This is a genomic window from Bradyrhizobium sp. BEA-2-5 (genome assembly GCF_032918025.1).
Lineage (GTDB): Bacteria > Pseudomonadota > Alphaproteobacteria > Rhizobiales > Xanthobacteraceae > Bradyrhizobium > Bradyrhizobium pachyrhizi.
Genome location: NZ_CP136629.1, coordinates 575,013 through 632,683, shown reverse-complemented (window position 1 = coordinate 632,683; position 57,671 = coordinate 575,013). Strand labels below are relative to the sequence as shown.

Annotated in this window: 48 protein-coding genes, 1 tRNA gene and 2 pseudogenes (1 of these 51 only partly in view); 34 read left to right on the top strand and 17 right to left on the bottom strand. The window is 59.1% G+C overall.

Going from position 1 to position 57,671, the window contains the following annotated elements:
- Window positions 1-46: the beginning of a polysaccharide deacetylase family protein gene (locus tag RX327_RS02895; protein WP_244481878.1), read on the bottom strand. It extends 968 nt beyond the left edge of the window; the window shows 46 of its 1,014 coding nt (coding positions 1-46); the start codon lies at window positions 44-46; the stop codon falls past the left edge of the window.
- Between the two features lie 335 nt (window positions 47-381).
- On the opposite strand from RX327_RS02895, the gene RX327_RS02890 reads away from it, so the two are divergent.
- The 5 genes from RX327_RS02890 to RX327_RS02870 all read left to right on the top strand — a co-directional run bounded on the left by RX327_RS02890 (window position 382) and on the right by RX327_RS02870 (window position 6,331).
- A complete protein-coding gene (locus RX327_RS02890; RefSeq protein ID WP_050384064.1) occupies window positions 382-1,602 on the top strand; it encodes a glycosyltransferase family 4 protein in 1,221 nt (406 codons plus the stop codon).
- A 57-nt stretch (window positions 1,603-1,659) separates the two neighbouring features.
- Window positions 1,660-2,745, top strand: a complete 1,086-nt coding sequence (locus tag RX327_RS02885) for a radical SAM protein (protein ID WP_244481879.1) — start codon at window positions 1,660-1,662, stop codon at window positions 2,743-2,745.
- Between the two features lie 20 nt (window positions 2,746-2,765).
- On the top strand, window positions 2,766-3,947 hold the full coding sequence (locus RX327_RS02880) for a glycosyltransferase family 4 protein (protein ID WP_244481880.1): 1,182 nt from the start codon (window positions 2,766-2,768) through the stop codon (window positions 3,945-3,947).
- A 93-nt stretch (window positions 3,948-4,040) separates the two neighbouring features.
- Window positions 4,041-5,363 (top strand): O-antigen ligase family protein, encoded by a 1,323-nt coding sequence (locus RX327_RS02875; protein ID WP_050384008.1) that lies wholly within the window; start codon window positions 4,041-4,043, stop codon window positions 5,361-5,363.
- Between the two features lie 56 nt (window positions 5,364-5,419).
- Window positions 5,420-6,331 carry a hypothetical protein gene (locus RX327_RS02870; RefSeq protein WP_080667128.1) on the top strand — a complete coding sequence of 304 codons (912 nt, stop codon included), beginning with the start codon at window positions 5,420-5,422 and terminating at the stop codon, window positions 6,329-6,331.
- Window positions 6,332-6,486: 155 nt separating this feature from the next.
- Here the strand turns inward: RX327_RS02870 and RX327_RS02865 are convergent.
- A pseudogene (locus tag RX327_RS02865) lies at window positions 6,487-6,676 on the bottom strand (transposase); the annotation flags it as partial.
- A 7-nt stretch (window positions 6,677-6,683) separates the two neighbouring features.
- Window positions 6,684-7,421: a class I SAM-dependent methyltransferase gene (locus RX327_RS02860; protein ID WP_028335225.1), complete on the bottom strand. Its 738-nt coding sequence runs from the start codon at window positions 7,419-7,421 to the stop codon at window positions 6,684-6,686.
- A gap of 678 nt (window positions 7,422-8,099) precedes the next feature.
- Between RX327_RS02860 and RX327_RS02855 the strand changes: the two genes are divergently transcribed.
- The 3 genes from RX327_RS02855 to RX327_RS02845 all read left to right on the top strand — a co-directional run bounded on the left by RX327_RS02855 (window position 8,100) and on the right by RX327_RS02845 (window position 14,167).
- A complete protein-coding gene (locus tag RX327_RS02855) occupies window positions 8,100-9,533 on the top strand; it encodes a hypothetical protein (RefSeq protein ID WP_050384009.1) in 1,434 nt (477 codons plus the stop codon).
- A gap of 577 nt (window positions 9,534-10,110) precedes the next feature.
- Entirely contained in the window at window positions 10,111-12,753 is a 2,643-nt protein-coding gene (locus RX327_RS02850; RefSeq protein ID WP_317249428.1) for a type I secretion system permease/ATPase, read from the top strand.
- A complete protein-coding gene (locus tag RX327_RS02845) occupies window positions 12,740-14,167 on the top strand; it encodes an HlyD family type I secretion periplasmic adaptor subunit (RefSeq protein WP_050384010.1) in 1,428 nt (475 codons plus the stop codon). The genes RX327_RS02850 and RX327_RS02845 overlap by 14 nt, the downstream gene beginning before the upstream one ends.
- 124 nt (window positions 14,168-14,291) lie before the next feature.
- On the opposite strand, the gene RX327_RS02840 is transcribed toward RX327_RS02845, so the two are convergent.
- The 4 genes from RX327_RS02840 to RX327_RS02825 form a co-directional block, all read right to left on the bottom strand.
- Entirely contained in the window at window positions 14,292-17,153 is a 2,862-nt protein-coding gene (locus tag RX327_RS02840) for a hypothetical protein (RefSeq protein WP_317249427.1), read from the bottom strand.
- 123 nt (window positions 17,154-17,276) lie between these two features.
- A complete protein-coding gene (locus RX327_RS02835) occupies window positions 17,277-17,891 on the bottom strand; it encodes a DsrE family protein (protein ID WP_028335221.1) in 615 nt (204 codons plus the stop codon).
- A gap of 37 nt (window positions 17,892-17,928) precedes the next feature.
- Window positions 17,929-18,522, bottom strand: coding sequence for a hypothetical protein (locus RX327_RS02830; RefSeq protein WP_244481883.1), 594 nt, complete (start codon window positions 18,520-18,522; stop codon window positions 17,929-17,931).
- Window positions 18,523-18,554: 32 nt separating this feature from the next.
- A complete protein-coding gene (locus RX327_RS02825; protein ID WP_050384012.1) occupies window positions 18,555-19,559 on the bottom strand; it encodes a TAXI family TRAP transporter solute-binding subunit in 1,005 nt (334 codons plus the stop codon).
- Between the two features lie 604 nt (window positions 19,560-20,163).
- Here RX327_RS02825 and RX327_RS02820 point away from each other — a divergent pair.
- The 19 genes from RX327_RS02820 (at window position 20,164) to RX327_RS02730 (ending at window position 40,320) form a co-directional block, all read left to right on the top strand.
- Entirely contained in the window at window positions 20,164-21,399 is a 1,236-nt protein-coding gene (locus RX327_RS02820; RefSeq protein ID WP_317249426.1) for a tyrosine-type recombinase/integrase, read from the top strand.
- Window positions 21,396-21,920 (top strand): hypothetical protein, encoded by a 525-nt coding sequence (locus RX327_RS02815; RefSeq protein ID WP_317249425.1) that lies wholly within the window; start codon window positions 21,396-21,398, stop codon window positions 21,918-21,920. Before RX327_RS02820 ends, RX327_RS02815 begins: the two co-directional genes overlap by 4 nt.
- An 82-nt stretch (window positions 21,921-22,002) precedes the next feature.
- Window positions 22,003-22,221, top strand: coding sequence for a helix-turn-helix transcriptional regulator (locus tag RX327_RS02810; RefSeq protein ID WP_317249424.1), 219 nt, complete (start codon window positions 22,003-22,005; stop codon window positions 22,219-22,221).
- A gap of 3 nt (window positions 22,222-22,224) precedes the next feature.
- Window positions 22,225-22,608: a hypothetical protein gene (locus RX327_RS02805; protein WP_317249423.1), complete on the top strand. Its 384-nt coding sequence runs from the start codon at window positions 22,225-22,227 to the stop codon at window positions 22,606-22,608.
- Complete coding sequence (locus RX327_RS02800) at window positions 22,608-24,845, top strand: phage/plasmid primase, P4 family (protein ID WP_317249422.1); 2,238 nt, start codon at window positions 22,608-22,610, stop codon at window positions 24,843-24,845. The genes RX327_RS02805 and RX327_RS02800 overlap by 1 nt, the downstream gene beginning before the upstream one ends.
- Before the next feature lie 243 nt (window positions 24,846-25,088).
- Window positions 25,089-25,541, top strand: a complete 453-nt coding sequence (locus RX327_RS02795; RefSeq protein WP_317249421.1) for a GIY-YIG nuclease family protein — start codon at window positions 25,089-25,091, stop codon at window positions 25,539-25,541.
- A gap of 499 nt (window positions 25,542-26,040) precedes the next feature.
- Window positions 26,041-26,643, top strand: a complete 603-nt coding sequence (locus RX327_RS02790; protein WP_317249420.1) for a hypothetical protein — start codon at window positions 26,041-26,043, stop codon at window positions 26,641-26,643.
- A gap of 258 nt (window positions 26,644-26,901) precedes the next feature.
- The gene (locus tag RX327_RS02785; RefSeq protein WP_317249419.1) at window positions 26,902-27,540 is read left to right on the top strand and encodes a hypothetical protein; all 639 of its coding nucleotides are present in this window, start codon (window positions 26,902-26,904) and stop codon (window positions 27,538-27,540) included.
- A gap of 646 nt (window positions 27,541-28,186) precedes the next feature.
- Window positions 28,187-29,614, top strand: a complete 1,428-nt coding sequence (locus RX327_RS02780) for an AAA family ATPase (protein ID WP_317249418.1) — start codon at window positions 28,187-28,189, stop codon at window positions 29,612-29,614.
- Window positions 29,611-30,369 carry a hypothetical protein gene (locus RX327_RS02775; protein ID WP_317249417.1) on the top strand — a complete coding sequence of 253 codons (759 nt, stop codon included), beginning with the start codon at window positions 29,611-29,613 and terminating at the stop codon, window positions 30,367-30,369. Before RX327_RS02780 ends, RX327_RS02775 begins: the two co-directional genes overlap by 4 nt.
- Window positions 30,370-30,677: 308 nt before the next feature.
- The gene (yhhA, locus tag RX327_RS02770; protein ID WP_317249416.1) at window positions 30,678-30,848 is read left to right on the top strand and encodes a YhhA family cyclophane-containing RiPP; all 171 of its coding nucleotides are present in this window, start codon (window positions 30,678-30,680) and stop codon (window positions 30,846-30,848) included.
- 9 nt (window positions 30,849-30,857) lie between these two features.
- Complete coding sequence (gene yhhB, locus RX327_RS02765; RefSeq protein ID WP_317249415.1) at window positions 30,858-31,985, top strand: cyclophane-forming radical SAM/SPASM peptide maturase YhhB; 1,128 nt, start codon at window positions 30,858-30,860, stop codon at window positions 31,983-31,985.
- Window positions 31,982-32,560, top strand: a complete 579-nt coding sequence (gene yhhC / locus RX327_RS02760; protein WP_317249414.1) for a cyclophane-containing peptide 2OG-Fe(II) oxygenase YhhC — start codon at window positions 31,982-31,984, stop codon at window positions 32,558-32,560. Before yhhB ends, yhhC begins: the two co-directional genes overlap by 4 nt.
- Complete coding sequence (locus RX327_RS02755; RefSeq protein ID WP_317249413.1) at window positions 32,550-33,272, top strand: aKG-HExxH-type peptide beta-hydroxylase; 723 nt, start codon at window positions 32,550-32,552, stop codon at window positions 33,270-33,272. The genes yhhC and RX327_RS02755 overlap by 11 nt, the downstream gene beginning before the upstream one ends.
- A 1,098-nt stretch (window positions 33,273-34,370) precedes the next feature.
- Complete coding sequence (locus RX327_RS02750) at window positions 34,371-35,885, top strand: recombinase family protein (RefSeq protein WP_317249412.1); 1,515 nt, start codon at window positions 34,371-34,373, stop codon at window positions 35,883-35,885.
- On the top strand, window positions 35,863-36,741 hold the full coding sequence (locus tag RX327_RS02745; RefSeq protein ID WP_317249411.1) for a plasmid partitioning protein RepB C-terminal domain-containing protein: 879 nt from the start codon (window positions 35,863-35,865) through the stop codon (window positions 36,739-36,741). Before RX327_RS02750 ends, RX327_RS02745 begins: the two co-directional genes overlap by 23 nt.
- A 3-nt stretch (window positions 36,742-36,744) precedes the next feature.
- Window positions 36,745-37,641, top strand: coding sequence for a plasmid partitioning protein RepB C-terminal domain-containing protein (locus tag RX327_RS02740; RefSeq protein WP_317249410.1), 897 nt, complete (start codon window positions 36,745-36,747; stop codon window positions 37,639-37,641).
- Between the two features lie 586 nt (window positions 37,642-38,227).
- Window positions 38,228-38,695, top strand: coding sequence for a hypothetical protein (locus tag RX327_RS02735; RefSeq protein WP_317249409.1), 468 nt, complete (start codon window positions 38,228-38,230; stop codon window positions 38,693-38,695).
- 1,187 nt (window positions 38,696-39,882) lie between these two features.
- Window positions 39,883-40,320, top strand: coding sequence for a hypothetical protein (locus tag RX327_RS02730; protein WP_317249408.1), 438 nt, complete (start codon window positions 39,883-39,885; stop codon window positions 40,318-40,320).
- A gap of 13 nt (window positions 40,321-40,333) precedes the next feature.
- On the opposite strand, the gene RX327_RS02725 is transcribed toward RX327_RS02730, so the two are convergent.
- Window positions 40,334-40,630, bottom strand: coding sequence for a hypothetical protein (locus RX327_RS02725; RefSeq protein WP_317249407.1), 297 nt, complete (start codon window positions 40,628-40,630; stop codon window positions 40,334-40,336).
- Here RX327_RS02725 and RX327_RS02720 point away from each other — a divergent pair.
- From RX327_RS02720 to RX327_RS02710, 3 genes are all read left to right on the top strand, one after another.
- Window positions 40,629-41,453 carry a PGN_0703 family putative restriction endonuclease gene (locus RX327_RS02720; RefSeq protein WP_410712231.1) on the top strand — a complete coding sequence of 275 codons (825 nt, stop codon included), beginning with the start codon at window positions 40,629-40,631 and terminating at the stop codon, window positions 41,451-41,453. The genes RX327_RS02725 and RX327_RS02720 overlap by 2 nt on opposite strands.
- Window positions 41,454-41,511: 58 nt before the next feature.
- The gene (locus RX327_RS02715) at window positions 41,512-42,372 is read left to right on the top strand and encodes an HNH endonuclease signature motif containing protein (protein ID WP_317249405.1); all 861 of its coding nucleotides are present in this window, start codon (window positions 41,512-41,514) and stop codon (window positions 42,370-42,372) included.
- Window positions 42,373-42,696: 324 nt separating this feature from the next.
- A protein-coding gene (locus RX327_RS02710) for an IS630 family transposase (protein ID WP_317249404.1) occupies window positions 42,697-43,639 on the top strand; the annotation gives its coding sequence in 2 pieces (ribosomal slippage) (window positions 42,697-43,032 and window positions 43,034-43,639; 942 coding nt in all).
- Here RX327_RS02710 and RX327_RS39195 read toward each other — a convergent pair.
- Window positions 43,575-43,790: a zinc ribbon domain-containing protein gene (locus RX327_RS39195; RefSeq protein ID WP_410712230.1), complete on the bottom strand. Its 216-nt coding sequence runs from the start codon at window positions 43,788-43,790 to the stop codon at window positions 43,575-43,577. The two genes, RX327_RS02710 and RX327_RS39195, sit on opposite strands and share 65 nt — an antisense overlap.
- 160 nt (window positions 43,791-43,950) lie before the next feature.
- On the opposite strand from RX327_RS39195, the gene RX327_RS02705 reads away from it, so the two are divergent.
- Window positions 43,951-45,150 carry a PD-(D/E)XK nuclease family protein gene (locus tag RX327_RS02705; protein ID WP_317249403.1) on the top strand — a complete coding sequence of 400 codons (1,200 nt, stop codon included), beginning with the start codon at window positions 43,951-43,953 and terminating at the stop codon, window positions 45,148-45,150.
- Window positions 45,151-45,286: 136 nt separating this feature from the next.
- On the opposite strand, the gene RX327_RS02700 is transcribed toward RX327_RS02705, so the two are convergent.
- Entirely contained in the window at window positions 45,287-45,580 is a 294-nt protein-coding gene (locus RX327_RS02700) for a ribbon-helix-helix domain-containing protein (protein WP_317249402.1), read from the bottom strand.
- Window positions 45,581-45,828: 248 nt separating this feature from the next.
- On the bottom strand, window positions 45,829-47,142 hold the full coding sequence (locus RX327_RS02695; protein ID WP_317249401.1) for a DNA cytosine methyltransferase: 1,314 nt from the start codon (window positions 47,140-47,142) through the stop codon (window positions 45,829-45,831).
- 250 nt (window positions 47,143-47,392) lie between these two features.
- Here RX327_RS02695 and RX327_RS02690 point away from each other — a divergent pair, with 250 nt between their 5' ends.
- Together RX327_RS02690 and RX327_RS02685 are read left to right on the top strand one after the other, a co-directional pair.
- On the top strand, window positions 47,393-47,626 hold the full coding sequence (locus RX327_RS02690; protein WP_317249400.1) for a helix-turn-helix transcriptional regulator: 234 nt from the start codon (window positions 47,393-47,395) through the stop codon (window positions 47,624-47,626).
- A gap of 86 nt (window positions 47,627-47,712) precedes the next feature.
- Window positions 47,713-48,660: a Cfr10I/Bse634I family restriction endonuclease gene (locus RX327_RS02685; protein ID WP_317249399.1), complete on the top strand. Its 948-nt coding sequence runs from the start codon at window positions 47,713-47,715 to the stop codon at window positions 48,658-48,660.
- Between the two features lie 13 nt (window positions 48,661-48,673).
- On the opposite strand, the gene RX327_RS02680 is transcribed toward RX327_RS02685, so the two are convergent.
- From RX327_RS02680 to RX327_RS02660, 5 genes are all read right to left on the bottom strand, one after another.
- Window positions 48,674-49,102, bottom strand: coding sequence for a very short patch repair endonuclease (locus RX327_RS02680; RefSeq protein ID WP_317249398.1), 429 nt, complete (start codon window positions 49,100-49,102; stop codon window positions 48,674-48,676).
- A gap of 838 nt (window positions 49,103-49,940) precedes the next feature.
- Window positions 49,941-50,030, bottom strand: a tRNA-Ser gene (locus RX327_RS02675).
- A 549-nt stretch (window positions 50,031-50,579) separates the two neighbouring features.
- Window positions 50,580-52,025 carry a trehalose-6-phosphate synthase gene (locus RX327_RS02670; protein ID WP_317249397.1) on the bottom strand — a complete coding sequence of 482 codons (1,446 nt, stop codon included), beginning with the start codon at window positions 52,023-52,025 and terminating at the stop codon, window positions 50,580-50,582.
- Between the two features lie 202 nt (window positions 52,026-52,227).
- Complete coding sequence (gene otsB, locus RX327_RS02665; RefSeq protein WP_410712135.1) at window positions 52,228-53,061, bottom strand: trehalose-phosphatase; 834 nt, start codon at window positions 53,059-53,061, stop codon at window positions 52,228-52,230.
- Window positions 53,062-53,064: 3 nt separating this feature from the next.
- Window positions 53,065-54,555: an MFS transporter gene (locus tag RX327_RS02660; RefSeq protein ID WP_317249396.1), complete on the bottom strand. Its 1,491-nt coding sequence runs from the start codon at window positions 54,553-54,555 to the stop codon at window positions 53,065-53,067.
- Window positions 54,556-54,739: 184 nt separating this feature from the next.
- Between RX327_RS02660 and RX327_RS02655 the strand changes: the two genes are divergently transcribed.
- Window positions 54,740-55,108: a DUF3175 domain-containing protein gene (locus tag RX327_RS02655; protein ID WP_082190537.1), complete on the top strand. Its 369-nt coding sequence runs from the start codon at window positions 54,740-54,742 to the stop codon at window positions 55,106-55,108.
- A gap of 177 nt (window positions 55,109-55,285) precedes the next feature.
- Here the strand turns inward: RX327_RS02655 and RX327_RS02650 are convergent.
- A pseudogene (locus RX327_RS02650) lies at window positions 55,286-57,315 on the bottom strand (methyl-accepting chemotaxis protein).
- Window positions 57,316-57,671 lie beyond the last annotated feature (356 nt).

Below are 57,671 nucleotides of genomic sequence, written 5' to 3'. Positions count from 1 at the left end.
CCCAACTAGCCGCATGGAATATCGTTCGGCTGAGAAGTCGCTTCACGCGAAATCACCACCGGACAGGTTGATTGCGCGCAAGCCGACCAAGCGTCTTCGGTGCCCATGTGATTGCGTGCGCGATCTGCCCATGCTCATCTCAAATAGCCCTCGTGAACGCAGCAGTGTTTCCGACGGGAAACACCCCTCCATTTATCGACAAACCGCACCGCTCTGGCAACCACGGCGCTGGTACTCACTACTGGGTACCCCAGATTTCATCGCCTCCACTCTGAATGCGCCGCCTGCATCGAACTGCTTTCACGGTAGCTTTTCGTCAGACACAGAGTGCACCGGCCACTGGTGATGCCGGCGTTCGTGATGCGCGTGTCGAGGGCCTTTATGAAAGTACTGCTCGCCAATAAGTTTCTGTTCAACAACGGTGGCGCAGAGGCAGTGCTGCTTCAGGAAAGAATGTTCCTGACGAGCAGCGGGGCGGACGTCATTGACTTCGCGATGCAGCACGAGCGGAACATCGAATCCCGCTACGCAAATCACTTCGTATCTCGCCAGGAATACCGGACCGGCGGCCGTCTCGCCAAGATCAAGAGCGCGCTCTCATTGATTCACTCGCGCGAAGCCGTGAGCAAGCTGGCATCCCTGATCGAGGAGACCCGACCGGACCTGATGCACTGCCACAACATCTATCATCAGCTGACCCCGTCGATTGTCGGCGTCGCCAAGTCGCGCGGGATTCCGGTCGTGCTGACCCTGCACGATTCGAAGCCGGTGTGTCCGGTGCACACCCGCATGCGAGAGGACCAATTATGTTCATCGTGTCTCGCCGGCGATTTCCATCACGTGCTGATGCACCGTTGCGCTGACGGCTCGATCGCACAGAGCGCCACGCTTTACATGGAAGCGGTCATTCAGCGCTGGTTTGGCAGCTACGAGAAGGTGGATCGCTTCCTCGCGCCGAGCCAGTTCATGCGGGAGTCGGTGCTGCCTCGGTTCGCCGCGGACCGGGTCCAGGTGCTCTACAACGGCGTGGATGTCAGCGGCATTTCGGCGAGCGATCGGGACAAGGGATACGTGCTCTATTGCGGCCGGCTCGCGCCGGGAAAGGGTGCGGAGACGCTGTTGCGCGCCCACGAAGCAGCGGACTTCCGGTGGCCTCTCGTCGTCGCAGGATCCGGCCCGCTGGCGGATAGTTTGAAGGCGCAGTTCACCCGGAATGTGCGTTTCGCGGGCCAGCTTTCCGGCGAGACTTTAAACGAGACGATCGCCGAGGCTTCCGTGGTGGTTGTGCCTTCGGAGTGGTGCGAGAACTGCCCGATGTCGGTGCTGGAGGCGATGGCCTATGGCAAGGCGGTCGTAGCGACCCGCGTCGGCGGCATTCCGGAGCTCGTGGACGATCGTGTGACGGGGCTTTTGTTTGAACCCGGCAATACGGACGAGCTTCGTCATCACCTCGATTGCCTGATGAACGACGCCACACGCCGTGCAGGCATGGGAGCAGCAGGAAGAAGCCGCGTCGAGGCGGACTTCTCTCTCGAGAAGCATAACACCGAGCTGATGGCCGTCTACCGATCACTGGTGAGCGAGCGGCCTTCATCGCATTGAGGATTGCAAATGGACCTCACCGTAATCTCCACGTTTCGTTGCAACTCGAGATGCCAGATGTGTTACATCTGGAAGAATCCGACCGATCCAAAGGAAGAGGTCACGCTCGAGACCCTGGCGAAACTTCCTGCGGGGTTCGACAATCTCAATATCTCCGGCGGAGAGCCGACCCTGCGGAAGGATCTGGCCGAGATGGTGGACCTGCTCCACCCCAAGGCCCGGATCATAGAGATCAGCTCGAACGGCCTGCATCCCGAGCGTCTCCTGCCCATCGTCAAGAAGCACCCGAAGATAAAGGTTCGTTTCAGCCTCGAGGGTGACGCGACCACCAGCGACTGCATCCGCGGCGAGAAGGACGGCTACGCCACGAAGGTCGCCGGACTTCGCATGCTGCAGGAGGCAGGTGGGCAGGACCTGGGATTCGCCTTCGTCATCCAGGACGAGAATGTGGCCCAGCTCGTTCGAACCTATGAACTGGCGCGTTCGATGGGGTTCGAGCTGGCGACGTCGACGCTCCACAATGCCTGGCAGTTCTACAAGAACGACAATTACTTCTACGAACGTGTCGCGGTGGCCCGGCAAGTCGAAGGGCTTATCACTGCGATGCTCAAGAGCAACAAGCCGAAGAACTGGTTTCGCGCCTACCTGAATTTGGGCTTGATCGAAAAGATCCTCGGCCACCCGCGGTTGATCCGCTGCAGCGCGGGGACGGATTTCGCATTCATCGACCCGTGGTCCGATGTGTGGGCCTGCAACGTGCGGTCGGACCTGCCGCTGGGCAATTTGGCGCGCCAATCCTGGAGCGAGATCATGGCCAGTGACACGGCCAAGAACTCCGTCGCCAAGGTTCACGCTTGCCAACAAAACTGCTGGATGGTGACGACCGCGCGCACGGCAATGCGCTCAACGCTGATTCCGCAGGCACCGAAGATGGGTCCGCTCATCTGGGTGCTGAAGAATAAGCTGAAGGTCGAGCTCGGCCGGCCGATCTGTTTCGATCAATACATCGATTATTCCAACGTCGCGCCTACTCCGCACGTCCAGCGAACGTCATTCCTCAACGAAAAGCAAAAGGCACGGTTGGTGCGCGGGAGAGAGACGGTCGACGCCCGATACCCGCTCAAGGAATTCCTAAATAACTGATTGGACAGAAGGAGGGTGCAGTGAGTGCGGATCATCTGGTACTGCGGGTGATCATGCTTGGCTTGCGCGGGTTTCCCAATGTGCAGGGAGGAGTGGAAGTTCACGCGGAGCACCTGTGCCCCCATCTCAAGGAACTGGGCTGCGATGTCGAGGTGATCGTTCGTTCCTCCTATATGCCGCCTGATCGCGGCGACGAGTGGCAGGGCGTACGTTACCAGCGGGTATGGTGTCCGAAGACCTCGGGTCTTGAGACAATCGTCCATTCATTCCTCGGAGTGCTTGTCGCTGCATGGCAGCGGCCGGACGTGTTGCACATCCAGGCCATCGGACCGGCCTTGATGGCGCCACTCGCGCGCTTGCTGGGACTGCATGTTGTCGTGACGCACCACGGGCCGGATTACGAACGCGAGAAGTGGGGCCGATTGGCCAGGATGGCCCTGCGCGCCGGCGAGGCCTGGGGCATGCGATTTTCCGACGGCCGCATCGTCATCTCCCAGACCATCCGAAAGCTGGTGCGGGAAAAGTACGGCCTGAATTCGGACCTCATTCCAAACGGCGTCACCTTGCCCGACGTACCGAAAAGCACTTCGGTGCTGGACAAGCTTGGGCTTACGCCGGGACGATATGTGTTGATGGTGGGTCGGCTGGTGCCAGAGAAGCGGCACACCGACCTGATTCAGGCCTTTGCCGATGCCAGACTCACCGGATGGAAGCTCGTGTTCGTCGGCGCCTCCGAGCATCCCGACGCGTATACGGAGATGCTTGCGGCACGCGCTGGAGCGACCGCTGGGGTGATCATGGCGGGCTTCCAGTGCGGGCTCGCACTGCGGGAGCTATACGCCCACGCAGGCATTTTCGTTTTGCCATCCTCGCACGAAGGCTTGCCGATCGCGCTGCTGGAAGCTTTGAGCTTCGGTTTGCCCGTGGTGGCCAGTGACATTCCTGCTCACCTGGAGATCGGATTGAATGACGCGCACTATTTTCATGTGGGAGATGTATCAGGGCTCGCGGATCGCCTGGCATCGTTTGCGCACAGTCCGTGGCCGCTGGAGTTGCGCGAGAAGACACGCAACTGGTTGGCCGAACGGGAAGACTGGCGCTCTATCGCGGAGCGCACTCTCGGATGCTATCGCAGAGCAATTGAGCCTCGTCGAGGCGGTCCTCATGCGCGGTCCCGGGCGGCGCCGCCCAGCACCGCCTAGCGAGCTACGCACGCGGCGCGCCGGCCAACGCGCGATTCCCGTCCTGCAATTGAGGTATCGCCTCAAGTCGATCGAACCAAAGCGACGTTCAAGATGAATATGCTTTTGCTGTATTTCCTCATCTATACGTTCTTTCGATCGATCTCCAACGGCCTCGACCGTCTGTCCGGGACGAGCTTTTCCATGATCCTGTCGCTCACCGTCATCGGGATCGGTGTTGTGGCCGCCTGGCACACGCGACATGTCAGGATACATAAAAGACTCTTCGTACTTTTGATATGCATGTCCGTCTTTTTTGCCGCTTGCGTGCTGTCATTTGTCATCAATGGTTTCGGAGCGGGCAAGATTATCGACCAGTATGCCGCCTGGTACGAGATGTTCAGGTATGTGTACCTGATCATGTTCGTGACACTGCTCTCCGCCCTTTATCGGCATCCGAATTTTTGTCCGAGCGTGCATCGTGTTTACGTGTTGCTGTTATTCGTCATTTCCGCGGTGGGGCTCGGTCAATACCTGACCGGTCATGCAGAGCTCGTCACGCAATACGACAAGTTTGAACGGGTCGCGGGTCTTTCTTCGCACCCGGTACCCTACAGTCTTGAGATCGTGCTGACCTTTTTCGTTTGCGAGCTGTCGCGCCGGAAAATGCGCCTTCCCATTCAGCACTTTCACATCGCGGTGTACTTGCTGTTTCTTGTTGCCCTGGTCCTTTCTGCTTCAAGGACCGGTGTCGCGCTGCTCGGAGTGACCCTCACCGTATACCTCTTTGTCCAGCGGCCGGCCCTCCTTCCCGTGTTCGCGGCAGCATTCGCGATCCTCCTATGGATATCTCCGTTTGGAGAGTTGTTTTCGGACCTGAGCACCGTTCCGGAATATATCATAAGAGGCGAATATGCGGTGTGGGACTGGCGCACCGCGCCGACCTCGGTCCATTGGCGCATTCACCACTGGTACTATCTGTCCACACTTGGATTGGAACGAGCGTGGATCGGATATGGCCCCGGTCAAGTAGGGTTCTATAGCCCGTTTTCTCTTTTGGCGCATAGTCAGTTCGTGGAAATATTCTTCGAGTCGGGCGTGGTCGGCCTGATCACCTTTGCCATGTTTTGGTTCAGTCTTCCGCTGGCCGCAATGTCGGACGGGCGGCGGCTCGTTTCCTCATATGGAAAACGGTCAGCAGAAATTGGAGTCCTGCACTTGTGGCTTGCGATGTTTGCCGGCGTCACGCTGGTCGCATCGTTCGATGCGAGCTTCGACAGGGAAACGGTGGCGTTTTCGCACTTGATCGTCAGTATGTTTGTTGTGCTGGCTCAACCTGAAGCCGTCACCGAACGTGACTCAGGATCGCGCTACTCATACATCTCGATGACTGCTGGTTCGCGGATTGAAGCATCGGCGAGCCGAGGAACTATCTGAACAGCAACATGGCCGCTGTTGGCAGCATCGGCCGATACTGGTTATGAGCACTTCCCATGAAAGAGCATCTTGCCGCTCTCATGTTACTCGGCGCCCTCGTCTCATTGGCGAGCGCCGCGACGATAGCGCCTCCGTTCCAGTACGGACGATGCAGCGACAACCGTAATCTCTTGTTAGAGATCGAATCTGCGTCGCACATGACGCAGCGGGGAATGTGTCATCACAATCCAGTGCTGCAGGTGCAACTACACAAGCGTCCGGTACTCAAACCCATCTGCACGTCCTTGTCGATCGATTGTGTGGTTTCGCAGACTTCCGGATATGACAACGGAATATATCCACACGGAGTCAGGACCTATTTCTCGTGGTATGCAGGCGGCCCCGCCGCCACCGGGAACATTGTTTCTCCTACCGACTTCTCTTCACTGACGGGTTGGGGACAGATTTATCCGCAAGTCGGTGTTTCGAACGTTGCTGCCAACGTCTACTTGAAGGACTATCGCGTCTATGTGCACTTGACGAGTGGCGGTTGGCAACTTGTACAAGATCAAGCCACGAATTCCATCGGTGGCCGGCATTACGTGGCAGACTTCTCCAACAACTCCTCTTCGGAAATGAGTCTCGTTGTTCAGTCTGACGGAAGCGTAAGAATGGACTCGCCAGCATCCGACTATAATAATCATTTCTGGATTGAGCCGAGAGGATCGTATACTCCCGGAACAGTCGACGGGGTGTTCTCGCTGGCACAGCTACGCACCGATGATGCAAGTGCAAATCTGATCGCAAACTTTGGAGCTGACTGGTGGAGAAACACCTCAGCTCCGTACCTCTACCAAAATGGAGTGTTTGTAAATAATCCCGGCATCGGCATGGGCACTTGGGTCAAGTTGACGACGACGTACCAGTACTTCTTCTTCACGACCATGACCGAAGCGCAACTACAAGCCGACCCGCCGCCCTTGAGATAGCTGAACAGCGCTTCAGTGCTCGACAGATCCGCTCGGGCACTTGCCGCAACAGCCTCCGCGTCCAAGCGCGCGGCGCGCTCGCCAAGGATCATCGCATCCGCGGCGGCAAGATCCGAGGGGGTGGTTCAGGAGCGGTCACGATGGCGATGGAAATCCAGAATATCCCGTTCAGCCCTGAGCTTGCTGACCTCACGCCTGAGCCGCGCAATTACCTCTGCTGCTCGGGCTTCATCTGGCCGTGACCCGGCAAAGGCCTGCACAGGATCGGAGCCGAACTCCTTCACTCATTTTCGCAAAACATTCTCGTGAACCTCCCAGGTCTCGGGCGGCTTGCGCCGCCGATACCCGCGTTCTAGCTGGCGAGAACCATCAGTGATGCCCCGCCGAGCAAGCGCACAGACAGGTCCTCTCCGGCAACAGTCCGGACAATGCGCCGCCCGGCGTTCACGAGGAGGGTTTTCGTGGTTCGCCATTCGGGGTGGAGATGGAGGAAATCTTCAAGCCTGGTGTACTGACTGTCAATGATCTCAAAGCCGGTGTCGCGCAGTGTCGCCAGAGCTGTTGCCTGATCAAAGTAATGCAGGTGACCAACCTCCTTGCGTTTCTGAAGTGGCTGATCGCGCAGAACGCTGAGGACATTAAGGTCGAGGGGGATATGAAACACATAGTATTTCGAACGCCCTCTGAGCCTTCGCAGAAAGCCCATATAGTCATCGATGTGCTCGAAAACATCGATGCACAATAGAAGATCGTAGCTTCCGCTGGTTTGCGAGAAGTCTCCGCAGTGGAAGTGCAAATTGTCCCGTTCGCGCGGTTTGGCGGCAGTGATGGCATAGGGGGCGATATCGTAGCCAACGGCGGTTGAGTCACGGAAGACGTCGTGCTCAAGCAGGGCGTTCAGAACGCCTCCCACTCCGCAACCGACGTCGACGATCGTCCGGCAGGTGATGTTGTTGGCACGCACGATCCTGGCGATCTTCGCGGCCTTGGTTCCGGCATCCTCGTCATGCCAGCCCGGATGGGCTTCGGCATAACCTTCCCCAGTATAGAGATCGCTGGACGCGAGCCCTGCCCCTCTGACGACAGCCATTGTTCTCTCCCTCAATTGAATGGCGACCTGGACGACCGATCGGGACGCCAGAGTTGCAACCAGCTCTTGCGAACCGGCACCTGAAGTGCCGTGCAGTCACGTGATGGCGACGGGAGCGCTCGCCGCGGCCAGCGAACCGCAGCCGATCCGAGAGCCTGCGTTCGAATTCGTAGGGCGCGATCGGGCGACCAGGCGGCCGCGTGTCCTTCCGGCGCCGCTGGATGGCCAAATAGTCGGGCTTCAGATTCGTCAACCCACGAGCCGCCATTCAAGAGAACCGATCCGTCTCCACCGGCAAGTGTGTTCTTGATGTTGAGGTCGTCGCAATAATCCTTGCGGGCTACCCCGAAGCGCAGAACCTAATCCGCGCTTGAATCGACAAGCATCCGTCGCTGCAACATAGGCGACCGGGAAACAAGGGACTGGGGCCGATATACGTGTGTATAAATCACACTTTGAAAGTTTTTTTGCCATTTTTGATTATTAACCAACCGGCTCAGCAGTCGGGGGGGCCAACTTCCAAAAAACCCACTGCTTGAAATCTCCTCGCGGTTCGAGGCTGCAATTCTTTGGAATCTGTTCGCGACTGAAGTTGCGAGCATGGAATATGTCGCACATCCCCGATGCGCGGCAGCGGAATTTCACGTCCTTAAATCTGGTCTGCAATGGAGAACTAATGTGGCGCTGACCGATGTCACCTATCAAAATACGCCTGGCAACAGCGAAGGGTTTCCGCTTGGCGTCCCCACTAGCTATTCCTGGTACGGCGGGAGCACCGGCCATACAGGCAGCACCCCGCCCTCCAATTTCACCTCCGTCACAGGGTGGGGACAGGTCTATCCCGAATCCGGGGCAAGCAACGATTCCAATCCGGCCAACGTTCAGATCGCGAACTTCCAGACGTGGGTGCATCTGAAAACCGGCGGCTGGGTTCTCGTGCAAGATCAGGCGACGGACCCGATCGCCGGAGCGCAGTTTCTCGCCGACTTTTCCGGAAACACGAACTCTGCCTGGAGCGTGACAAGGCAGGCGGACGGCAGTGCGATGGGCGCTGCGCCCCTCAGTGGATACAACGACCATTTCTGGCCGGGCTCACGCGGCTCCTATTCCGCCGGAACGGTCGATGGCGTCTATGTCCAGGCCGATATGAGGACCACTGATCCGAACGAGCATCTCGTCGCCGATCTGGGAGCCGATTGGTGGTCGACCCCGACAGCCCCATACGTCGACGGGTTCTCCAACAATCCCGGCGCCGGGATGAGCGATTGGGTCGCACTGACGACGAACTACAAGACCCTTTACTTCACCTCGATGACTTCCGCGCAGTTGCAGGCCGACCTGCCGCCTCCGCTGCAGGGCACCTCTTCGCCCACGACACCGACGCAGCCGACGACGCCGACCGATCCCACGATACCGGCGCAACCGACGACGCCGACCGACCCCACGACGCCGACAACCCCCACGACTCCAAGCGTGACCGCACCGGTGCTCGACGTCGCGGACAAGTCGCTTTGGGTGGCCGGCAGAGGCGGTCAGGTCGACCTGGGGACGACCATTACAACGACCGACCCCAACGATAACCTCACCCTCAGCATCATGGGATTGCCGCGATATGAGACGATCACGACCGGCGACGGCACGACGCTCAGGGGCAACAACATCACCCTGACGTCCGCGCAGGTCGACAGCGGACTGACGCTGACATCGAACTACAAGGGCAATGCTCATCCGGTCGCGAACCTCACGCTGACCGCGAGCGCTATGGATCCGACCACCGGCGCTGTGATGTCGTCGGATCCGCAGACGATCCGCGTGACGGATCCCCGGCCGTCCAACTGGACTGGCGGAAACGCGGGGAGCTGGGCAAACCACGGCTTTGCTCAATTGCAGCAGCAGATGGGCGACACCAGCACCCTGGCGAACACAGCATCGCAGACGACCGGTTGGGCCGATCAAGGCGCGCGAGCGTCCCAGGCAAGCCAGGGCTTTGCGCTGCTGAACCAGTATCTGGCCGGTAGCTCCGGTCGGGTCGACGCTGGTCAGATCGTGGCGGCCATGTCGAATGGGACCGGCTGGACGCACAACTCGTTCCTGAGCAAGCCTCAAGGTTGATCCGGCTACTGCACCCGGGGGCTCTGCGCCCGGGTGCAGTACCATCAACGTGTTGGGAATTGAAAACGGGTGGTCGATCGCGGGCAGTAACGGCGAAGGGACTGTCACGCGCGGGTCTTGGTGTCGGTTGGCTTCATCGCTCGCATCTGTTTCCGAGCGATAGAAATGCGTGCTGGCGCAACAGCTTCGGGTATGCGGCAAATTTGCGCGCAACATAACGGTGCAAAAATCAAGATTTGAAACTTTTTTCGCCATTTTTGCGCATTAACGAACCGGTTCAGCAGTCGGGGGGCCACGTCGAAAATCCCACTGCTTTGAAATCCCCTCGCGGTTCGAGGCCCTAGTGCTTTGATGTTGCTTGCGCCTTTTGGCTGCGAGCAAGCGGTATGTCGCATGCTCTGTCGATGCGCGACATTGGAATTCCCAGTCTTTGGAAATGCATGAGAAGGAACACTAACGCGGCCGGGTAGCCGCGAAGGGTTGAGTAAGAATGGCGATCCAGAACGGAAATGCCCCCGCTGCAGATCTAGGGCTTCGCGCGCTAGCTCTGTTCCTGCGCCTCCATGGCGTGAATACTGTGCCGGACCAGCTCCGCGATCGTTGCGGGAGCGACGAGATCGGCATCCGCGCGATGCTTCGCTGCGCGCGCGAATTCGGGGTCAAGGTCCGTTCGCGGACAATGGATTGGACCCGCCTTGCGGGTATCCAGCTGCCCGGAATCGCCTCGCTGCGTGACGGCGGATTTCTGCTGCTCGGCAAGATCGACGACCAGGTGGCGCTTGTGCTGCACCCGACCTCGCCGCATCCGAGCCGGATGACGCGCGCGGAATTCGAAGCGATCTGGGATGGCGGTTTGATCTGTGCTGGATCACAGAGCCTCGCACAGCGCGCACGTCATGCATTTGCCGGCATCCGCACGCGCTCGTTTGACCTGGGCGCCGGCCTGATGCACCGCGCCGGCGGGGGCCTGATGCGTGCCCGTGACGGCCTCACGAAGAGCTTCTTGACGATGAGACCTGGCATCCTGATGCGCGGGCCTCTCGACGATGTCGCAGACCATCCGGCGAACACCGAATCCCCGGCCGCCGGCGTCGACTCCGAAAACGACGATGAATCCGGGCTCATTGCGCTGGCGATCTTGCTGCGTTGCCATGGCATCGCTGCCGACCCCGGCCAAATTCGCCACCGGATCGGCGCAGCGCGCCTCGGCGTTACTGAGATATTGCGCTGTGCCAAGGAATTCGGGCTCAAGGCAAAGGTGCAGAGGACGAGCTGGAACAGGCTTGCCGTCACCCCGCTGCCGGGCATCGCGCTGCTGCGCGACGGCAGCTTCCTGATCCTCGGCAAGGTTATCGACGACAAGCTCCTCATTCAGCGCCCGCTGTCTCCGCGGCCCGAAGCAATCACCCAGGCGCAACTCGAGGCCATCTGGGACGGTGGCATCATCCTGATGGCCCGGCGCGCGAGCCTGACCGACCTCGCGCGGCGCTTCGATATCTCCTGGTTCGTCGGCGCCATGCAAAAGTATCGTCGCCTGCTCGGCGAGGTGCTGGCGGCGTCGTTCTTCCTTCAGATCTTCGCCGTTGTCTCGCCGCTGTTCTTCCAGGTGGTGATCGACAAGGTGCTCGTGCATCGAAGCATGAGCACGCTCGACGTGCTGGTCGTCGGGCTTGTCGTACTGACCGTGTTCGAGGCCGTTCTCGAGACGCTGCGTGTCTATCAGTTCGCGCATACGACAAACCGTATCGACGTCGAGCTCGGCGCCAGGTTGTTCCGTCATCTGTTGGCGCTGCCGATCGCCTATTTCCAGGCCCGCCGCGTCGGCGATTCGGTGGCGCGCGTCCGCGAGCTCGAGAACATCCGCCAGTTCCTGACCAGCTCGGCGCTCACACTGGTGATCGATCTGCTGTTCACCGTCGTCTTCCTTGCGGTGATGTTCTACTACTCGACGACGTTGACGTGGATCGTGCTGGCGTCCTTCCCGCTCTACATCGGCATCTCCGCGGGAGCCGCGCCGCTGTTCCGTCGGCGCCTCGACGAGAAGTTCAATCGCGGTTCGGAGAACCAGGCCTTTCTCGTTGAGAGCGTCACCGCCATGGAAACGCTCAAGGCGATGGCCGTGGAGCCTCAGATGCAACGCCGCTGGGAGCAACAGCTGGCCGGCTATGTGTCCGCAAGCTTCCGCGTGCTCAGCCTGAACAACACGGCGAGCCAGGCGGTCCAGATGATCAACAAGCTGGTCATCGCCGCGACCCTTTACTTCGGCGCCCGCCTGGTGGTCAGCGGAGACCTGACTGTCGGCGAGCTCGTCGCGTTCAACATGCTGGCCGCGCGCGTCAGCGCGCCGGTTCTGCGGCTCGCACAGATCTGGCAGGACTTCCATCAAGCCCGCCTCTCGATCGATCGTCTCGGCGACATCCTCAACACCATTCCCGAGCCGAGCTTCACGCCGGCCCGCGCGGCGCTGCCGCCGATCCGCGGCCAGGTCACATTCGAGCACGCGACTTTCCGCTACCGCATCGACGGCCCCGAGGTGCTGCACGACGTGTCCTTCAGCGTCGAGCCAGGCCAGGTCATCGGCATCGTGGGTTCGTCGGGCTCGGGCAAGAGCACCGTCACCAAGCTGATCCAGCGTCTCTATGTCCCGGAGAGCGGACGCGTGCTCGTCGACGGCGTCGACCTCGCGATGGTCGATCTGAGCTGGCTGCGGCGCCAGATCGGCGTCGTGCTGCAGGAGAACGTACTGTTCAACTGCACGATCCGTGACAACATCGCGTTGGCCGATCCGGCGATGCCGATGGAGCGCGTCATCGAAGCGGCAGAGCTAGCCGGCGCCCACGACTTCATCCTCGAACTGCCGGAGGGTTACGACACCGTCGTGGGTGAGCGCGGCAGCAGCCTGTCCGGCGGGCAGCGCCAGCGCATCGCAATCGCGCGTGCACTCATCACCGATCCACGCATCCTGATCCTGGACGAGGCGACCAGCGCGCTGGACTACGAAAGCGAGCGCGCGATCCAGCAGAACATGAGGCGGATTTCCGCCGGACGGACCGTGTTCGTCATCGCCCACCGGCTGTCGACGGTGCGCAATGCGAGCCGGATCATCACCCTCGAGCATGGCCGCATCGTCGAGGACGGCAGCCATGACGAGCTGATCCGCACCAACGGCCGTTACGCCAACCTCCATTATCTGCAGGCCGGTATCCATGACGTCCGCTAGCCGCAACATCGTCGCGTTCCCGAGACGCGAACCTCGCCGCCGCGAGCAAGAAATCGCCTTTCTACCGGCGGCGCTCGAGATCGCCGAATCGCCGCCATCACCGATCGGGCGCGCGATCGGGGCCTGCATCATCGCCGTGTTCTGCATCGCGCTGGTGTGGGCGACGCTCGGCAGCGTCGATATCGTCGCCAGCGCGACCGGCAAGATCGTGCCGGGCGGGCGCACCAAGCTGATCCAGCCGTTCGAGACCGGCGTCGTCCGCGCCATCCGCGTCCGCGACGGCCAGACCGTCAAGGCCGGCGACGTCCTGATCGAGCTGGACCCGACGATGACGGAAGCCGACCAGGAGCGCCAGAAGAGCGATCTGCTTGCAGCCGAGCTGGACGTCGCGCGGCTGCGCGCCGCGCTGGCCGCAGACCCGCTCGCGGCCTTCCAGCCGCCGCAAAACGCGAGTGCAGCCGATATCGAGATGCATCGCCAGTTCCTGATCAGCCAGCGCGCCGAACAGAACGCAAAGCTTTCTGAAATCGAGCGCCAGCAGGGGCAGAAGGAGGCGGAGCGGGCGACCACATCGGCGAGCGTCGCCAAGCTGGAGGCGACGATCCCGGTGCTGAAGGAGCGCGTCGACATCCGCAAGGGTCTCGTCGAGAAGGCATTGGCGTCGAAGGTCGTCTATCTCTCGGAGTATCAGGAGCTGGTCGCCATGCAGCAGGACCTCGTCCTGCAGCAGAGCCGGCTGCGCGAAGCCGATGCGGCGATCGCGCTGCTGAAGGAGACCAAAGACAAGACTGCCGCGGAGTATCGCCGCGCGACCTATGATGCCCTTGCGAAGGCCGAGCAGAAGGCTGCGAGCGCCGCCCAGGAGGTCGTCAAGGCGGATCGGCGAACGAAGCTCCAGCGCTTGACCGCACCGGTCGACGGCGTCGTGCAGCAGCTTGCCGTTCATACGGTGGGCGGCGTGGTGACGCCCGCTCAGGCGCTGGCCGTCGTGGTCCCGAGCGAGAGCCAGCTCGAGATCGAGGCCATGCTGTCGAACCGCGACATCGGCTTCGTTCATCCCGGCCAAAAGGCGGAGATCAAGGTCGATACGTTCAACTTCACCCGGTACGGGCTGCTTCATGGCGATGTGCTCAGCGTGTCGACGGATGCCATCACGCGCGAAAAGCAACAGGGCAGCCCCAATGACCGGACATTGGGCGCGGCACAGAGCAGCAGCGAGCCTAAAGGTCAGGAGCTGGAATACGCCGCGCGCGTTTCGCTCGACCGGACGCACATGCAAATCGAGGACAAGCTCGTCAAGCTCGGGCCGGGCATGGCAGTGACGGTCGAAATCAAGACCGGCACGCGCAGGATCATCAGCTACCTGCTTTCGCCGCTGGCAAGGTACCGGCAGGAGGCCCTGCGCGAACGGTAAAGCGAAGCCCGTCGCCGGACGTTGCGGCCGGGCGAGGCGCCACTCGCGTGAGAGCGAAGCTGATCGCGGTGGTGCCCGTCGTCAGGACGATGGCGGTGAAATTGCCGGTGGATTGCCACATGCGCTATCGGCGCAGCGCTTCCAGACGCGATTTCGCCTCCTGGACTCCCGCGGCGTTGGCCTTGGCATAGAGGTCTTGTGCCCTGCGCTCGTCGCCGCGCGTGCCGTAAGTCCCCCACTTCGCAAGAATCAGGGGATCGTAGGTTTCTGCCAACGCGAAGCTCGCCTGGGCGCTGCCCATTTCCACGGCGCGCTCGAGTACAAGCCGCGCCGCGCCTATGTCGCCCTGACGCAGCAAGGAGCTCGCCCGCGCAACCAACCCTCCCGCTTCCGCAGCCTGCTCGGGAGCAGGCTGGGCAACCGCGCGAGCAGGCGCCGCTCGGGTCTGTTCGGCGGTCGGATTGGTGGCCACTTCGATGGACTTGTCCCGCGCGGTCGCACCGGTCGTCAAGGCCGCGCCGTGCGCCTTGCGATCCTCGGCCTCATACGCATGGATTGCGCTCCGCGACAAAGGGAGGTGCTGTGGCTGCACGTCGATCCTGGCGCGCAATTGCCTCAATTCGGCAGCGCTGGCTTCGGCCGCCTGCTTCTGCAGCAACACTTCCTCGTTTGCCTTTGCCGCCCGCACCGTCTGGGTCTCGCTATCGCGATGCGCTGCCGCCAGATCTTGCTCCAGCCGTGCGGACCGCTCACGCTCCTTTTGCAGGTCCGCCGCAGCGCTCTTTCCCGCTGCTTGCAGCCGGGACGTTTCTTTGCCCGCTTCGGTCACGAGCACGGCCTTGCTCTCGACATCACGTCGCGCCGCCGCAAGATCCTGCTCCAGCCGCGCGGACCGCTCACGCTCCTTTTGCAGGTCCGCCGCAGCACTCTTTCCCGCCGCTTGCAGCCGGGACGTTTCCTTGCCCGCTTCGGTCACGAGCACGGCCTTGCTCTCGACATCACGCCGCGCCGCCGCAAGATCCTGCTCCAGCCGGGCGGACCGCTCATGCTCCCTTTGCAGGTCGGCCGCGCCGCTCTTTTCCACCACCTTCAGCCGGGATACTTCCTCGTCTGCTTTCGTCACCAGCGCCGTCTTGGTCGCGACATCGCGCCGCGCTGCCGCAAGATCCTGCTCCAGCCGGTCAGCCCGCGCCGCTTGCAGTGAGTTCTGCAACTCTGCCGCACCGCTTTCCCTTTCCCGCTTCAGTCGGGCGGTTTCCTCGCTCGCTTTCGCCGCGAGCGCGGTTTGCGTCTCGACATCGCGGCGGGCAGCCGCAAGATCTTGCTCCAGCCGCACCAGTCGCTCACGTTCGTCCGGTGTGGCTTTGTGAACCGAAGCTGCGCCGCTCTCGGCCGCCTGCCTGAGCTCCGCCGCTTCTTCACCGGCCTTGCGTGCCTGCGCCTCGAAGGCGTAGATCGTGCTTCGCGTCTGGGAAAGCTCCTGTGCCAGCGCGTCGGCCTTCGCGCGCGATTCCCGCAGTTCGGCGGCCCCGGCCTCCACCGTCCGCTTCTGCCGCAGGGCTTCATCGGCCGCCTTTGCCGCCATCGCGGTCTGGGCCTCGACATCACGCCGCGCGACCGCAAGATCCTGCTCCAGCCGCGCGGACCGCTCTCGCTCCTTTTGCAGGGAGCCCTGCGACTCGGCCGCTCCGCTTTCGCTTTGCTGTTTCAGTCGGGAAACCTCCTCGCCTGCTTTGGTCGCCAGCGCGGCCTGGGTCTCGACATTGCTGCGAGCAGCCGCAAGATCCCGCTCCAGCCGCGCGAACCGCTCACCTTCGTCGGGTGCGAATTTGCTGGCCGAAGCCGTGCAGCTTGCAACCGCCTGCTTGAGCTCCGTCGCTTCGTCTCCGGATTTGCGGACTTGGGCTTCGTATGCATAGATCGAGCTCCGCGACAGCGAGAGGTCTCGTGCCAGCGCCTCGGCTCGTTCGCGCAATTGCCTGAGCTCGGCAGCTCCGACGTCCGCTGCCTGCTTCTGCCGCAGAGCTTCTTCCTTTGTCGTTGTCGCCAATGCCATCTGGGTCTCGACATCCTGCCGCGCTGCCGCCAAATCCTGCTCCAGCTGCGCGCTCCGCTCGCGCTCCCGTTGCAGGGACGACTGCAGCTCCATAGCGCCGCTCTCACGCATCCCCTGCAGCCGGGAAACCTCCTCGCCTGCCTTTGCCGCCAGCGCAGTCTGGGTCTCGACGTTGCGGCGCAACGCCTCGAGATCCTGCTCGAGCCGCGCGGACCGCTCGCGCTCCCGCTGTAGATCAGCCGCGCCGCCTTCCGCCGCTGCTTTCAGCCCAGACGCTTCCTCACCCGTTTTTGTCGCCAGCACGGTCTGGGTTTCGACATCACGCCGCGCTGCCGCCAGATCCCGCTCCAGGCGCTCCGCCCGCTCACGCGTCTCTTGCAGGGAGTTCAGCAACTCCGCGCCGCCCTGCGCGGCCTGCTTCTCTTGGACCGCCTTGTCCGTCAACGCGGCCTGGGCCTCGATATCGCGGCGCGCCGCCGCGAGACTCTGCTCCATCGACTCGGCCCGATAGCGCTCTTGCTCGAGGCGTTGCAGCAACTCGATGTCACGTCTTGCATTCGTCAGTTCGCAGGAGAGCGACTCCGCCCAGTTGTATTCCCGTTTCGAAGCCTGCCCCGTGTCGCTGACGCTCGCTTGGGCAACCTGCACCGGTCTGTCATTACCGCCTCGACCCGGCGGCGAGGCTTCGAGAGCGCCGCTCCTTGCCGCTTCGATGAAACCGAGACTGCGGGCGGCCGCCGCATGCTGCGGTTGCGTCGACGGGCCCGCCGGGGCCGGGGACGCCCGTGTTTCCGGCGCGCACGCCATTGCGAGCAAGGCAGCGGTCGTCCACGACAGCGCGGACCGTCCCGCCTTGGGCAGCAGCCGGCACGACGAATCTGCGACGTCGCAGCGGGCAACTTCCTTGTCCTTGAGGATCACCGGGCCCATCTGCAATCACCTGCCGCGCGGCGACACGATCTGTTGAGGTACGGCATTATGCGCCGTACCGCAGCGCGAAGCCTACAGCCCGCATGGAGGACCCCACCCACCCCTTTCGGGTTAGGCCGCAGATCACGGCTTCACATAGGACCAGCCCTTCTCCTGCAGTTCCATCACGCGCACGACGCCTGACTTCACCACCTCCGCCTGGCGAACAATCGGGATGTCCTTGTTTTCGGCCTTGTGCATTTTTTCCTGGGTATTGCCGCAGGCCTTGAACGAGACCTCCGGCGTGCTCAGCGCCATTTCCTCAAGACGGGCTTTCACCGGCGAGGTGTCGTCGCGCAGCATGTGCAGGCCGGGTCCGAAGGTGACCACCTCGATCTTCACCTTCTCGCCGAGATCCTTGTAATACTGCGCAACGTTGATTGCGTTGTTGAGCGCGAGATTCATGGCTGCGGGATCGTTCGTGTTCACCTGCAGGATCAGGTTGTGCGACTTGGCGTTGGATGGAAGCCGGGCGTTGGCGTTGAGAGGAGACCGTTCCCTCTTGTGGGTCGTCGCCTTGCGCGAGACGTGAACCCTTTGGACCTTTTCTGAAACGTGCTGATAGTCCGCAGTGCGGTTCGTTGTTGTCGGTGTCCAATATCGTCCGCCGCCTTGCTCCGCCGCAGCGTATGAAGCGGCCAAGAGCGCCGTTGCGGCTCCGATGATGGTTACCTTCGCAATATGCTGAAACACGCGCATGGATACCTCTCCTGTTAAAGACACGTTATTCAAATCCCTAGCCGTTGGGTTTTGCGGTCGGTTGTGGCCACCTGCAGGCAGCGGTGATCTTCGCGCGCACCACATCCATCCCGCCCAACGGAAACACCGCATCCAGCGCCGGTCCGGTACGGGGTGCGAGGTGAATACTGAGACCTCCGCCGTCCGGAAGGGACTGCAGCAAGCGAATCACGTCGCCGCCGAACGCAACGCCGATCCCGGACGCGGGCACGGCTGCCGCGACCTGCTGCGGCGGACCGTCGTTGATGCGGTAGGAAATCGCATATCCATCGCCGCGACCGGACACGCGGGATCCGGCGACGATCAGTTCGCTCCGCCCGCCATGGCAGCGAATCGAAAGCGTCATTCCGCTTTCGCCGGCACCGTCGCGCGATGACGTCGTGGCGGTGGCGACCGGTGAATAGTCGAGCGGTGAAGTGGTCAGGCTAACGACCCAGCTGTTACCCTGGTTCGCCTGGGGCAGCGGTGACGCCCGCGGTGTCTTTTCGGAGCACTCCGGCCGTTCGGAGCGTTCCTTGGCGGAGCAATCGCGGAGTTGGGCGATCTGGCGAAGTCCTGCCGCCGGCGCCGAAGCAATGCCGCTTGCGAGCAAGACTCCAGCCACCGCGCAGGTCGCCGCGCGTCTCATTGCGATGGATTTGCGGCGGCGCGCGGCTCGCGATCGAGCCACGCCTGCGCTGCGGGGAAGCGCGTCAGGCCGGGAACGGTTGCGGCGAGATTGATCGTCTTCCACTTTTGGTCGAAGCCCGGCTGCTGCAGCTTGTCGATCCGCGAGAACAGGTACTCCACGAAGCGCGCAAGGCGCTCATAGCGATTCGACTTTGTCGGAAAGTTGAAAGCCACCAGAGCGGTCGGCACCGCGATTGTCGTGACGCGCTCGCCCTGCTTGATGAGATTGGGATACTCCGTGGCCTCGAGCGAGGCGGGAAGATAAAAGTCTTCGAACCTCCTGTCATAGGGAACAGGCAGGAACTTGAACCCCGGCTCCCAGCGGCCGCGCACGAAAGCATCCACCGGCTTCGAGGTGATGAAGACGACCGCGGCCATCTCGCCCTTGCGCATCTGCTCGAGCGCGACCTGATGGGGAATGAAGGTTTTTTCCACATCGAGGCCAAGGCGGCTGAAGATCAGCGGCCCCGAATAGGCTGCCGCAGTACCCAGATTATTGAAGTTCACCTTCTTGCCGGCGAGATCACTCAGGCTTTGGATCTCGGGACGAACGAAGATATGCAGTTCGGACGGAAACAGGTTCAGCACGAAAGCCAGCCGTTGCTGGATATCGGGCACCTGGCTCCTGTATTCCTCGAGCACGTCGGAATTGATGATGGCGGCATCGATGCCGCGCAAATACAGCAGTGAGTTCACATTCTCCGTCGGGCCGCGCGTCACGACCGGCAACACATGCAGCTTGTCGCCATCGTCCACGACGCGGGCGATTTCGGCCGCAAGACGAATGGGCGCGCCCTCGAGCAGGCCCCCAGCGAGGCCGACCGTCCAGGCATTCATCGTCACCTGCGGCTTTTGCGGCGGTGGCTCACGTCGCAATTGGCGCGGTGCAGCAGGTTGCGCCTGTGCATCCACGGTGGACAGCGGAACGGTCGTAAGCAGCGGAATCAGCAGCGCCAGCATGCGCAACGGGTGCAATTCCCTTTTTGCGGTCTGTCCCATGGGATCTGCGCCCTCGCCGATCGGTCATTTTGTCGTAGTTTCATGCAGTTCATCGGCGCGCGCTATTTCTCCGCATGGGGGAGCCCACTACTCCTTCCGGATTATCCATTGTGCGTGTCCCCACGCCGCGGCAGCGAGGGATCGGCGTCCCGTACGGCTCGATCGCGGTCTGCAATTCGGCCGGCATCGGCAATGGCGTTTTGCCGCGTTGTTGTCGTTCTGCCGACGATCGGCGGCTTCGGTGCGGCAATTCCGCCCCGACCACGTCCCATGAACGGCTTCTGCTATTGCCCTGGCCATCGGCGTGCATTCAGCACAACTTGCGAACGCAAGCGGACGCAACCGTAGTTTGGCGTACAAGGATCGTGGAAATGGCGGAGAGAGTGGCCGCCTGTTTCGTACCCGGCAAGGTCCGGAGAGGTCCGAACTGGTCCGGTGACTAAGGCTTGGAAAGCCTTGCGCCGCAGGGATTTCTCCACTTGTTCTTACCCGTTTTCACCCGATATTGGTCGGTAGGGCCGAGCCGGGAGTCTAGCCGGGGGTTTACAGCTAGGGAAAATTGCCAATGGCATTGACCACAAAGCTGATCGCCAAGCTCACTGAGCCGGGCCGCTATGGGGACGGCAGCGGCCTCTACCTTCAGATTACCCCGACCGGTGCACGCTCGTGGCTGCTGCGCTACGAGCGCGGCGGGCGCGAGCGCGCAATGGGCCTGGGACCAGTCAAAGACTTCACACTGGAGGAAGCCCGGGAGCGGGCCCGCAAGGCACGACAGTTGCTTAAAGATGGGATCGACCCGATCGATGCCCGAACGGAGGAGCGCGCCAGCCAGGTCGCGGAGCGCGCCCTAGCGATAGCAGCGAACGTTACCTTCAGAGAATGCGCCGAACAATACTTCAAGTTTCACTCTCGCAAATGGAACAATGCCAAGCACGCCGCGCAATTTCTCTCGACAATGAAGATGTATGCTTACCCAGTGCTCGGAAAGCTGGCGGTTGCTAAGATCGACAAGGCACTCGTCCTCAAGGCGATCGAGCCAATCTGGTACACCAAGACCGAGACGGCAAGCCGGGTCCGCGGCCGGATCGAGGCCGTTCTCGATTTCGCGAAGACACGCGGCTATCGGACAGGAGAGAATCCAGCCAGCTGGGATGGCAATTTGGTCCATGCGCTGCCCGCCCGCAGTACAATTGCCAAGGTCGAGCACCACGCCGCGCTGCCATTTGTCGAACTACCCAATTTCATAGCCCAACTCGCGACTCGCGACGGCATCGCCGCGCGGGCCTTGGAATTCGCGATCCTCACCGCCAGCCGCACTGGTGAAATCGTCGGCAGTCGGTGGCCGGAGATCGATTTGGACGCGAAGCTGTGGACCATCCCGGCCGAACGCATGAAGGCGAAAAGAGAACATCGCGTGCCCCTGACCGGCCGGTCTCTTGAGATTTTGAAGGCGCTGCCTCGCGAAGGAGACTTCGTATTCCCCGGTGGCCGCAAGGGTGTTCCGATCTCAAATATGGCGATGGCCGAGCTACTGAAACGTATGGATCGTCTCGACATCACCGTCCATGGCTTCCGCTCGACATTTAGGGATTGGGCGGCGGAGAGGACCGGCTATCCAAATCACGTCGTCGAAATGGCGCTCGCCCATGTTGTTGGAAACAAGGTGGAGGCCGCCTATCGACGCGGCGATCTGTTCGCCAAGCGGGCTCGGCTCATGGCCGATTGGGCAAAGTACTGCACTGCGAAGCCGATAGTAACGACGGCAAGTAACGTCACTTCGATGAGAAGGGCGATGCGTTGACCGAAAGGCCTAAACCGAAGAAGGCTGAATCGCTGGAGATAGCCAACGCAAAGCGCAAAGCGGGGCTTTCCCTCGAGACGGCTGCCTACAAGGAGAAAAAGAGGCGACTTGGCAATGCTTGGAAGACATCAGAGTTTGAAAACGCCATGTACTTTGCTGGGGCACTCAAAATAATGGAGCCGCTCGCGAGCTTTCTTGAGTCGAAGGCAATCCTGAGGCGAAGCGATAGGCTTGCTCTCGCCCGCTTCGTTAGATCATTCGCAGCACCGAAGCCGGGACGGCCAATAGGAAGGGTGGCGGGTGATTCAAATGAGGCCCAGCGAAATGCGGTTTATCTGGTCCGGCTCGGCCAGCAGTGCTGGCGCAAGGAGAGTAAACGCCAGCGCGTACCGGCGTCCGTGACCAATGAGCTAATCGTAGTTGCCATCAAGGAGGCCTTAAAGGCCTTTCCAAAGGCGAAAATTAGCCCCGACGACGTTCGAGCATTAGTAAATAAAGCTAGTCGCAAAATAGTCGATTGACTTATTGCCGACTAGTATGGCCGATTTTTTGGTCCACTCCGTTCGACTCGGCAACGGCCGAAGGGTGATAACGGAGCATAGTATGACCGGCTCACATCGTCTCAACCGGATGTTTCGCCTACGCGAACTTCCTGAATTTGTCGGCCTTCGCCGCACACAAATTGGCGAGTTGATCAAATCGGGTGAATTTCCCAAGCCGGTGCCATTGAGCAATTCTGGCCGAGCGGTTGCTTGGCTCGAGGCCGATCTGATTGCCTGGCAAATCGCTCGCATTGCGGCGCGAAACACCAAGGCAGTGTGAGCCGTGGCCCCCAACAGCAAACCGGCCGAGGCGGTGGCACACTCGGCCGGCCTACAATTTCTGGCTGATGGTATTGCAGCTACGGTGCTTATAGCGCGCCAAGTGGGCAACAGCCACGACACAATCGAGTTGCGTAAGAACCCGACGCCCAACAGCAAGCGGCCCTGGCTGATACAACTGAACGGCCATCCGAGGTTCTCAATCTCGGAGCGACAGCTGCTGTCGCTGCGTCGGTTTCGAAATGTCGCTGTCCGGCAGCTCTCGGCTCGCGCTAGCGACCATGAACAGTGGCTGCGAGACGTTCTCGCGCTGCAGGAAGACGGTTGGCGTCCTATGATTGAGTACCTCATCGCTGCCCTCGAACTCGAACCCAGCGGTGCCGAATAATGGACACGCGCACCACTGATGCCCTTACAGACGCCGAGCGCATGATGCGGCTGTTTCCTGCAAATAAGCGCTCGCATGCTTTCATAGATTATAGCGGCGCAAAGCATCGCACGAACGACTTCAAGCTTCAGGTCAAATACGTTACCGTTCGCAGGCCTGTTACCCAGTCGGCGTGGCAGCAGCACCTTGAACACGAGCGGCATCTCTCGCTCGGACTCGCGAATGAGGAAGGGCTCAGCGCAGTCTCGTGTGTGGATGTCGACGCCTACGGCATTGACGTCGCCGGTATCGTTAACGAGGTCGACCGGCACAAACTTCCAGTTATCGTGACGAGGTCGAAGTCCGATGGAGCTCACCTGTTCGTGTTTCACGACCGACCTATACCGGTGAGCGAGGCCACGGCGGTCGCCGAGGGTATAGCTTGGACACTTGGGCTCTCGGATGAGAAGGTTGAGTATTTCCCAAAGCCACTGAGTCCTGATCCGGAGAAGCTCGTCAAAGGCCTCAATATGCCGTACTTCGGCAGTGAGGGCGCGGCCGTGAAGCGTACTGGTGCGCACATGACGCTGCACGAGTTTCTGCGCCTCGCGGAACGAAATCTGACCACAGCCGAACGGCGCGCGGCGATCGTGGCGGCCGGCACCCCGAAGAAGCGACGGCCAGTCCAAGGCAAGAGTCGCGAGGATGCCGAGAACAAACTCAATCAGTACTGCGAGGAACTTTCGGAGGCGCCATCCGGCACGCGGAACGATCTGCTCTATCGTCGTTCGAAAGATATGGGGAGGATGATCACGCCAGAATGGATCGATCGCGGAGCGGTCGAAATGGCAATCTTGGCGGCGATAGCGCACTGGGACGAACAGCCCAAGTGCCGCGACACTATGAAGAACGGCATCGAGGACGGTATGCGCGCGCCGCCTCCCGACATCGGCGCGCCGATCACAGAGGACGGCACAGCGCTAGCGTTCGCCGGGCAGCATGCGAATGATCTACGATTCGATCACGACGCCGCCAGGTGGTATCGGTGGGATGGCACGTACTGGAAACAGGACCGAACGCAGTTGGCGTTCTCGGCGGCACGCGATCTCGTTCGCGAGTTGTCACGGGATCAGCCTCAACGCATCAAGAATGTGACGTCGAGGGTGAATTTCGCCGGAAACGTCGAGAGATTTGCTCGCGCTGATCAACGGCTCGCCGTCACGCAGGAGGTCTGGGACCCAGACCCGTTTTTGATCGGAACACCCGGCGGCACGGTCGACCTCAAGCCTGGTGAACTGCGCGCCCCTCGGTCTGAGGATATGATCACGAAAATCACTACAACCACTCCTGCAGAGGCTGCAGATTGCCCAACGTGGTCCAAATTCTTAAAGGAGGCGACGTCGGACGACCCCGAGTTGATAAAGTTTCTGCAGGTCGTCTGTGGCTATGCCATGACGGGCGATACGAGCGAGCATCTACTGGTTTTCATCTACGGACCCGGCGGCAACGGTAAATCTGTCTTCTTGAACACCATCGGCGGTATCCTTGGCGACTATCACACCACAGCGGCAATGGAGACATTCACGGAGTCTTTCCACGACCGTCATCCGACCGATCTTGCCATGCTTCGGGGAAGGAGACTCGTTACCTGTGCCGAAACATCCGAAGGGCGGGCATGGGCGGAGACACGCATAAAGCAGCTCACGGGGGGCGACCCGATAACAGCTCGGTACATGCGGCAAGACTTCTTCACCTATCAGCCAACGTTTCAGTTGCTGGTCGTCGGCAATCACAAGCCGAAGCTGCACAATGTCACCGAAGCCATGCGACGTCGATTGGCGATAATTCCGTTCGTCCACGCGCCTGCCAGCCCTGACCACGAGTTGGAGCTGAAACTCCGGATAGAGTGGCCGGGCATCATGCGATGGATGATCGAGGGTTGCTTGATTTGGCAGAAGGAAGGAATCAAGCGACCCGAGATCGTCGTGGAGACCACCAAGGAGTATTTCAACGAGCAGGACCTTCCGGGCCAGTGGATCGAGGACAAACTGGAAATGGCGCCCGGAAGCAAGCTCTCGACCGTAAAGGCGTACGACTCATTCGTTGAGTTCGCGGTCCGGTCAGGCGAGCGTAGCCCGGGCGACATCAAGTGGTTTCACGAGCAGATGGAGCACCACAATATCAACAGGCGCAAGAGCCACGGCAGCCGGGTGTATATGGACGTTAGGCTCAAGCCGGACGGACTGGAGCCAATTTAATGTCGGGGGCAGGTACTGTCCGTATTTGACGGCCAGCAGCAGCTTTCGGAAGCTTGTCGTCCTCTTGCCCCTTGAAGGCACGATTTGAAGCCGAAAGAATGGTCACCGAGAAAGCGCGGGAAGACGCAGCACAAAAAGTTCGTGGAGTTGGCGCTACACGGACGTGAGGAAGCGTTCGTTGCAAGGTCAAGGCGATCTCTTCGAGTACGAAAAAGCAGTCGCGCCTAAGTTGGGGCAAAGAAAATGAATCCTAAGTTCCGGGAAGCCGTAGATTCTCTTCATCCGACATTTGAGAGGTTGATCGCTGCAGCCCCACATGTGAAAGACGGGAAGCTTCCGAAGCAAGGTGTCTATCTATTCATTGAAAATGGAAAGGCTATGTACGCGGGGAGGTCGAATACGATCCCGCGACGCCTCCGACAGCATACGAGCCCGGGATCGCAGACCAATCAAGCGGCACTAGCAACACTTATCGCCCGCAAAGAGCTTGGGTTGCCCGTTGATTACCGTAAGGGGGCACGCGAAAGGCTGCTCGCAAACCACGAGTTCATGACCGCATTTAGAAGGGCCAAAACGCGCGTTAGTGCGATGGAGTTTCGTGCGGTCGAAGAGACCGACCAGACCCGCCAAGCCCTCTTGGAAATATATTGCGCCATCACACTCGACACGCCATTCAATGATTTTGGTACGCACTGACTTTGGCGCTTGGGGTTTGCAATCGCGCATAGCACCCAGGGGGCACGTGGGGCACGCATTGACGTTGGCGCTCCGGCGCACGCGCACGCGCGTGGGCAGTATTGGGCAGAGGAGCCCCACGTGCCCCCCAGGGCATCACCGTTAAGGCGCGCGCCAACGGTCCCCGTCCGGCGCAGTTCGCGGCTAGGGGCTAGCGTGGTGGCAGTCGACCCCAAAGAAGCGATAGGCAAGCCTCTAATGGCCCTTAGGGCAACCTGCAAATTATGCGGCGGCCTGGCTACGCACCCTCGGCGGTCGGCGCGGCAGGTTGCATATAGATGCCCCATTCGGCCTTGGGCGAATTACCAAGCTTACCGGTTCGCGACGCCAGCAAGGTCCTGTCCATACAGGACAACCGGGACAACCGGGACAACCGCTTCCGATATTGATCTAGGATTAAAATCCTTCTATGCTTGCAAGGAAACGTACGGTCTGCAGCGGAGCCAGAAGGCATTGGAACATGCCACGACACTTGCAACGGACTCCCCTCGAGCTTGGGCTTCAGCTCAACATCAATCGCCTGATCCGCGACGGCCTGGTTCAACCTGGAAAAGTGACTCAGCCGTCAAGCTTTCGTTGGCTGGACGACGAAGGCGACGAGAGGGCGTCAGCCCGCATCGCAGCCGACCTGACAATCCCATCCGCCGACAAAGCGCGCAGCGGCAAGATGCGCATCCATGCCGCCTGGATCAATCAGACCGTACAGCTCGTAGGCCGTCCGCGGCATTTCGGCGGAGTGCAGTGGTATTTTGTTTGCCCCGCTCAAGGCAAGCATGTTTCCGTGCTGTGGGCGATGCCGCGCACAAGGTACTTTGTCGGCCGCAAGGCGCTTGGCAAGCAGGTCGCCTACTTGTCGCAGTACCATTCGCCTGGGGCTCGCGCGAACTATTCGGCCGAAAAGCTCATCAAACGAACCTGGGGACCAGATGCCTCGGATGAGCTCCCGAAGCCGAAGTGGATGAGATGGAGGACTTACGAACGGCTATCTAACAAGCTACAAAAATTTAATTCCGAAGCGGGGGTGCTTCCGCGGCTGTTCTTGCTCGATGGCGACGTGGTCTAGGGCTCGAAAACCCCTGTCAAGCGAATCGAAATATGTTGGCTAACCACGCCCACGAAAGTTGGCTTAATAGATGTCTTCCTTAGTGAAGGGGTCAGGTACCTGAGTGGCGTCATTCACCAGACGGCGAGTGCTGCCGTAAGGGCGCAATCGAATAAGGCTCTAGTTGGCAAGGTATCGGCTGTCGCCTAGGTCACTTGGGAGGAGACGGGAGAGCCGCAAGTAGGCGATTGCCAAAGACTGACCATGCGAGAGGCGCACATGACGGACATCTTCAAGTTCTGGTCGAAAATCGGGAAAGCCGACACGATCCACCCACTGGACCGCCCGGTTTTTGCCCGCCTCAACGGCTCGCACGGGTTCGACCTGCGTTGCCTACCAGCCCATTTCGGGGGGAAGCTGCGAACTGCGCGCGTCGTGCTCCTTTACTTGTCGCCCGGCCTTTCGGAAACCGATGTTCGCATCGCCAGGTCGAAAGAAGGTCAGGAGCAATACGTCAATCAAAGGACCGGCAGGTCGGGATTCACGGACCATCATCCTGAGGCAGCCAGATGGCGCAAAGAGCGACTAGCTTGGCTGGGCGAACCGAGTGTCATCAACGAAAAGGTCGCCATCGCCAATATCGGAGCCTATCACTCCCGCGCCTTCACCGATCATCATATTCTCGCTGCGCTTCCATCCAGCCGAACAATGCTTGATTGGGCTCAGTCAGTCCTGTTTCCGCAGGCAGAGCGAGGCGACCGGATGGTCGTTTGCCTAAGAGCCGCGAACTTCTGGGGGCTTGATACCGGGCGGCGGTACGGCAAGGCGCTATTCGCGCCACAAACGACACGAAGCGGCCATATGCGGCGAGGAAAGATGCGCGACGTCATCGAACGAATGGCCCGACGCTACGTCTAGCCTGCACATTTGCAGCTGCCGCGAGACGGGGTTGGTGCGGAACGTGTGCCAGTGGGCCCGTCGCAAAACTCATTGCCGGTGTTGTTCAGCGTCAGTGGACCGCTTGAGAGAGACATGGCAAGTCGTAGTCATGCGAGCATTGACGTCGTGCCGCTGATAATGCGGCTTCTATGTTTGCGGCACCACGTTGGTGAAGCCGAAGCCATCCCAGATGTCCCCCTTTTGCAGACAGATTTGCCACTAACCCTGATGTCGCCTGTCGTCGTCAGGCTCCGCGCATAGGTCGGGCTGCAATACCACGACCCTCGAAGCCTCGGGCCGACGCACAATCGACTGCCACTCACGCACACACATGTAGTTGAAACCGACGCCAGCTTGCTGCAGCACTACCCAACAGCGCCGCTGGCCAACAAGGCCAACGCGAGGAACACAGAGCGCATGCTCCGACAGGTAAGCCGAAGCCGCCGAAATTTATTGGCAGCCGCCTAGTTTCGCGGCATGTGTGTGGCTCCGCTAAGCCGGATTCCGGCCTAGCGACGCCGAACTTGGGAGGAAAAAACGGGAATTTCGCCGTCAACACCAGAAATATGGCGCGCGGGGTCAAAGAGTCAGATAGACCCGTCGAGACGCCTCAGGAGCCTCCTCTGTGACCGCTTCCAAATCCGCCACCTACGTAATCGAGTTGAACTTGAGGAGCGTGAAGTCATTTGCGGGCAAGCACACCCTCAATCTTCGCGACTCAAAAGGCGGCCCGGCACGATGGACTTTGATTTTGGGCGAGAACGGGGTGGGAAAGACCACGCTGCTGGAATGCATCACTCAGCTCACCCCCGTGTTCAACAGTGACGACCGGCAGAGCAGCAAAGATCCGAAGATGTTCGTTGAGCCGCGCATGGCGCAGGCTGAGAATCCCGTCTTTGAGAACCTTGCCCGCAACGGGGATGTCGAATGCGAGGTCAAGGCAAAGTTCGCAATTGCAGTGACGCTGGATCAGAGGATGACCTCGCCGAAGTCGGTGGAGACATCGATCCTATTCTCGCGACGGTCTGGAAGAACGGAACGAATTGATTCTTCGAGCTGGCCGCGAAAGCCGAAGGGGTGGCCTCGGGTGGAGCGGGGCGTGAAGCAAAGTGTCTGGAAAAACTTCTCCAAGTTCCAAGAACCGTTGATCCTCGCGTATGGCGCTGGGCGCCATATGGGCGTTGACAACTTGGATTTCGGTAGGGCTCCGCTCGCAACAGACTCGTTGTTGAAGGGAGCGGGCGAACTTTTCGACGCAGAGCAGCTTTTGCTGCAAATCGATTATGCGTCTACGGCGAGCGGGAAGAAAGCCAACGAAGCCAAAAGACAAAAAAAGATCTTCCTGGAAATGATTGCTTCCCTTCTTCCCGAGGTGGATGACGCTGCAAATATCCGCATTTATCGACCCGGACCGCTCGGCACTGATGGAAAGTCCGGCGCCTATGTAAAGACACTTGATGGCGAAGTGAGGCTGCGCCAGCTGAGCCATGGCTATCAAACGATGATAGCTTGGCTCGTAGATATCGGTTGGCGGCTCTTCCAACGATATCCTGAGAGCAACAATCCACTCAGTGAGCCAGCCATTGTCTTAGTTGATGAAATAGATCTTCATCTTCATCCGCGATGGCAGCGCCAGCTTAAGGACCGTCTCACCAAACACTTTCCGAATGTGCAGTTCATCGCCACAGCTCACAGCCCGCTGATGGCTCAATCATTTCTCAACGCCAATTTGGCTGTCGTAATGCGCGAAGGTGATCACTCGATAATCGAGAATGATCCCACAGTAGTGGCGAATTGGCGTCTTGATCAAATCGTTACGTCCGATCTCTTCGGCTTAGAAAGTTTCTGGCCCCCTGCGATCGAGGAACTGTTCGAGGAGCAACAGCGTCTAACCTCCAAACGCAGGAAGACTTCGAGGGAAAAAATGCGCTTACGCGAGATCGAAGAGGAGATGCTCAACCTTCCAACAGAAACAAATCCCGATGACGAAGAAGCAATTCGCATTGTCCGCGAAGTCGCAGCCACGCTAAAATCGAGAGCATCGAGCACTTGATCAAAATAAAAAAGCCAGTCGCAGGGCCGGCACGCCTTAGTGCCGGCCCTGCCCTCGTAACAGCATTTGAGAGAGAGATCGCACAAGATCCAAACGCAGGTGCGAGCTCGAAGCCATTCAAGTTCGACCAGAAAATCTATGGTCATTCTGACGTCAAGAACGCACTGAAAGCTGCCCAACATGACAAATGTTGCTACTGCGAGGCTCACATCTCACATATTGCAGCGGGACATGTAGAGCACTACCGGCCGAAAACCTGCTCCCAACAGGCCAAAGGAGAACAACTTTTATATCCGGGCTACTATTGGCTGGCTTACGCATGGCTCAACCTCTATTTCGTCTGCGAGCGTTGTAATTCGAGTGGAAAGAAGAATCTCTTTCCTTTGCGCGACCCGGCTCGCCGAAAGCGAAGACGCACCGACAGACGCATTGAACAGCCAATGATTCTTGATCCTGGCGGAGCCGAAGATCCGCGCAACCACATCCGGTTCAACAAGGCTGCGGTAGTGGGCACCTCGGACCTAGGCAAGGCCACTATCAAGGCCCTTGGTCTCGATCGCATCGCATTAACGACCGACCGCCTACGTCATCTTAAAAAATGTATCGCCATACGCGACTTCGCTAAAGCACCTAGCAGCAAGATGGACCCGGATACACAACAGCGACAGCGCGAAGCCCGCGACCTCCTGGCTCGCCTCGCAGCTCGCGATGCCGAATACAGTGCAATGGTCATGGACCTGCTGGCTGCACGGTGAATGATCATCCAGGCTGGGAGTTGACCCAACTCTCAACCTTGCAAGCATACTCCAAAGTTAAACGAAAAACTTTACACGACGACGGACGAGAAAATCGTCAAGTTTCGCCGCGTAGCAAAACATAAGCTTTAGATCGAAAGAAGAATTCTATGATCCATCATAGAACGAGGCACCAATACTCGAAACGCAAGAAATATATTGTAGCTCATCTGCCGCAGCGAAATGAAAATTTGCGACATCTCTAACCAAATTGAATTTTGTATTTGACGAGCTCCGTGTATAACTCAGCGTAGATTGGGAGCCTTAGAATGGAACGCTCGACGCCGACACCAACCGAAACGAAGTCCAAGGAGGACGTCGATGCCCTCGATGTTTCTCTGGACAGCCCTGCCTTGGACCGATTGCTCAATGAGGTGCGGGACGAAGGTCTAAAGATCACGCGAAACTACAATCGCACGTACAACCGGCACAATCGCTGAGCCGATGCCGTGCGTATCGATACCGTCCTGCTCAAGGTAGCCAGTCGCTGCAATCTCAATTGCAGTTATTGCTACGTGTACAACATGGGCGATGTGACGTGGCGCGACAAGCCGAAGCTAATGTCTTCAAAAACGCAGGCGGCTGTTGCTATTCAACTCAAGCGACTGGTCGAGTCGCAATCCGCGCCGTTTGCCGTTGTCTTGCATGGCGGAGAGCCATTAATGCTGGGACCCCAGCGGCTCGAGTCGCTCTTTGAAACTCTCCGCCAATCACTTCCAACCGACTGCTCTCTCAACGTCCAAACCAATGGCGCACTCTTAAGCCCAGCAATTCTGGACGTCTGCAATCGATTTGGCGTGACCATTTCAGTTAGCCTAGATGGACCAGCGCATGTCCACGACAAGCATAGAGTGGATCTTCGCGGAAACCCGACCCATTCGGCCGTGGTGGCAGGCGTCCAGGCATTGAGATCTCACCCCTCGGGGCAGTCAATGTTTTCTGGCGTACTTGCCGTTGTCGACCCAGCATCATCTCCTGACGAGGTCTACCAATACTTCAAGGATCTCGGCGCCCCGAGCATCGACTTTCTATACCGAGACGGAAATTGGGACACTCTGCCTAGTGGAAAGAAGCGGGCCGACACTTCGGAGTATGGAGACTGGATGTCGAGAATCCTCGACCTCTACTGTTCCGATCCCCAGCCCCCTCGCATCAGATTCTTGGACGACCTCATCAAGCTGGTTGCTGGTGGGGCTGGCACGAAGGAAGGGATGGGGATTACTGACTTCGGAATTGTAGTCATAGACACAGACGGAACGATCACAAAAAACGATACACTTAAGAGCACGCCGCTGGGTGACAGATTCGACAAGGAGTGGTCTGTTCACACATCTGACCTTGCAGAGGTCGTTCGCTCTTCCGACTTCGCAAACTACCACGCTGCGCAACGGCCCACATCGGCCATTTGCAGTACCTGTGAAGAGCTATCTATTTGCGGTGGCGGGATGGTCACGCATCGCTACAGCACAAAGTGCGGGTACGATAATCCCACGGTCTTTTGCACGGACCAGCGAAAACTCATCTCGCGGATTAGACGGCGTCTCGCGGCTCACCTAGCAAGGAGGACAGCTGCGTGACCGTTAGTCAATCGCACGCGCTCGCACGGCAAGCGCCGTTTCCTCATGCCGTTGCAGGGCAGGCGCTAGACTCTGATCTAGCGGAGAACGTTCTGAAGTGGTTCGAAACAACTGCTCCCTGGCGGCTCCGCGTTGAGAGCTTCTATGAGCAGTATGAAATGAACCTCCACGAAGCGGAGCTTCCGCAAGAAGTCGCACCAGTGTTGTCGGATGAACGGGTCGATTCGCTCCGTCGCCAGCTATTGAATCCAATTGAGCCGCAAGAGTTGATTCTAACGGAAGTTAACGCCCACAAGCTGCTACCGGGGCAAACGATTAGAATCCACAATGACTACATAGGGGGCGAGGAGACCCACCGCGTGCTCATCCAGCTCAACCGCGACTGGACGGACGATTGCGGTGGCATCTTAATGCTCTTCTCTGGGCCGACGGTCGAGGAGGTTGCTCGCTTGATACGTCCGCGGCATGCGAGCGGCATGGCCTTCGAGATCTCGCCCACGTCATATCACGCCGTGTCAACCATCCGTTCAGGCGAGCGCTACACAATTGTGTACTCGTTCAAACGTGCAAACTGAATACGATCGCACACAGCCCTGGGTTCTGCCCGCTTTGGCGGGACGCAGGACTTGCGCCAATACCGCAAAAGACGACTGGCTAATTGAGCTAGTAAGCGCGCCAGACACTGAAATTCGCAATGAGTTAGTGGCCCGTGGATTCGATTTCGCCGAGGGCCTGAATGCCGGCATGAGCCGCTCGCTACGCGCTGCCGCAACTATGTTGCGAGAGGTACGGTTGCTTGAAATCTCGATCTGGGATTGTGTGACGCAGATAGTACCGCTGGTGGCGGAACCAGATTATGACATTAGCCACAGCGAACCGCGCTGGGATTCTCTAATTTTTCTCACGATCCCAGAGGACGAGGGCCATCGCGCGGCGCTGAGATCCCTGGAAAACATCGTTCATGAGGCGATGCACGTGCAGCTTACACGACTAGAACATCAGATCCCCCTGATCGCCAACGAGACAGCCATGATGTCATCGCCGTGGCGAGATCATCCACGGTATCTGCGCGGCGTACTGCACGGCGCCTACGTGTTTGTATGCATTCGAGCCTGCCTCATGCAGCTGAGCGATAACATTCAGCTCGATGAGGGAGGCCGACGCTACACGTCCTCACGAATTGCTCAAATCAACGATGAAATTGGCAGTATCGACATGAATCGTTTATCGATGGGACTCACTGGAGAGGGCGAGCGCCTCGTTAGACAACTTCTAGCAGCGAATTGATACAGGTTGAGGAAGTGACTTCCGAAATCGAGCAATTCATCGAGGCTTGACGCGAGCTCAGGACCAAATCCGCGCAGGCCTCAACGAAAAAGCAGGTGCAGCAGGTACGCGTCGGAGCCAAAAGGCATTGGAACATGCCACGACAAATGCAACGGGCTCCCTTCGAACTGGGGCTACAGCTCAACATCAATCGCCTGGTCCACGACGGCCTTATTCAACCCGGAGAAGTGGCTCAACCGTCAAGCTTTCATTGGCACGACGAAAGCGGAGAAAGGGCCGCAGCCCGCATCGAAGCTAACTGAGCCGGCATTTTCTCCCTCGCACAAAGCACCGCCAGCGAGGATGCAGACCGGTCAGTGGAACAAGGCATTTGCGTGGCACGCATCTCCATCCACGGAATGCCATTTCTACAGATACGAGCTGGATAGCCCTCGATACGACTGGCATATGCAGATCAAGGGTAGCCCGGACGCGGTCTACAGCTCCGCTGACTACCTTGGGGGGGGTGTCAACCGCATCGCGCTTCGTCTCAAGCCGACCTTGCTTGAACCGCATTACTCGAGCATGCTGACATGGACCTGGGTCGACCCGACCCGCCTTGAAGGTCGATCACTTCCGAGAGCAAATCAGCCGTACCCTGTAGGCTATTCCGTACCTCAACAAGTCTTTGATTTGAGACGACCGCTGGTCGGTGAGCCAACCTCAGCACACATTCGAACACACGATCTGAATTGCGCATTAGCTGCAGCAAGTGCTCGCCGCTTGGGCCGTTCGATCCCGACAACCAATTTTTGGCAGTTCTCTCATTCGCTCCTGTCCACTTCATCAACGTTTTGTTGGCTCTATGACTACTGCCAAGTTCGGCCCGAAGTATATCAGCGATCAACGTCGCATATGTTGGAGCCGCCACGTCGGCGTCGCCTGGAAACTTCTTACCCGTTTTTGGAAACATGTTTCCTCCCAAGCTACGTTATGGTTTCGCTCACCGCATCATGTCTTCTTGACGCTAGTGGGGCGGCGATGACCCTAGGCACTTCCTCGACTCAATCGCAAACGCGGTCACACCATCAGAGCTTGTACGCCGCCGAGTATGTAAGGATGTCGACGGATCATCAGCAATACTCAACCGCAAACCAATCTCAAGCCATTCGCGAATACGCCGCGCGCCATGGCGTTCAGATACTGAAGACTTACGAAGACAGCGGTAAGAGCGGCTTAAATCTGGACGACCGAGACGCGCTAAAGCAGCTCATCGACGATGTACAAAGCGGCGCTGCAGAGTTTTCGACGATTCTGGTTTATGACGTCAGTCGTTGGGGCCGCTTTCAAGATGCCGATGAAAGCGCCTATTACGAATACATCTGCAAACGAGCCGGCATCTCGGTGCGCTATTGCGCCGAACAGTTCGAGAATGATGGAAGCCCCGTTTCGACCATTGTGAAAGGCGTCAAGCGGGCCATGGCCGGCGAATACAGCCGCGAACTATCGGTCAAGGTTTTTGCCGGGCAGCGCCGATTGATCGAACTTGGCTATCGTCAAGGCGGGCCCGCTGGCTACGGCCTGAGGCGACAACTGATCGATCAAAATGGCGTACCCAAGGGGGCGCTAATTCGCGGTGAGCACAAAAGCATCCAAACCGATCGCATCATCCTTATTCCTGGCCCCAACGAAGAAATCGAGACCATCCGCTTTATCTACGATAGTTTCGTGCATCACGCCAAAGGCGAGCGCGAGATCGCGACCCGTCTCAACGACAAGAGCATCCTCACTGATCTCGGTCGTCCTTGGAGTAGGGCCACGGTGCACCAGATCCTTATCAACGAAAAATATGTCGGCAACAACGTCTGGAACCACTGCTCCTGCAAACTGAAAGGTCACCGAGTCTATAACCCACCGGAGCACTGGATTCGACACGACAAAGCATTTGACTCGATCGTCGATGATGAAACCTTCCGGGCGGCACAGAAAATCATCGACGATCGCGCCAAGACCTATTCCGATGAAGAGTTGCTGGATTTGTTGCGGGGCCTGCTCGAAAAGCACGGCTACCTGTCTGGCATCATTATCGATGAGTTGGAGCTTGGGCCCTCGAGCAGCGCCTACCGGGCTCGATTCGGAAGCCTTGTCCGGGCATATGAACTGATCGGTTTTACCCCAGAGCGTGACTACCGCTATATTGAGATAAACCGGGCACTACGGCGGATGTATCCCAAGCTCATCGAGACAACGATTCGCGGAATCGAAGCGATTGGCGGCACAGTCGAGCAGTACGTCGAAACCGACCTGCTTTCGGTCAATGATGAGTTTACAACCTCATTATGTCTGGTTCGAGCGCAGGAGACGGTGGCTGGCTCATATCGTTGGAAAATTCGCTTCGATGGTGGGTTACGCCCCGACATCACTGTAGCGATTCGCATGAACCAGATGAACAGCGACATCCTCGACTACTATCTATTGCCGCGGTTCGAGATTGAGCACTCAAGTGCCTCGCTGTCCGAAGACAACGGTTTAGCGCTAGATGCGTACCGCTTCGACACCCTGGATATGATGTTCGAACTTGCCGCTCGTTCGCAACTGATGGAGGTCAGCTATGGGCTCAGCTCAATCCGTTGAGATGATTTCGATCAGCGCGATCGATGTGGTGAACCCAAGGGCTCGGAACCGGCGTATCTTCAAAGAGATTGTCACGAGCGTTGCCGAACTGGGGCTGAAGCGGCCGATCACGGTGAGGCGGAAGAGCGGTGACGGCGAGCCGCGCTACGACCTTGTCTGCGGTCAGGGGCGGCTCGAGGCCTACCAGGCACTCGGACAGCGCGATATCCCAGCGATCGTCATCGACGCCAGCAATGAAGACAGCGCGATCATGAGCTTGGTCGAGAACTGCGCCAGACGCCAGCATCGATCAATTGACCTGCTGCACGACATCGATGGCTTACGGCAAAGGGGATACGAATTCGATGACATCGCCCGCAAGACCGGGCTCACCGTCGAGTATGTGAAGGGTGTGAGCAATTTGTTGGAGAGTGGCGAACAACGGCTGTTGCGGGCGGTCGAGGCCGGACAATTGCCAGTCAGCATCGCTGTCTTGATCGCCCAGGCCGAAGACGATGATGTCCAGAACGTCTTGCAACACGCCTATGAGGAGAAGCTATTGCGCGGCCAGCGGCTGCTCGCGGCTAAGAAATTGATCGAGCAGCGGAGGCGCCGCGGCAAGGGCTACAAAACCGGCCCACGCCGAACCGAAGATGCCCCGATCAGCTCGAATGCCCTGTTGCGCGCCTATCGGCAGGACGTTGACCGTAAGCGCGTCCTGGTCCGCAAATCCAACAGCACAAAGGCGCGGTTGGTTTTCATCCTCGAGGCTTTACGGAAACTCCTCACCGAGCGGGACTTTCTGATGATTTTACAAGATGAAAAGCTCGATACGCTACCGAAGAATCTTGCGGTCCGTTTGCACGGCCAGGGATGAGCCATGGCGCGCCGGCCTCACATTTCTGTCCGCATGGGCTTTGAAGAGCGCACGCTGGTCGCCCGACTTACTGACATTCAGCCCCTCAAGCTCGTGTCGGAGGAGGTCAAGCGCTCGGCAAAGTACCGCCAAATCGCAGCCTCGATCGCCGAAATCGGATTGGTCGAGCCGCCAGTCGTGGCGCGGAGCCGCGACACCACCGGCAAGTTCCTGCTGCTCGATGGCCATCTGCGGTTAGAGGTCTTGAAGGACTCTGGTCTGGCGGAAATCGAATGCCTGGTGTCGACCGAGGACGAGGCCTTCACCTATAACAAGAGGGTCAACCGCATCGCGATCATTCAGGAACATCGGATGATCCTCAAAGCGATCGAGAAAGGAGTCTCGGAGGCGCGGATCGCCAGAGCACTCAATGTCGATGTCGCCAGCATCCGTCGGCGACGCAAACTGTTAGATGGCATCTGCACCGAGGCGGTTGAGCTGCTCAAAGAAAAGCATTTGACACTCAACACGTTTTCAGAACTGCGCAAACTTGCTCCGATTAGACAGATCGAGGCGGTTGAGCTGATGATCGCGATGAACAATTTTTCGAATAGCTATGTGCGCTCGTTGGTGGTGGCAACGCCGCGCGGTCAACTGGCGGCCGGCTATACGCCGCGCCAACCCAAGGGTCTGTCGGACGAACAGGTCGCGTTGATGGAACGGGAATCAGCCTCCCTCGCCCGCGAATTCAAGGTCGCCGAACAAACCTATGGGACCGATCATCTCGATCTGGTGTTGGCTGTCGGCTACGTCTCAAAGCTGCTGCGTAATGGCAAGGTCGTCGGCTATCTCGCTAAGCACTTCCAGGAGCTGCTATTCGAATTCCAGCGGATCACCGAATCCGAGTCGACCACGGCCTGACCAGCCACTCTTGCTGGCCTTTAATCAAATTGGCTGCATTCGAGTATTTGAACTTGATGGAATCCCGTCCCGACCGAATGGCACTGAGCAGATCGATGGGGTATGGCCGAACCGTCAGCTAAGTGAAGGACGCTTGGTTCTAAAGAGGATGCGAGCACTCCCATCACCCCCACGTTAGGCGCCGGAAGCCTTGAAGCTAGTGGGGCTAGTAACGTCAGAGAGGGCCACGAACAAACTTGATCCGTCGCCGAGAACGAATTCTCCACCCAAGCTTTCAAACTGCTTTTCGAACCGTCGCTGGAGAACGTCTTCCGCTTGCTTACCCTCGAGGGTTTCGCAGCATGTTCAGCAAACGCGACCGCCGTCGAAACGGTCCTGGAAAAAAGCTACGCCGCCGGGCTCGAAATGAGCTGTCCCGACGGCGCCTATACTGAGCCCCCTGAAACCTCTCAGCGCGGAACGATCTAGCAGCCCGTTCGCCGCTGGTTTGTGAACCAGTTCACACTTTCAACGCCGTAGAACCACGGGTTGTGGGCCACTAATGGTTGCAAGATGATCTGCGTTCTTGGTCGACGGGGTTTTTCAAATGCAGGTTGATTTCAAAGTGGTAGTCACGGATTTTGACGACATCCCACTCGGTGGCTTCTTTCAATTTGCTTTAGACGGATCATTTGGACTTTGCGTCGCCGATGACGGCGGCAGGAGAGCGGCGCTTACGCTACCCACGGCGGATCAAAGGGAGCAAAAAATATGGCTCCAGCTCGGCGGCTTGACGCATCAACCACTCATCCACCTTCCCCATGCAGTGCTGCGTCCAAAGCTATCCAGTCGCGCTCATAGCGTCACTGGCTCCGGACTGATTTGCGCTGGCGCTCAACACTTCATCCGAGGATACGAAGCGCAGGCCCAGTACAAGACGTTCGACGTTAAGAGTGGATTGATCGCTGCTGTGGCCGATCGTCAAGCTGTTCAATTCTCGGAGTGGTCTACTGGCCAATTAGTGGATGGTAAATTTGAGGAGGTGTATTCCTTTCCACCTCGTAAGGCATCGTGATGGGGCGAGACTGGACAACGTTAGAGGGGGATGACTACCTCGATCAGTTATTCGTCTGGCACGTCGATGATCTGCTAGCTTGCTGTTACCAGCGGCCCTTGCACCCATTCACCCGTTTGCGGATGGCTCATTCGCTTCGGATACTAACTCTCGATGGCGCTGGTAACAGGCTGGCATTCCACGTTCAAAAACAACGCCGCAGCCGACTTATCGTTCTTGTTGCGGATGTTTATGGCTCCGACGGAGCAGACGCACAAAATCTCCCGCCTGATGTCGTCCCGTTCTTCCCACCGATCACGACGCAATCACATCCACCGGGCATGGCATATCGTCCTTACAAGCTGCAAGATTACCTGGACCATGAAAGACTTATGATTCTTGCACAGCGGCCCATTAAGCCACGGGCCGTGATTACATTCTTGGCAAACAAAATGGGAGGGAGCCACTTGGATGCTAATAGATCATCCATGATCGAATACTCTCTGAACAAATGGGTCACTATCGATGGAGAAGGTGCCATCTATAGTTTCTTCGATAGTTGTGCCTTCGACATCTGCCGATCTCTGATGCCGCTAAGGAATGAAGTAGCGGCAACCTTTGGACAAAAAGCAATTGACGGGCATCGAGACTTCCAAAGGAGCTAACCTACGTGAAACCACGCCCGCTCTCGACCGGTGGTCGTGGGACGCTTCTTCCTCGCCTGAATAGCCAAAGGCATTTTCAAATCACGATTTTCGAGAGTGGCATTGCGATGGCACTGATTGCTTGTGAGGAGTGCGGCAAGTCGATCAGCGATCGGGCGGCGAGTTGTCCTCACTGCGGTCTACCGGCGGCCGCAGCCAGAACTGTTGACCGATCGGATGCCATCCCAACTCCGGCAAAGACGACCGACAGCCCGAACAAATTCGTCTTGGCAGATAATCCTGTAACCTGCCCGAAGTGCGGATCCTGGCAAGTTCACGCTGAGAAACGAGGCTGGAACATATGGACGGGTCTCCTCATGAGCAGCCGCATCTACATCACTTGTCTAAGTTGTGGTCACCGGTTCAGGCCTGGCGAGAAGCAGCGGACCATGGGCAGCGATCGACTCGTTTGGACAATCATCATTATAGGTGCGATCATTTGGCTCTTAACCAGAAAGTGACCTTCCAAGCGTCGGCAGCGCGATCAAACTCGGAGTGGAGCAATTGCCCGATGAGCCGCGAGAATTCCAAATAAAGCGAATTCGCGAAGTTGTGAATTCCGAAGACGGGCTTTCAATAACTATGCTGATAGACTGGGCGAATGTCGAAGGTCCGCAGCAATGGACGATTTCATACAAGCATGCCGTATGGCTAGCCGATGCAATCCTAAAGGTTTCGCCCGCAGCAGTTAGTAACCAGATTTTATCAGGCTCTGTGCAAGGGGCGACTATTCCGCCTCAGCGTCTTCAGGTGACGGATACGCAGCTTCTAGTGAAGCCAGGATCCGACATCGCTGCAATTTCCGCGGTGGGCAATTGGCTGCCTGATAATGCAGCGGGTACCACAACTCTTCAGATTGATAGGCGAGTCGCTGAGGACTTGATTGAGCAGCTCCAAGCATTCCTTGAAGCAACCCGTCAGGGTCTTTCCCGTCCATCATGATTGCTCTTGATCTTTAGCTTGGTAGGACAGGAGGCGGCTGAACTGACACCATGTTCACGGCACCATCGCCCGGATCGAAGGTTGCCTTGTACTGCTGGAACGGCCGGCCGTAGTTGTCGACCTGGATGTCTGCCGGGTCACCTTCCCGCTTCACGTAGACCAGGAACTTGCCCTGATTGGCGCTAGTAACCCCTAAGATGCAGAGGTCGTCTTCCGTCGGACACTCGAGCCTGATGGCACAATCAATTTGCACCCGCGCTTTCATCTGCTCTTCGGTTAAATCTATTTTGCAGGAAAGAATCTTGGCCATGTCCATAGCGCCCAGCTATCAACAGTTGCTGCAATCGCATCTGGCAGACCATGCAAGAATCGCTCTGGGGATATTGGAAGCGGGGACGTATCGAGGGAAGACGTATCCGCATATCTTGCCCAAGGAACGGCAAGATCTAAACTTATTGGAGCCTCCACGCGCTGCCTTGCGGGCGTATCTGAAGGCACACCCCCGCGTAAGGCTTCACAAATATTTCCATCATCTCAACTCGTCGCAGGCATTCGCCTTCAACCTCTTCTTTCCTTTCTTCTCCTCTGCCCCAGCCCCTGCAAGAGCACTGAGCCGCGCACTGGGCGTTGACCAGGACGTAACCTCCGATTGGGAATTTGAACACATCGCCGACCTCGATGAAGGTACCAATGCCGACGTCATGTGGCGCACCTCCGAGGCGAGGGTCTTCTGCGAAGTCAAACTGTCCGAAACGGGATTTGGCACGACAAAAAATGATCTGAAACATCAACTAAAGCTGCAGAACATCTATAGGCCGCGTCTGACGCGCATAGTCTCTCAGGACTTTCTCAATGAGACGACCTTTTTCAGAAACTATCAGCTCTTGCGCAATATCTCGCTGCTGTCGTCCAATGAAAAGGACCGGCTCGTGTTTTTACTTCCGCTCGCAAACCGAGCGCTTCACAAGCCGCTGCAGACGATCTTAAGCGGGGTGAGACCTCTATTTCTGCGCCGGATAACGGTCGCATACATTGAAGAATGCTTGAACAGCCTCGAAACAAACGTGCAGCTTCCTGACGAACTTCGCTCGCATGCCTCGAAGCTAAAAGACAAGTACGTGGTCTCCATCTGAGCCCCGCAATGGCAGCGTCAGGCGCCAGATTTCAGCAGTAGGATAGTAGGAACGAACAATGCCGCTGGTATTGAAATGCGATACGCCAAATCTCGCAGAGGGAAACGAGTTTCTCAGACCATCCCCGGTGTGGGCTTATGAGGATTGTGCGCCCGTTGCGGGAGACGAGGTGTTTGTTTGGACAACAAATGGATCATCTGACGGAGGTGGACTGTCCATGCGCGGCTCCCTCCTCGAATGGTCGCAAGAGCAACTAACTCGCAGTCGGCCTGGGGTGGCATTGACTATCAGAATCGAGAACACACGGCCTCGATACATTCTGACTATTGCAGATTTAGCAAGGTACGACACAAGGCGATACTCACCAAGTACTGGAACAGGGCCTCAAGTCAAACTTTGTCGCAAACTATGGATCAATTCTCACAAGAAGATTGCCCAGTTGGATCCGGATGAGGCCGACTTTCTCCGCTCGTTCTTTGATCAACCGGCCGGCGAGGCAATGGACGCCTCGGTAGAAATTGAACGCATGGTGGCATGGGCTGCGCGGGCTGTTCGGCCCGGCCAGCAAGAGTTTAGCGAAAAGGTCCGCTGTCTCTACCGAAACCGGTGCGCTGTAACCGGCTGCGCGACTGGCTCGGCCCTGCAGGCCGCTCACATTCGCGTTCAGGATGGTGTGGACGACAACAGTGCGGCAAACGGAATACTGCTGCGAGCGGACATACATCTGCTTTTTGACGCACTGCTTGTCACTCTTGCCGAGGACGGTAGCCGACTGGAGTTAAGCCGAAGATTGACAGATCCAGCATACGACTACTTGCGCGAAGCCGCCCTTTTCGTACCCGTGGGTCCGTCGCGTCCATCACGCTCTAATATCCTACATCATCGCGATCGATTTCGCCAGGCTGAGGCGGCGATTTGAGGTGATCAACCGCAACGAGTCGACGACCTATCTGAACGGCCAGACCTTGCGCTCCAAAACCCGCAAGTTGGTGAGAGTCTCTACATTTTTGTAGCGGTTTCGTTAGGTCATGGCACTGTAAGCCCTACCGTTCGACTTTTCCGGCTCCATGCGTCTCAAGTACCCGTTTGCCCGGCGTCGCGGGCCGCCTGTCTGCCAAACCTCTCGCCCAAGCTTTGCCTTGGGGCTTACTAAAGCGGGATGGGGTTAAGTTGAATCGATTTGGGATTCCCAAATCAGCTTGTTTCTGATTCATCATGCTGGCTGGGTAGGAGGCCAGCATGGATGGGCAAGCCTTACTCGGAGGATCTTCGGAAGCGGGTTGTTAGGGCGGTTTTGACCGGCGGTTTGTCGCGCAATGAGGCGGCAAAGCAGTTTGGGGTTGCGGTCAGCACAGCCATTGGCTGGGTGCGTCGGCAGAACGAGACCGGCAGCGTGGCGCCCGGCAAGATGGGCGGCCACCGGACGAAGGCAATTTCCGGCGAACATCGCGTCTGGATGCTGGAAAGAGCCAAGCGAGACTTCACCTTGCGCGGCTTGGTCGCCGAGCTTGCTGAGCGCGGGCTGAAGGTTGATTACCACTCGGTGTGGGATTTCGTGCATGCCGAGAAGCTTAGCTTCAAAAAAAAGCGTGGTGGCTGGCGAACGCGATCGTCCCGACGTGGCGCGGCGGCGCGTCCAATGGACAAAGTATCAAGACCGCGTCGAAGCTGAGCGGTTGGTCTTCATCGACGAGACCTGGACCAGGACAGACATGGCGCCCTTGCGGGGATGGGCGCCGCGCGGACACAGACTTCCGACCAAGGTTCCCCACGGCCGCTGGAAGACCATGACCTTCCTGGCGGCGTTGCGTCACGACCGGATCGAGGCGCCATGGTTTCTTGAGGGGCCAATCGACGGCGAGAGTTTCCGCCTCTACGTCAAAGAGGTTCTTTTGCCGACGCTTCGTCCCGGCGATATCGTCGTCATGGACAATCTCGGCAGCCACAAAAGCAAAGCCGTGCGCCAGCTCATCCGCTCCGCCGGAGCCAAGCTGTTCTTCCTACCAAAATACTCACCCGATCTGAATCCGATCGAACAGGTCTTTGCCAAGCTCAAACACTTCCTCCGCAGAGCAGCAGCCCGAACAGTCGAGGCCGTTTGCTTCGCAATCGGGGAGGTCCTCAAGCTCTTCTCGCCCGAAGAGTGTCTGAGCTACCTAGCAAACGCAGGATACGGACGGACCTAACTTCATCCCGCTTTAGGATCGTAGGGATTGTCGGCGGCAAGTGGGGCGAAGGAAGATCGCGCCCACAGTGCTTACAAGCGATGGCCTCGCGTCTGATGGACTCCGCGCAGTAAGGACACTGCCTTGCCTGCTCTCGCGATGCTCCAACCATGACAAACGTTCGGCATCCTGGAACGGCAAGTGTATCATTCACGAGACTTCGTAGACCAAGACGTATTGGGATCGTTGCCGTCGAGCCGAATGGCCCTCGACTGGGCGCAGTCTGTCCTCTTTAATCGAGCGAGTACGACTGATCGACGGGGGCCCCTCTGATGACTGCAACGAACGTCAGCGCCTTGCCAAGAACCCATTCCGCGCATCTAGAAACTAAACTACTCAGCCTACTCAAAGACTTGGACAAGTTTCAGTCGCAGCCGTGGTTCGCACGCGGCTTCAATATCTTTGAGGCTGTTGGCCTGCATCGGCAGGAAATAAGGCACTCCAATTTCTTGTCCTTTCTGCTCACACCCCAGCTAGGCCACGGCCTAAAAGACACATTCGTCAAACGACTGGTTCAGCGAGCCGCGGAGAAAGGTGCCGTCGACCCCTCAATCAGCCTGTTGACGATCGCGCTTTCTGATTTCTCCGACGCAATTGTTGCTCGCGAATGGCGAAACATCGATCTGTTAGTCGAATCAAGAGCCAACCAGTTTGTATTTGTGATCGAGAATAAGATCGACGCAACAGAGGGAAACAAACAACTCGAAACCTATGAAGCGGCCATTTGTTCTGAGTATCCAGATCACACCCGACTGTTCTGCTACTTGACGCCGGATGGCGTACCCGCAACTCGCGAAAGTTGGTCGGCAATCAGCTACTCGGACGTTGCCGAGGCCCTGCAAGACGCACGATCGCGGCTCCCTAGTGTCACCAATCACGCCGGCATAGTGATTGATCACTATCTCGATTTCATCAGGAGAAACATTGTGCCAGACCAAACACTGATTGACGAATGTCGCCGCCTCTATTTGCTGCACAAGGATGCGCTGGACTTAATAATAGAGCACGGGCAGGTAAACTCTTTCAGTTCGGCCGCAGGCACTTTCTTCCAGAAGCACCCAGAGTTGGAAAAGTTTGCCATCCGTCCAGCTGGAGCAGCGTTTTTGCCCAAGTCTTTGCTCATGCATGTGCCGCAACTTGAAGGCACCAACTGGTGGGGCCAATCTCGACCGTTTGCGCTCTGGTTTAACTTCTACCAAGAGAGAATTGGGATCGTGGTCGAAGTCGGTCCTTTCGGCACGGATCAGTTCAATCGAGAGACGCTCGTTAAGCGTCTCCAAGAGCACTTCGATAGCAAAGCCAAGATCTATCCGAAGTTCACGAGGGTCTATAGTCGGTATCAAAAACTGACAGATGACGAATTAAGCGACGGGGAAGTTCTGCTCGCGCGAATGGAAACGCTGTATAAAGATACAGTCGAAAAGCATCTCGCGCACATTGCGGCCATCGTTTCAGATTTCTTTCGGATGTAGCTCATACGCCAAACAAACAGAGCAGCTCACAACCTAACGTCTGGGAGAGTAACTCGCCATCGCCTTGACGCGATACATAGGCATTCCGCCACCTCGGATTTGATGCTCTGAGGGTGGACGCCTTAGGCTGCCCATGTCATCGGGAAAGCGGTTCGGTGCTTGGATTTTGGCAATCGTGGCAAAGGCCGCGATAGTAGTCCAGAACGAACAGGCGGATAGCCGAAGAGAGGTTGCTACATTGGCCCTCTTTCTTGATTATCGCGGCGAGATCACCTGGTCGCATGTTTCGCTTTGATGCTATTTCTTTGAATCCCTTCCAGAACGCCTCCTCAAGAGTGACGCAGGTCTCGCGACGGGCCATCGTGATCGATCTTTTGACGATCGGCGACGACAGTCTCTCAGACAGGCTGGCGTGGTATTGGGTCTTCATTAAAAAAGCTGCACCTCATTCACCGCACGATGCGCCACTGTCTCCGTTGACATGAGTGTGAGCGAGAAAGCGAACGAGCCCGCGCGGCGCTGCCGGAGACGATAGAAAATAGCATAGCATGCCGCCCAAGTGACCGCCAGCTTCGGGCGCAAGCAAGTCTCCGCACCCTTGGGGCGACATTTAGAGAACTACAGGTGAGATTGTCACCTTCGCCCTAGGAAGGGCACTCTTGCCCTCCGGTCGGAGCCTTACGCAACAACCCGTCTTTGGACTCGCCCTTGCCGGTTGGACTTGGACGGCTCAGCTCGAACAGATAACGCGCGTTTGTTTCTGAGCTTGGTCGTTTCGGGCGCTATCGCAAGCATTAGCTGCACGTTCTTCGCAGCCGGGACGCGGCGGCCATCTACAGCATCGAGTACGCCTCGCATCATCTTCGCCATCGCATGGGCAAGCAGCGGGGGTACGGCATTGCCAATCTGCTTTAGCATCTGCCACTCGGACGACTTGAAGACGAACCCATCATGAAAACTTTGCAATCGTGCTGCTTCTCGTACCGTAATCCAACGCTGCAGACGCGGATGAACCCATTCGGACAGGTCGCGGTGCATCTGAGCTAAGATCGTGTAACTGGGAAGGTCCGGGTGCAACCGGCGCCATTTCTCTGGCCGCGCTCCGTCCCAGACCTGCTTTGGAAGGGAATCAGCTTTCGCACCGGGAGCCAGCAGAGCGATAAGGGCTTTGCGCCTTTCCTGGATCTCCTTGGTGTGGTGATTGTGCAGCAGCACATCATCATTTGGCGCAAGCCCACGCTTACGTTTCATGGCTTTGGAGTAGATCGCCCCTACACCATCTACGCGCATCTCTCGCATGTAAGCAGTCGGCTTTCTAACAGTCGGATAGACCATTGTGTGACCGCTGTGCACCACGTCGTCGGGAAGATCACCAATCGCTTCCGCCACGGTGACAGGCTTCTTGACCCGCATCGATTCGATGACCGCTGTGGCAAGCTCGCGCAGATCGAAGGGAAGTCGCAGTCCATCTCTTGTGCCGAAGAAAAATACGCGCTCGCGGGTCTGGGGAACACCGAAGTCTGCCGCTGAAACCTTCAGGTAGGTAGTGTTCTCATACCCGATGCTCGCGAAGTGCTGCAGAATGGCGTCCCGAAAGTGTCCCTTCTCCATCAGGAGAAGATTCGGCACATTCTCCATCAGGAAGGCGCGAGGCTTCAAGGTGCGGACCACACGAGCGTACTGGAGATACAACTCGTTGCGATCATCGAATAGGTCTCGCGGACCAATCTGGCTATAGCCCTGACAAGGTGGTCCACCGAAGACCAAGTCGACCTTGTCTAGCTTGTACTTGGCACGATGCTCACTGCCGCTTCCCTGCAGAAAATCGTGTACGTCGCCGCAAAATAACGGAATCTTGGGGAAGTTGTGGCGATAAGTTTCACATGCGAAACGATCCCACTCGACGGCGACTTTGACATCGAAGCCTGCAAGTTCCACTCCCTCGCAGAAACCGCCGCATCCTGAGAACAACGAGACTGCGCTAAAACCCAAGGTAGGCCTCCTGCGACCGGCGCATGGATGTGGCTGTGAGTCCCATAAGAAGCGCCTGCCGCGCACGGTAGCGCCACGCTCCAGAGCTTCACAAGTGCGATATTTAGCCAATCTACAGCGATTCGTGGCTTTCCAAAAGCCGCGCCGGGTGCAGGGCATACGGAGTCTCGATGGGACTCATAGTCCGTAGATCATATTCTCACACTATGCTCTCGATTGGGCGATCGAGTCCTTTTGGGGCGAGTCTGACTTGGACATTGTCGCATCCATTGGCGCCGCGATCAGGAAGCATCGCGAAACATTGCGGCTGAGCCAAGAGGAGCTCGGGGACCGGGCAGGCCTCGACCGAACGTATATCGGCCAAGTTGAACGTGGGGTCCGAAATCCGACGATGGTCAGCTTGCAGCGCATCTCGCACGGTTTAGGGATTGAACTGGACGTTCTCGTTGCGACCGCGCGAGAACTGGCATCCGGGCGCGGCTAATGCCATTCCGATTCCCTGCCCATCCCGCGCCGACGAGCCAGAACACTGTGTGCATCAACTGCCACCGGTCGGGAAATGGCTGTCTTGTGGACACCAGGGGTGGCAAGGTTAAGGGGCGAGATACTGAGTTTCAGATCACACAACAGCGCGTGATGGACTGCGCGTTTGATGGGTTTGTGCCCGGGACCGACGGCGATCCTGATCCATCACGCCCGTCAAAGGACTATCGGGACCAAGCGCACAGCAACGTTCGGAATGCTGGCGCAATTATCTGGCCGACGGGCTTCAAACTTACCAAGCAGCAGATCGCCAAGGTGGATGGCGACGTCTACGAGATGATGGAAGCTGCCGCGCTCTGGAACGTTGCGGCTGCTTGGAACACGTTCATGGACACGGGGATGTGGACAAGCACGGTCTTCACCCAACCTTTCGGCGCCGTGCCAACTCCAACACGGAAGGTTGCCATCGTGAAGATGGCGAGAGGGGCAGACACTACGAAGTTACTCAGCCCAAAAGCGAGATCAGAGTATCAGGCTTTCGAGGCAGCCCTTCAGAGGGGAGGCATGGAGCTAAAGCTGAGTACGCCCGACATCTTAGGCCTGAGGATTCCAGATCCCGCTCCTCCCGGCTTCGCCCCCTTCATGACGCCTGTGCCGGATCTCACGCTGGTCAGCCAAGACCTCATCGAGACCGCTTGGCAGGGCATTCAGGGAGCGCTTGAAGGGCGGCACTTCTTGTTTGCTATTGCGGTCAAGACCAGCAGTCGCAGCGACCGGCTGTATCAAGCTCTCTTCGAGGCAAACGTCCTTAAGTACATCCTCGGCTACGTACTGCGAGGGCCTGCAATCCGTTTCCATGCGCACTTGGAGACGTTCAAGGGCGCGGATATCGTTGGTCGCTACAAGGCGGCGTCGATGACATCGCTTTTGGCTGGAGGCGTACCGAGTAAGGCTGTGGACAATCTTTACAAGGCGGTTAGCCCGCGCGACACAGCCCAGATGATCCTGGACGAGCTGCCAAGCTATCCCCTCTGATCATGGATTGCGGTCAACTCCGCCTGGGGCCAAGAAAACTGATCAGTCGTGCGAGAATAGCCTGCGGGTCGGCTCGGATATCACATTCCCAAACCTCTATTACTTCCCAGCCTGCGTTCCTAAGCTCCTGCATATTACGGAGATCCCGGCTTCTGTTGCCGAGGATCTTAGGCTCCCAGTATTCACGGCGAGTACGGGGAAGCTGTCCGAGTGGGTGACACCCATGTCCGTGCCAGAAACATCCCCTCACCTCGATCGCCTTCGTGCGCGACGGGAACGCTATGTCGGGCCGTCCGGGAAGGTCTTTCCGGTGCAACCTGAACCGATAGCCGCATCCATGGAGCAGTCGCCTCAGCGTCAGTTCGGGGCGAGTGTCCTTCCCCTTGTTTGCCTGCATGTTCCGTCGGCGGCCGGGAGAAACATTCTCGAAAGGCTTGCTCATGGCAGAGATCCAACAAGTCGGCGAAGCAACACGCCCCATCTATGTCACATCGAAGGCATGAAGAGCACGGCAAGGCGCTTCGTCGATGTGACCGAATCGGTTTTGTACTGCAGCTTTGGCCCGACCTGTCGAACTGAGCATTCATGCCTCGAACTGAGCGGGTCGCTGACGAGCTTATGAGACCCCATGAGCGACGGTCTCCAGTAACGAGTAGTACCGGTGCAACAAGTAATAAACGCCCCTCGTTTTGAAATCCGCTTTCTGAGTAGGCGCTCAATCAAAAGGCACGGAGGGACCCGCCCTGCGGCGCGATGGGCAGCGCGTTCATTGCGCGTATGAGCATTGAGCGGCCACACTGCCTCGGTTAGCCGAGCGGCGGCAGCAGCCTTTAGACCCTCTTTTTTTTTGAAGCCACCCACCAGGCCCGGTCGCGAGCGCGCGCGCCCTACCAAAGTCGCCCTTCCTGACTGTCCGTAGTTCGGTCAATTCGCGAACAGTCGACATCCTTGCGACCAAAATCATCGGAGAACATCAGATTCACCAACCCTCCGATCTACCGAAAAATGAACAGTCGCTTCGGCATGACTCCAACCCACGGGTTTAGGAAACCGTGGCGCGTGCCGCTAGCAAAGATGGCACGTGGCTCGCCGATCAAGGGATATAATCCTATAAATGCCTCTTTGGAGATGAGATAACGGCAACCTGGCTACCAACCTTCCTGCCGCCCAATTGCTAATTCAAAAAGACCGCAAGCCGCGTAATCTGCCTACGCAGCCGGGAATCAATCCGGGGGTCAATTATAAATACTAGAAAATATTTAAGTATATTCAACTACAGATGGCGGAGAGAGTGGGATTCGAACCCACGGTACGGTTTCCCGCACACACGCTTTCCAAGCGTGCGCCTTAAGCCACTCGGCCATCTCTCCGGAGCGCCCTCTCTTGAAGGGCTGAGGCGGATTTTGCAAGGGAGCGCAGGCCGGGAGCGCGAAATTTCCACAACAGATTGAAAACATTGGGTAAATTGATAGCGATGGCAGCCGCGCGCCGCGGGCTTGCGCGCGGCCGTGCGCGCTTTTGGCCGGCCGCCGGTCAGGGACCGGCGCAAATCAACGAGTGCATCCGATCAACCCGCCGTTTCGTCATTCCGGGGCCTGCCGCCGGCGAGAGCCGGGAATCTATTGGGGCGCCTCGCTCGTGGAAGAATGGAGTCCGGGTTTTCGCCTTCGGGAGCCCCGTCGCGAGCATGCGAGGTTATGACCACTGACCGCGCAACACACTCAGCGTCGTCCCTTCCTAATGCGCAATTGCGCACGAAAGCAGCGACCCATAACCACAAATGCCGATTGTTGCGCAATGCTGGTACGACGAGTCCCATTCACAACATCCGCCGCGGAGCATGGGGCCCTGCTTTCGCAGGGACGACAGAACGGCGGATGGGCGAACCAACGCACCCACCCTGCATCGTCATGCTCGCCTCAGTGATATCGCGCGGCAAGATCCGCCGTGCGGCGCGGCCACAGGGTTGGTGGCTCCGGCAGCGCCGCGTTTCCCGCATTGTGCGTATCCTGCAGCGCCTCGATGAAATCGGCGAACCATTGCTGGATGGTGCCGCTGTTGAGCTTCTCCATCATCGCTTCCCAGCGCATCCGCCGCTCGGTCAGCGGCATCGCGAGCGCAATCGCCAAGGTGCGCGCCATGCCGTCGACGTCGTGCGGATTGACCAGCAGTGCGGTGTCCAGCTCGTTGGCGGCGCCCGCAAATTTCGACAGCACCAGCACGCCGGGATCGGCCGGGTTTTGCGCGGCGACATATTCCTTGGCGACGAGGTTCATGCCGTCGTGCAGCGGCGTCACCACGCCGATCTGCGCCGTGCGGTAGAGACCCGCGAGCACGGCCTGGCTGAAGCCCTTGTTCAGATATCGGATCGGCGTCCAGTCGACCTCGCCGTGGCGGCCGTTGACGTCGGAGACGAGGCGCGCGACCTCGCTCTGGAGACTGCCATAGGCCTCGATACCGCCGCGCGACGGGTTGGCGATCTGGAGCAGCGACACCGAACGTTTCAGGTTCGGATGCAGCGTCCACATCTTGTCGAACGCGCTGATGCGGTTGACGAGACCCTTCGAATAGTCGAGCCGGTCGACGCCGATCGCGAGCCGCTCGCCGTTGAGGCTGCGCCGCAGCCGCGACACGTCGGGGTGCGTCATCGCCTTGGTCGCCTGCTGCGCGAACTTGCCGGGATCGATGCCGATCGGAAACACCGCGGCGCGGGTGCGGCCGAACGACGAATTGATCACGCCGTCACGCAGCTCGAAGTCGAGATCGTGCTGCACATAGCTCAGGAAGTTCTCGCAGTCCTCCTCGGTCTGGAAGCCGAGCAGATCGTAGGCCAGCATCGCCGTGATCAGCTCGCGATGATTGGGCACGCCCTGCATCACCGCGGCGACGGGCCACGGCGTATGCAGGAAGAAGCCGATGGGATCATCGACGCCGAGGTCGCGCAGCTCGGCGCCGAGCGCGAGGAAATGATAGTCCTGCACCCAGAACGCCGTCTTGCGGAAGCGCAGCAGGGCGCGCGCCATGAAGGCGTTGACCTCGCGATAGCTGACATAGTCCTCCCGCGAGACGCGGATCAGATCGCTGCGCGAATGCAACGCCGGCCACAGTGCCGAATTGGCAAAGCCTTCGTAATAACCGCCATAATGCGCCGCCGGCAGGTCCAGCGTCGCCAAGGCGCCCGCCCCGAGCGCTTCGACCTCCGCGAAAGGTTCCTTCAGGTTCCCGTCGCGGACGCGTCCGCTGGAACCAACCCATATTGCCCCTGTCTTTTCCACCACCGGCAATAGTGCCGCAGCCAGCCCCCCCGTCATGGGTTCATTGGGTTTTCCGCGCGAGACGCGGTTCGATACGACGACGAGGTTCACCAGGTCCCCTCCTGTTGGTCAACTCGCGTATTAACAACCATTCATCAAGATGGTTCCTGATCAAGGAATCTCCCAATTGAAACCAAATTCTGGCGAACACGCACGGAACTCGCGGGAACTCGCGAAAAGAAAATTGCGCGCGAGGTTGACGCCACGACGCAAAAGCACCGTATTCGATTCGGCTGCGATGAATGCGTCTCGGTTAGGACAGGCTAACGTCCCTATCAACGTCGAGCAGATGCGCCAGGAATTCGCGCACGTCGCTCGGTCCGTCGAAATGTCCGGCGACGCCGGTTGCGCGACGGCCGACGGAGAACGCGAGACCGTTGAAATCGGGCATGATCGCGAATACCGTTTCGTCGGTGACGTCATCGCCGATGAACATCGGACGCCGTCCCCTGAATGGCTCGTGCTTCATCAATTCGCGCACGCCGCTCGCCTTGGTGAAGCCGGAATGCTTGATCTCGCAGACGAACTTTCCGGGCAGCACCTCGATCGGCGCATTGGGCAGGTCGGCGCGGATCAACGAGACGGCTTCGTAGATCGCCTTCTCCGCATGCGGCGCGAGACGGTAATGCAGCGCAAGCGAGTAGCCCTTGTCCTCGAGCAGAATGCCCGGGCTGAGCTTGGCGACCGCAGCTAGGCGCCGCTTCAGCTCCTTGTCGAGCGGGGGCGCATGTGCGGCGACCGCCTCGCTGTCCGGCTGCAGCCGCATTTCGGCGCCGTGGCCGGCGACGGCGCGAAACACGTCCGGCGCGAAGATCAGGTCGATGTCGTTGAGCGAGCGGCCGCTGACCAGCGCAAGCGCGCCGTGGCTGCGCTCATGCAGTCGCTTCAGCGTGGTCGACAGTTCCGGCGGCACCCAGACCTCGCGCGGCGTCGGCGCGAAATCGAGCAGGGTGCCGTCGATGTCAAGCAGCACCGCGGCCTGGTGGAGCGGCGGAATCAGCGACGCCGGCGTCGGCACGCTGTCCGTCTTGGCGTCAGGGGCGATGTCATCATCCATGGGCATTTCGGCCACGTCATGCTTCGTCATAGTCTACTCCACACATGCCAGTGGTCGCGCGACAGATTCGAGCGATTTCCGCTCGGCCGCGACGGCATAGCGCCATGCGACCGCCGCGGCGACCATCATGAGTGCCGACCCCAGCAGGTAGCCGGCGAACACGCTGTTGCGTGATCCCGTGTCGATCAGCGCGCCGAACAGTGCCGGCCCGATCACGCCGCCGATGCCGGTACCGATCGCATAGAACACCGCGATCGCCAGCGCGCGAACCTCCAGGGGAAACGTCTCGCTGACGGTAAGATAGGCCGCGCTGGCCGCCGGTGAGGCAAAGAAGAAGATCACCATCCAGGCGACGGTCTGTCCCTGCGCACTGAGCGCGCCGATGGAGAACAGATGGCCCGACAGCGCCAGCAGCAGGCCCGACATGCCATAGGTGAACATGATCATGGTGCGGCGTCCCAGCGTATCGAACAGCCGGCCGAGCAGCAGCGGCCCGAGGAAATTGCCGGCGGCAAAGGGCAGCAGGTACCAGCCGACGTTGCTGGCGGCGACACCGAAGAAGTCGGTCAGGATCAATGCGAAGGTGAAGAAGATGGCGTTGTAGAAGAACGCCTGCGCGCTCATCAGCACGAGGCCGACCACCGCGCGCTGGCGATAGGCCGAGAACAACGTATGCGCGACCTCGCGGAGCGGCGTGTGATCGCGCATCCGGAGCCTGATCTTCTCGAAGTCTGCGCTCGACTGCTCGCGGCCGAGCACGGAGGTCTCGATATCGGCGACGATCTTGTGGGCGCGGTCGGGATAGCCGTGGATCATCAGCCAACGCGGGCTTTCCGGGATCCACATCCGCATCAACAGCACGATGAGGCCGAGCACCGCGCCGGTGAAATAGGCTATCCGCCAGCCGTGGTCCGGCGCAAGGAACGCGGGGTCGAGCAGGATGATGGCGCTCAGCGCACCCATCGCGGCGCCGATCCAGAAACTGCCGTTGATGACGAGATCGGTCCAGCCGCGATAGCGCGCCGGCACCAGCTCCTGGATGGTCGAATTGATCGCGGTGTACTCGCCGCCGATCCCGGCGCCGGTGAGGAAACGAAACAGTGCGTAGCTCGCGACGTCCCATGACAACGCGGTCGCCGCCGTTGCCGAGAGATAGAGCGCAAGCGTGATGAAGAACAGCTTCTTGCGGCCGATGCGGTCGGTGAGCCAGCCGAAGCCGAGCGCGCCGAGCACGGCGCCCGCCAGATAGGCGCTGCTGGCAAGACCGACATCGGCATTGGAGAAGTTCATCGTCGGGCTGTCCTTCAGCGCGCCCGACAATGCACCCGCGAGCGTCACTTCCAGCCCGTCGAGGATCCAGGTGATGCCGAGCGCCAGCACGACGCGGGTGTGAAAGCGGCTCCAGCTGAGATTGTCGAGCCGGACCGGAATCGAGGTCTCGATGATGCGGTCATCGTCCGGCGTGACCGGAGCCACGGCCTGTTGCGTCGTCGCGGAACTCAACTGTGTCGGCTGCACTGTCATCAGAATCGACCAATGAGAAAAACCCCGGAACGATCCGTTCCAAGGTTCACTCACCCGGAATTGCGGCAAACGGAGTGCCCGCCACGCGGTGTCAACGCCGCAGGCCGGCAAGGGTTCCCGCAATGCGGCATAGGAACCGCGATCGCAGCGAGCTGTTCTCGGCTTAAAAGACACGGAGGCATCGATGGCCGCACACAAGAAAGCAACGCGCAAGACGGCAAGGACATCACCGGCACGGTCCACGAGCACGACGCGTCGCAGGCGTGGCGTAAGCAAGAGGACGGCGAAGCGCTGGTCGCAGCGGGTGACAAAGGAGAGCGACGCGCTCGACCTCAAGCACGGCGTGTTCAAGCAGACCAGCGCGAAGAAGATCGCATCATCGCTGAAGCGATCCGCCGAGCACAGCGCGCGCCGCAAGAGCGGCGCCTACCGTTCCGCGCTCTCGATGCTGACCTTCTATATCAACCGCGCCGGCAAGACGCTGCCGAAGACCGAGCGGTCGCGCCTGGAGCGCGCCAAGGTCGAGTTGAAGCACCAGTTCGGACGGGATTAGCCGCATCATCTCGCCAACCAACAGCGTCGTCCCGGCGGAGGCCGGGACCCATACGCCGTGGCCATCGGAAAGGGCAAGCGGCCAGTGTCCGTACGCCAACGAACGGTGGTGGTTATGGGTCCCGGCCTGCGCCGGGACGACGATAATAGATCAGCAATTGGTAGACCCGCGCGCGCCTTACGCCGCGCGGATATTCGCCATGAAGCGGTCGAGCTCTTCGCGCAGCCGCGAACTCTCGACCGACAGCGAGCGAGCCGAGTTCAGCACCTCTTCGGAGGCAGCTCCGGTCTCGGTGGCGCCGCGATTCACCTGGGTGACGCTGGACGCCGCTTCCTGTGTGCCCTGCGCGACGTTCTGCACGCTGCGCGCGATCTCCTGCGTTGCCGCGCTCTGCTGCTCGACCGAACTTGCGATGTTGGTCGCGATCCCGGAGATCTGGCCGATGGTCGCGCCGATCTCCTTGATCGCGGCAACCGATTCGGCGGTGGCCCCCTGCATGCCGGCGATGTGCGAGGAGATCTCGTCCGTCGCCTTCGCGGTCTGGCTCGCCAGCGATTTCACCTCGCCACCACCGCGAAGCCGCGGCCGGCATCGCCGGCGCGCGCGGCCTCGATGGTGGCGTTGAGCGCCAGCAGGTTGGTCTGCTCGGCGATCGCCGTGATCAGCTTGACGACGTCGCCGATCTGCTGGGCAGCGCGCGAGAGCTTGCCGATCCGCGCGTCGGTCTGCTCGGCCTGACGCACGGCTGAATCGGCGATCTGGCTCGACTCCTTGGCGCGACGGCCGATCTCCTCGACCGAGGCCGAGAGCTCTTCCGTCGCGGTCGCGACCGACTGCATGTTGCTGGACGCCTGCTCGGAGACGCCGGCGACCTGGCTCGACAGGCTCTGCGTGGTCTCGGCGGTGCGGGTCAGCGTCGAGGCCGCCGATTCCAGCTGCACGGCCGAGGCCGAGACGTTGGAGACGATGGCGCCGACCGCGCTCTCGAAATCGTCGGCAAAGCGGATCAGCTCGTTGCGCCGCGCGGTCGCACTTGCCTTGTTCTGCGCTTCCTGGGTCGCGGCGTCGCGCTCGGCCTTGGCGACCGCCTGAACCTTGAACTCCTCGACCGCGCCGGCCATCTCGCCGATCTCGTCCTTGCGGCCGAGACCCGGCAGCACGACGTCGAAATTGCCCGAGGCAAGCTCGCGCATCGCCTTGCACATCGCCGCGATCGGTCGCGAAATACCCTTGCCCAGCAGGAACGCCCAGACCAGCCCGAGCACGAAGCTGCCGGCGGCCAGCATCAGGATCAGCCGCTCGGTCTCGCCGATCATGGTGTGCGATTCGTTTTCAAGCCGCTTCTGGTCGGCGAGCAGATCGGACTTCATCGCCGCCGCGCCCTGGCTGATGGCGGCCGCGGACTCCGTCATCTCGACGGTCAGTTCGTCGATCGACTTCGCGTTCGCGATCAGCTTGGCGAGTGCCTCGCGGTACTCTTCGAGCAGCGCGGTGATGTCCCTCACGCTCTGGGTGATCCGCTCGTTATTCGAGGTGATCGCCTTCACCAGATTGTCGGCGAATTTCAGCCGGGCGAGCGCGCTCGAGGCGACCGTCTTGTCGCCGTTGACGACGAAGGTATTGACGGCCCCGGTGATCGACTGGAGCTGATCGGCCACCTTCTTGGCGCCGAACTGGATCGACTGCAGCTCGGAATCATCGGCATTGCTCGGCAGATCGTCGAGCTTGTAGCGCATCGAGGTTGCGCTGCGGGTCAGCTTGTTCTGCGCGGTCTGCGCGCTGTCGTCCTTGATGCGGACGATCTCGGCGAAGATCTTGGTGAAGGCGCGGAATTCGCGCTCCAGCTTGGTGATCTGCTCGAGCCGGGCCGGATTGGTGGTGCCCTTCATCGACGCCATGATGGCATCCTTCAGGCTGCCCTCGGCGGCGAGCGCGGCCTTGGCGTCGTCCTCCTTGCCGGTCGCGACGAAGTAGCGCGCCAGCGAACGGTAGGAGATCAATTCGCGATCGATGTTGCGGGCCAGATCGGCTTCCGCGACGCTCTGGCGGTAGGAGCCGACGCCGGCGGAGACCCGCTCGAAGCCCATATAGGCAAAGCCCATGGTGGCTGCCGACAGCGCCAGCGTGACGGCAAAGCCGAGCATGATCTTGGCGCGAAATCTGAGGGTTGGGATCCTGATCGACAACGATCGCTTCAGCCCCGGCATTCCAACCCCCGTCTTCATTCTGAAAACCACGCGGGGTCCGGCAGCAACCCGCCCCAGACCCCGGAGCGCAAAACTAAGGCAGAATCGATAAGGCCCGGTAAATGGGCAGCGGCCGCCCGGCCCGGCGCGATACTACCTTGGTCGGGCTAGGCGGGTGGGTAAGGTGATTGACGCGCGGGTCCGGCCCGATAGTTTAGAACCGATCAAACCTGTCCCTGCCCGGGCCAGGAGAACACATCGGGAGGTGTCCCATGTCATCGCGTCGACCGGCGCCACTGGCGCTTGCGGCGAGCGTAGCTGCCGGCGCAGTAGCCCGGCCAATGGCATTTCCTCTCACGACCTGAAAGCCACGGGCA

Coding starts and splice junctions, on each gene's coding strand:
- RX327_RS02715 (WP_317249405.1), top strand. CDS start 41,512: ATGCCGCTGGTATTGAAATGCGATACGCCAAATCTCGCAGAGGGAAAC.
- RX327_RS02845 (WP_050384010.1), top strand. CDS start 12,740: ATGACGTCCGCTAGCCGCAACATCGTCGCGTTCCCGAGACGCGAACCT.
- RX327_RS02655 (WP_082190537.1), top strand. CDS start 54,740: ATGGCCGCACACAAGAAAGCAACGCGCAAGACGGCAAGGACATCACCG.
- RX327_RS02825 (WP_050384012.1), bottom strand. CDS start 19,559: ATGCTGGCGCTGCTGATTCCGCTGCTTACGACCGTTCCGCTGTCCACC.
- RX327_RS02890 (WP_050384064.1), top strand. CDS start 382: ATGAAAGTACTGCTCGCCAATAAGTTTCTGTTCAACAACGGTGGCGCA.
- RX327_RS02800 (WP_317249422.1), top strand. CDS start 22,608: ATGGACACGCGCACCACTGATGCCCTTACAGACGCCGAGCGCATGATG.
- RX327_RS02700 (WP_317249402.1), bottom strand. CDS start 45,580: ATGAAGACCCAATACCACGCCAGCCTGTCTGAGAGACTGTCGTCGCCG.
- RX327_RS02705 (WP_317249403.1), top strand. CDS start 43,951: ATGACTGCAACGAACGTCAGCGCCTTGCCAAGAACCCATTCCGCGCAT.
- RX327_RS02725 (WP_317249407.1), bottom strand. CDS start 40,630: ATGGCCAAGATTCTTTCCTGCAAAATAGATTTAACCGAAGAGCAGATG.
- RX327_RS02785 (WP_317249419.1), top strand. CDS start 26,902: ATGACGGACATCTTCAAGTTCTGGTCGAAAATCGGGAAAGCCGACACG.
- RX327_RS02735 (WP_317249409.1), top strand. CDS start 38,228: ATGCAGGTTGATTTCAAAGTGGTAGTCACGGATTTTGACGACATCCCA.
- RX327_RS02795 (WP_317249421.1), top strand. CDS start 25,089: ATGAATCCTAAGTTCCGGGAAGCCGTAGATTCTCTTCATCCGACATTT.
- otsB (WP_410712135.1), bottom strand. CDS start 53,061: ATGACGAAGCATGACGTGGCCGAAATGCCCATGGATGATGACATCGCC.
- RX327_RS02660 (WP_317249396.1), bottom strand. CDS start 54,555: ATGACAGTGCAGCCGACACAGTTGAGTTCCGCGACGACGCAACAGGCC.
- RX327_RS02680 (WP_317249398.1), bottom strand. CDS start 49,102: ATGAGCAAGCCTTTCGAGAATGTTTCTCCCGGCCGCCGACGGAACATG.
- RX327_RS02875 (WP_050384008.1), top strand. CDS start 4,041: ATGAATATGCTTTTGCTGTATTTCCTCATCTATACGTTCTTTCGATCG.
- RX327_RS02745 (WP_317249411.1), top strand. CDS start 35,863: ATGGGCTCAGCTCAATCCGTTGAGATGATTTCGATCAGCGCGATCGAT.
- RX327_RS02720 (WP_410712231.1), top strand. CDS start 40,629: ATGTCCATAGCGCCCAGCTATCAACAGTTGCTGCAATCGCATCTGGCA.
- RX327_RS39195 (WP_410712230.1), bottom strand. CDS start 43,790: ATGGTTGGAGCATCGCGAGAGCAGGCAAGGCAGTGTCCTTACTGCGCG.
- RX327_RS02860 (WP_028335225.1), bottom strand. CDS start 7,421: ATGGCTGTCGTCAGAGGGGCAGGGCTCGCGTCCAGCGATCTCTATACT.
- RX327_RS02750 (WP_317249412.1), top strand. CDS start 34,371: ATGTCGACGGATCATCAGCAATACTCAACCGCAAACCAATCTCAAGCC.
- RX327_RS02840 (WP_317249427.1), bottom strand. CDS start 17,153: ATGGGCCCGGTGATCCTCAAGGACAAGGAAGTTGCCCGCTGCGACGTC.
- yhhA (WP_317249416.1), top strand. CDS start 30,678: ATGGAACGCTCGACGCCGACACCAACCGAAACGAAGTCCAAGGAGGAC.
- RX327_RS02885 (WP_244481879.1), top strand. CDS start 1,660: ATGTGTTACATCTGGAAGAATCCGACCGATCCAAAGGAAGAGGTCACG.
- RX327_RS02790 (WP_317249420.1), top strand. CDS start 26,041: ATGCCACGACACTTGCAACGGACTCCCCTCGAGCTTGGGCTTCAGCTC.
- RX327_RS02835 (WP_028335221.1), bottom strand. CDS start 17,891: ATGCGCGTGTTTCAGCATATTGCGAAGGTAACCATCATCGGAGCCGCA.
- RX327_RS02810 (WP_317249424.1), top strand. CDS start 22,003: ATGACCGGCTCACATCGTCTCAACCGGATGTTTCGCCTACGCGAACTT.
- RX327_RS02740 (WP_317249410.1), top strand. CDS start 36,745: ATGGCGCGCCGGCCTCACATTTCTGTCCGCATGGGCTTTGAAGAGCGC.
- RX327_RS02820 (WP_317249426.1), top strand. CDS start 20,164: ATGGCATTGACCACAAAGCTGATCGCCAAGCTCACTGAGCCGGGCCGC.
- RX327_RS02870 (WP_080667128.1), top strand. CDS start 5,420: ATGAAAGAGCATCTTGCCGCTCTCATGTTACTCGGCGCCCTCGTCTCA.